We start from the raw sequence: 57,671 nt of genomic DNA on the forward strand, positions 1-57,671 counted from the left end.
ATTATTATTTCGTAACCATAACAGTAGTGTACCGGAACTGGCGTAGCTACGAAAAATAGCTGAATAGCCGTCAAAACGATTGGTCACTTCCGCCACCTGGTTGCCGTAAAATTCACTTTCTGCACTCAACACATCTAACAATGTACGTCGCCCGAGGTGATACCATTGATCGAAGAAATCATGTCGAATACGATCGGATTCAATCGATAAGTTATGATACAACTCCGCGCGTTCCAGCATACTATGAGCATCCTGATCGGCAGCGCGAACCCGGTTATCCAGATCGCGGGATTGCTGTTCAATAGCCTCTCTGCTGGCGTCTGCACGTCGTGCGGCAGAAAGCTCAGCCGCCCGCTGTGAACCGCCCCGGAAAATCGGCCAGCTTAAGTTTACATTGGTTTCCCAAGCCTGTTCACGCCCCAGTTCATCGCGCCCGGTACTTTTCCCAACATTCCATGTCACCGTTGGGTAAGCGGCAGAACGAGCCGCTTCCGCATCCGCCAACGCTGATGCGGTTTCTGCCTGCGCCTGTCGAATGGTTGGATGACGTTCAATTGCGGATAATTGCTTATCCAGCTCTCCCGGCTTCAGGTTCCACACCGACGCTTTTGGCAGGGGAACTGTGGTATCTCCCAGCAAGCGGTTGAGGATAATCTCCGTATCACGCATACGCGATACAGCTGTATCTAAAGAAGATTGTGCCTGTAAAAATCGCCCTCTGGCCTGCGTAAGCTCACTACGACGCCCCTGATCGACCTTCACAATACCGTCCAGCATTTCGACCAGTTCATTCATCCGCGCCACATACTTCTGGCTGAGAACAATGATCTGGCGCTGTTTACTCAGCTCAATGAGCGCGCTACTAACCTGCCAGGCAATATTTTCCGCCTGTGCGCCTGTGTTCTCTTTCGCCGCCAAATGCTGCTCTTCACGGCTTTTAATGGTGTTGCTGGTGCGCCCAAAATCGAGCAATGTGGTTGCAACATTCACGGTCACCGCTGGACGACTGTCGCTGTAGCCACGTTCTCCGCCACCAAACTGAACGCTTTTCGAACGTGTACCGACATCCACCTGCGGCCAGCGCTGCCCTTTCGCTTCATCGACGTTGGCCTGTGCCGCCTCGGTACTGAACTGCGCGCCACGAACCTCAGGGCTAATACTCAGCGCGGTATTGACTGCATCATTGAAGAGCATACGGATTTCATGCTCGCCTGGCACGCGGGCGGCCTGACGCTCAACGTTTGTGACACTGCTTTTCTTCTCCGCCCTGGGTACAAGGGGAGCTGGCGGGGTGGAGGCCATCACCATGCCGGATTTTGCCTCCGGCGCTACTGGCTGAAAGGATAGCACCCCCTCATTACTGGCGGTACTTTTCCCCGAAATCAGGCAAGAGAGTACTGTCAGCATCGCCGCCAGGCGACGCTGTACAGGAGAATAATTTTTCATCGTAAATTAACGTTCCCGGAAGGCTTCTTTCGCTTTGAAAATAGGTTTCAGCAGGTAATCGAGAATGGTTTTTTCGCCCGTGCGAATTTCCACCGTCGCAATCATACCTGGGATAATTGGCAGGGATTTTCCACCCGCCGTCAGCGTGCTGCTGTCGGTTAACACCATCACCCGGTAATAGGTGTCATCAGGACGGCCCGCCGCAGCTTTGGCGTCATCCTTCAGCGTGTCCGGGCTGACGAGAGAAACGTGCCCTTTCAGGCCGCCGTAAATACCGAAATCGTACGCAGTGATCTTCACTGTTGCCGGCAATCCGGCATGGAGGAAGGCCACATCAGAAGGTTTGATTTTCCCTTCCACCAGCAGTTGATCTTCCAGCGGAACAATTTCCATAATGTGTTCACCGGGCTGAATAACGCCGCCGATGGTGGTGACTCGCACGTTTTTCACCGTTCCGCGCACCAGCGCGGTGATGGTGGTACGGCTTACTATGTCAGCGCGGCCCGTCAGGCTCTCTTCCGCCTGGACCAGATCCAGCTCCTGGCGGATCAGGTCGGTGTTCGCATCCGCCTGGTAGCGGTTGCGGCGCTCGACAATCTGCGACTGCAGATCGTTCGCCTGACGGCGCATACGCAGCAGCTCTACTTCAGAGAGCAGACCACGTGCGGCCAGCGGTTCTGACATTGCGATTTCGTTCTGTGCCAGGCGATAGCTTTTCTCTAACGAGGCCACGCCCTCACCCAGCGCCTGTTTACGGCTGTTGTAGGCGCGCGTTTCCAGCTCTACCTCAGACGGATACTGCTTCACGCGATCGCTGAAGGTCAGCGGCAGGCCGTAGGCTTCGGCGCGCAGACGGTTCACCGTCGCTTCAAGGGCAACCACTTTACGCAGCGTCTCCTGATAGCTGGACTGCGCGCGGGTCGGGTCAATTTTCAGCAATACCTGCCCCGGTTGAACGATGTCGCCTTCACGCACGTTCATCTCCTCAAGAATCCCGCCTTCAAGGCTCTGAATCACCTGTTCGCGGCTTTTGGAGACAATTTTAGCGTCGCCTTTGGTGATCTCTTCTACTTTGGCGAAATGCGCCCAGGTTAGGAAACCGGCAAAGACCACCAGAATCAGCCAGAGCACCAGCCGGGATTTTGGCGTCGTCTGAGAAAACAACGCCTCCTGAATGTCGCTCATCCAGGCGGCATCGCGCGCCGACAGGTTTTTTTGTTTATTGTTGCGTTTGAAAAGTGTCATGCGCTCGCCTCCACGGGCTGTTTTCCGGTGGCGGCCTTCACAGGCGTACTGTCGTTTGCGGGTGCGCCGTTCAGTGCGGCCAGCACCTGCTGTTTAGGGCCATCAGCCACAATTTTACCGTCATCAATAATGATCATGCGGTCCACTAGTGCCAGCAGGGATGGTCGATGGGTGACCACCACTAGCGTGTGTCCGGCGGTCGCGACTTTCAGGTGTTGTAAGAAAAGAGCTTCCGTCTGGGAGTCCATCGCGCTGGTCGGTTCATCCAGCAGCAGCAGATTGGGTTTCGCCAGCAACGTACGGGCCAGTGAAACCAGCTGACGCTGCCCCCCGGACAGACTGTTCCCCTGCTCGCCCACAGGCATATGAATACCGCGCGGATGACGAGCAGCAATCTGATCAAGCCCCGTCAGACGCAGCACGTGCAGAAATTCATCAGAGGAGGCATTCTGACGGCCAATCATGATGTTTTCACGCAGGGTGCCGTAAAAGAGACGCGCTTCCTGGCCGACAAAACCGACGTTGTTACGCCAGTCAGACGGTTCAATCTGATTCACATCCAGGCCGCTACTGAACAGCTGTCCTTTAACCGGCGTATAGAGGCGCGCAATGATACGTAGCAGTGTCGATTTACCACTGCCAATTTTGCCCACAATCGCCACGCGTTCACCCGGCGTAATCGTCAGGTTGACGCCCTTCAGGATCTCCGGGTTAGGCTGCATCGGCGGTGCGGGGTAGGAAAAGGCCACGCCTTTCAGTTCAATATCGCCATTCAGCTCAGGCTGTTTGATGTAGTCAATGTCGCTGCTGCGATCGGTAGGATGCGCCATCAGCCTGTTCAGCGAGGAAAGCGCGGCTTTTGCCTGCTGATAACGAACGGCTAAACCAATCACCTGGCTTAACGGCGCGGTCACGCGGCCGGCCAGCATCACAGTCCCGATCAGTGCACCCTGAGTCAGGTTACCGGCATCAATCAGGTAAACACCGGTGACAATCAGCATTACGGTCTGTAGCTGCTGCAGAAAACTCACCGAGTTCATGGCAAGTGCAGAGTAGTGCTTCGACGCCGCAGAGCTGCTGGACTGCATCGCACTGAACTTCTGCCAGCGACTTTGCATCCAGGATTCACCGCCGACCGATTTCAAGGTTTCCATCCCTTCGATGGATTCAATCAGTACGCCCTGCTTTAACGACGCTTCCTGCAGGCTGGCTTTCATCACTTTCGCCAGCGGCCACTGGATCAGCAGGCTGACCAGCAGGATCATTGGCAACATCAGCATCGGAATAAAGGCCAGCGATCCGCCGATGGCAAAAATAATGCCGATAAACAGCAGTACAAAGGGCAAATCGGCAATGGTCGCGAGGGTGGCGGAGGAGACAAAGTCACGAACGGATTCAAACTCGCGCAGCTGGTTGGCAAACGAACCGGAAGAAGCCGGTTTATGCTCCATTTTTACCGAGAGAGACTGACGGAACAGAATGCTACCGACGATCAAATCTGCTTTTTTCCCGGCAGTATCGAGCAGGTGCGCACGCACGGTACGGGTGATCGCTTCAAACACCATTGCCACCAGCACGCCAATAGCCAGCGACCAGAGCGTGGTAAACGCCTGGTTTGGGATAACGCGGTCATAAACGTTCATGGTGAAGAACACGGTCGCCAGCGCCAGCACGTTCACCAGCACCGACGCCAGCGCAGCGCTACGGTAGTAACTGCGATAACGCCACAGGGTGCTGAACAGCCAGTGGCCCTTCGGCGGCGGTGGTGCAATATCGCTCACCCGGCTGTCAATGCGCGCCGTTGGCTTTGCGGCAATGGCGTAGCCAACATACAGCTCGTTGAGCGCCTGATGGTTCAGCTCAACCGGTTCGTCGCCCACTTCCGGCATGATCAGGGAGTAGAACAGGTCCCATTTATCGTCGGCATTTTTACGACGCTCGCGCGCCAGCAGCACCATGCCACCCGCGCCCTTGCGCAGCAGGATCATCGGGAAAACCTGCTCGGGCAGTTCCGCACTGTTACGCTTGATGAGCCCCCCGGTAATACCGGCGTTTTTAAGCGCATCAAGCGCTAAAGAGGGTGTGAGTGTTTGTTCAACAGGCAGACCAGCCAGCAAAACATCATCGCTTTTACCCAGACCATAATGTTCAGACAGCCAGGCAATGCTTCTGAGCAAAGAGTCATCATTCAGTCGGGTATCGCGGGCGATGGTGTGCAGCTGTTCCTCCTGGGTATTGGCCATTGAGGATTCCATATTTCGTGTATTCCTGGTTATTAAAATTCATGTAAATCAAAAAGATAAAATTACTTTTTGAAGTGGATTAGGAATATTCTGTCACGCGGAATGGTCTTGCCTTAATGAGACCTGTCTCAATGGAACGGCTTATTTTTTGGCGCGAAAGAGGTGCTGGCAGGGATTTTGCCCGGCGGCGCTACGCCTGCACGGGCCTACAGTGAGGGGTTTGACGGTTGTAAGCCGGGTAAGCGCAGCGCCACCCGGCGAGAATATTACTTTTGTGCCTGAGTGCTTACGTCCTGATCGCCGCTCACTCGCACAACAACACGACGGTTAGGCGCATTGCAGGCAATAAGCTCTTTTTTACTGGATGCCGCGCAGTCGTTCACCACGGGCTCACTGCTCCCCACGCTTGAGGCGCTCATCAGGCGAGCCGGAAGACCGTTTTCAGCCAGCATGGTGCGGACAGTCTGCGCGCGCTTCAGACCAAGGACATAGTTGCTACGATCGCTGCCAATGGCGTCCGTATGGCCAATCACCTGGATCCGCTTGAGCTCAACGTTTTCACGTTTGATTGTCGCCACCAGATCTTTAACGGCCTGATGACCCTGCGCAGAAACCCCTTTCTCGCTGGACTTTCCAAAGCGGAACATCACATCGCCAGACAGGGTGTAATCCTTGTACTGCGGTGCAGGTAGGTTGTTACAGGCTTCTACGCTGGAGGCGCGAGACAGCACGTGGATCTGCTCACGCAGGCCCGTGAGATCCTTTTCCGCCTGCTCACGCGTGCGTGCTTCCGGCACCGCATTCATGGTGTGGCTGACGCGCACGAAGTAGGTCTGGCCGCCGCTCATCTCGACGTTGTAGCCCTGCTCTTTGCCGCGATATTCAGGCGCATCGTTCTGATACGCGCCCAGGTTGTGCTTACCCGGAGCCAGACAGAAGGTCGTAAAACCGCCCGGCAACAGCGCGTCGTGGAACTCGTTATCGACATAGATATGCGCCGCGCCTCCTGAGGCGTTGCTGGCGTCACGGTAGTAAACCACCTGCGTTTGTGTCTGTCCGACTGGCGCAACGGGTTGATACGTCTTGCCAAAGTTTTCCGCCGCCAGCGCAGGGGACATGACAAATGCGGAGGAGGTAAACAGCGCTGCGAATAAAGAGGTCTTGAAAAAAGTCATAAATCCTCCACAGGCCCCCCCGAAAGGAGGCCTGGAAAAGTTTAAGTTAGTGATTATTCACGTTGACGGTGACGCCGTTCTGCACCAGCAGTTCCACGTCCAGATTTTCCATCTGGTACACCTGGTACTCGACGCCAGACACTTTGACGTTACCTGCGTTGGTCCAGTTGCCCGGATCGGTGTTGTCAGGCAGCAGATCGCTCAGGTTCACCACATCACCTTTGTTACCCTGAACCATCAGCTGTTTATTGCCGTCGGCGATAAACATGTCTTTCTCAGCGTGGGTCAGCACGTCGTTCACGTTGATATTCAGCACATCCGCTTTGCCGTTGTTCATATCAATCGTTGAAACCTGCTGATCTTTGCCGACCAGCTTGCTCAGATCGATGCTGTCCTTCGCGTCGCCCGCTAACGTCAGCGTATGATTGACGGCATCATATCCTTCGGTTGCCTGGCCAACGTGCTCAACGCCTTTCTGCTCTGCAGGGGTCTCCTGATTAGACGATTTATCGTCCTCGTCCTGAGCCACAACAGGCGCTTTTGCCGGTTTGTTTTCCTCGCTGGTCACACGCTGTTCTTCCTGAACAGGCTGAGTGTGCTCTTCAACACTGAAGGAACGCATACTGCGGCTGTTGTTCAGCAGCATGCCATCAGCACGGATTGGCACAGCGTTGTACGTGTGGATACTGGTATCCGAGGTATCTACCACGTTAAACACGCCGCTGAACCCTGGTCCGTTGCCTGGAGCCGCCAGGCCGGTTGCACGCCACTGCGCCAGCGTTAAGGTAACGGTCCAGGTACCATCATCCAGAACGCGTCCGGTTGTACCCGCCAGCGTTGAATTCGGGCCGCCTCTCAGACTTACGGTATGGCCCGGAATACCTCCCGTACCTTTCACCGTGATCACTTCACCGACGACATCAAAGTACCCGCCACCGCTGACGCTGGTGATCAGGAAGTTTTCAGGCGACCAGGTTTCCACGGTCACATAACGCTGGGCGCCTAACGCACTGCTGTTGCCTGCGGTATCAATCTGCTTGGCACGGAAATACCAGGTGCCATCAGGCAACGCCGTCGGGATTTCCAGACTCCAGGTACCATCTGCTTTGGCCGTGGTGGTGTAGATAATGTTCTTACCGCTTGTCCATCCAGACCCAGTCGTTGGACCCGCCAGCCAGATCTCGATCTTCGCACCCGCTTCCGCGCCGTTACCGGTGATGGTCGGACGGTTGTCGTTGGTCTTCTCTGCGTCAACCAGGTTACCGACCTTGCCGCCCGCAACGTTATCTACGACTGCAGTAATGACAGGTGCAGCCGCGACCGTATCAACCACAACATAGTGCTGGTTACCCAGAGCGCTCTTGTTGCCCGCCTGGTCAGTCTGATTAGCACGGAAGTACCAGGTGCCATCCTGCAATGCCTTCGGAATTTCCAGGCTCCAGGTACCGTCCGCTTTGGCGGTGGTGGTATACACGAGGTTGTTATTACTCCACCCCTGATTACCCAGCGCCAGCACGATTTCGATCTTCGCGCCCGCTTCCGCACCGTTACCGGTGATGGTCGGACGGTTGTCGTTGGTACGCTCCCCGTCAACCAGGTTACCGACTTTACCGCCCGCCACGTTATCAGTAATAACCGTTACGTTCGGTGCGGCCACCACGGTATCCACGGTAATCGCGAAGTTGGTAGAGTTCACCGAACGGTTCCCGGCTTTATCAACAGAGTAAGCCTGGAAGTTATACGTCTGGTTATAGTTGGTCGTCTGCGGGAAAGACCATTGTCCATTCGCACCCGCTGTGGTAGACCCATAAACCACGCCATTAGCCGGGTTGAGGATGTAAACCACGCTGTTTGCTTCTGCAGTACCACGCAGATCCAGAGTTCTGTCGTTGGTAATGCCGCCGTTACCGACCAGACCGTTATAAACACCGCCCTGAACATCATCAAAAGTCCCCGTAATCACAGGAGCGTTATTGACAGTATCTACAGTGATCGAGAACTTAGCGGAGTCCGCCGAACGGTTACCCGCTGGGTCAACAGAGTAGGCATGGAAGCTGTACGCTATGTTGTAGTTAGTGGCGACCGGGAATTGCCAGTTACCGTTCGCATCTGCCCTCACGGAGCCCGCAACGTTGCCATAGTTTTCCAGCACGATGTAAACCACGCTGCCCGCTTCGGCAGTACCGCGTAAATCCAGGGTTTTGTCGTTGGTGACGCCGCCGTTACCCACCAGACCGTTATAAACACCGCCCTGAACATCATCCCAGGAACCGGTAATCACCGGCGCGTTATTGACCGTATCCACATTCAGTGAATAGGTCGCCGATTTACCGGAGATGTTCCCCAGATCGTCTTTGGCGATGGTGTAGAACATATGCGGGCGATCCGCAGCGGTGTTCCCGAGCGCACGCTCCCAGCTCCAGTTACCGTTGGCATCGGCTTTTACCGTATCCAGCACCGCGTTGTTATACGCGTTGTAGATGTAGACGATGCTATTTGCTTCCGCAGTACCACGCAGCTCCATATTTGCATCGTTGGTCAGCCCACCGTTCGGTACCAGGGCTTTGTAGATGCCGCCTTCCACATCATCGTACGCACCCAGAATAACCGGCGTAGCCGCTTTCGTGTCGACTTCCAGACCATAGTGGTTGGATTCTTCCGATACGTTGCCCGCTTTGTCCTGCGCTCTTACATAGAAGTCGTGCTGCGCATCAGACAGTACCGGAGACGTCCATTTCCAGTCACCATTCGCATCGGCGAAGACCGAGCCAATCGGCACGCTGCTACCTGGGACATAGATTTTCACCAGGCTGTCTTTCTCAGCGGTACCACGCAGCTCTGGCGTCGTGTCGCGTGAACGGCTGCCGTCAGTAATCAGCGCGCCCGCATCGTCATACATGCCGGTAATAGCCGGGGCATTCGGTGCTTCAGTATCAATGGTCAGATTCCACGGTGCCGTCGGAGCGCTCTTCACACCGGTCGGGCTCTGGAATACCGCCGTCAGAGACAGCTCTGTGCCGTTGTTCTGCTGTGGCAGCGTAAAGTTCCAGGTACCATCCATGCCTACGGTCACGGAGCCGATCGGTGAGGTGCCGTCGTAAATAAAGACCACATCACCGGCTGCACCCTTACCGTACAGAGTTGGCGTGGTGTCGTCGGTCACCGCCGGGTTAGCCAGGTCGCCCTGCACAATACCCACGTCATCAGCGATGCGATCCAGCGATCCATCCGGCACACGGGTATCCAGCGTCAGCTCAAACGGTGCGGTCTGTGCGCTTTCCCCTGCACCCGCGTTTTCAGTCGCGGTGATCTTATACAGTGCGTCTGTCGTCAGTGCCGGGTTAATGGTGTACTGCCACTCACCGGTCACGGCGTCTGCCTGCACACTACCCGCGAGTTTACCGTCAACATACACGTTCACCAGAGAGCCAGCCGTCGCACGGCCCACTACCGTTGGGGTCGTGTCGTCGGTGTGGCTACCGCTGCCCAGATTGCCTTGCAGCAGCCCTTCATCGTCCACAACGTGGCTGATTGAGACGCCGTTACGGCTGGTATCAACGATAAAGTGGATCGGATCCGAAGCCGGTCCCACGTTACCCGCTTTATCTTCGATGGAGACTTTCCAGGTGTAATCGCCGTCTGCCAGCGCAGGCGCCGGGGTATAGCTCCAGTTACCTTTGCTGTCTACCGGTACGCGCACGGTATTGCCGTTACCCAGATCGATAATTGCAATACCGTCAGGCTCACCCTTACCACGGTAGGTTGGGGTGTTGTCATCGGTGGTGTCGTCATTGGCGATAAGGCCCGGTGTACCGAAGTCGTCCCACAGTTCAATGTCTGTCGCCGCCAGCGGATCGACGGAATCAACGATAATGACCCACTCGCCGGTTTCCGGGCTGCGGTTACCGGTGACATCTTCCGCCACGGCGCGGAAACGGTGCTCGCCCTGCGCCAGCGCGGTGTCGAAATCAATGGTCCAGCGGCCACCGGTCACCACGGCACTGCCGATTGGGTTCGGATTCGCGCCATCATAAAGATAAACAGTGGTGCCATCCTGCGCGGTCCCGGTGATGGTCGGGCGATCGTCATTGGTGATGCCCCCGTTCTGGATAGTACCCACATGCGCGGCAACGTCGTCGATCACGTCAGTGATCGCCGGTGCTGTTGGAATACCGCCCGCCAGCAGATCGAACGAGAAGGTGTCAGACGGTTCAGAGCGCAGACCCGCTTTATCCTGAGCCACAACGCTCACGTCGTAATGGCCGTTCGCCAGGCCCAGCGCCGGTGTCCAGGTCCAGGTGCCGGTAGCGTCAGCGGTTACAGAGTCAATCGTGCGGCCATTGACGATGATAAACACCAGGCTGTTCTTCTCGGCGGTACCCGTGAAGTCTGGGGTGCTGTCGTCGGTAATACCGCCGTTAGCGATATTGCCGGTCTGCTGACCTGCGTCATCATAAACGGTGTCGATCGTTGGTTTTGCCGGCGGCTGGGTATCAACGATAAAGCCAATTGGGTCGGACGGTTCGCTGACGTTGCCCGCCGGATCGACGATAACAACAGAAGCTTCATGCTCGCCGTCCGCCAGTGGATCGTCCGGGGTCACTTCCCATTTACCGTCTTCACCCACGATCGCGGTGCCCACGACTTCGTCGTCAATAATCAGTTCCACGGTTTCGCCAGGCACAGCGCCTTCGCCGCTGAAGACCGGTTTGGTGTCATCGGTAATGTCGCCGTTGTGAATAGGGCCAACAACCGGACCCTGATCGTCTTCAACGTCACCAATGATCGGTTTGTTCGGTACTTCGGTGTCAACCACCAGCTTCCACGGCGCGGTTGGCGCGCTTTCTACGCCCGTTGGGCCACGGAAGACCACGCTGACGTCCAGCTCGGCACCGTTCGCCTGCTCAGGCAGGGTATATTCCCAACTGCCATCAGCGCGTACGGTAACGGAGTCGATGATATCGCTGCCGTTGCGAACGAACACGATATCCCCAGGACGGCCAGTGCCGTGCAGGGTTGGGGTAGTGTCATCGGTGACAGCCGGGTTAGGCAGATCGCCCTGATAGCGACCGACGTCATCCGATACGCGATCGAAAGTACCCGCAGGAACAACGGTATCGATGGACAGCAGGAACGGACGTGTCGGTGGTGGGATTTCACCAGGACCGCTGTACTCACCTGCGGTGATTGAGTAGGTTTTTCCGGATTCCAGCGCAGGATTGATTTCAATCGCCCACTCACCGGTCGTTGGATCGGCCGTCATGGAACCGACCGGGTTACCGTTAACGTACAGAGTGACCAGAGAGCCCGGCGTCGCCGTGCCCACGATAACCGGGTTGACGTCATCCGTGCCGCTACCACTCGCCAGCGGATTGGTCACCGTACCAGTGTTATCTTCAGCATGGCTGATGGACACCGCATTACCCATCGTATCAACGGTGAAGGTAATCGGCGTGGTGGATGGCCCGCGTTCGCCTGCGCTGTTTTCCAACGCAACCGACCAGGTGTAACTGCCATCGGCCAGCGCAGGTGCAGGTGTCCAGGTCCAGTTACCTTCTGCATTGACGGGTACGCGAACGCTTTGGCCACCGCCAAGGTCAATCACCGCCGTCATACCCGGCTCGCCCTTCCCGCTGAAGGTTGGGGTGTTATCTTCACTCGGATCGCCGTTACGAATTTCACGTGGGAACTGATAGTCGTTCCACAGTAAAACATCCGCAGGCAGCGGCGGCGGTGTCGCCATCGCAGCGATATTAGGTCCGGTATTGTTGTTTGGTGTAGTGCTCTTTTTCATACTATTTTCCAAATGAATTCTGTTTATGTTCTGGTCTAAAATTTTCTGAAGGTTCCGGTGAAGGAACCTCCCTTTCCTGGTATCAATTAATGGTTCTGTAGCGTGACCGTGACTCCCATTTGAACGAGGATCTCGGTATTCAGGCTGTCCATCTGGTAAGACTGATACTCCACTCCCCCAACATTCACCGTCCCGCCATCGGTCCAGTTCCCCGGGTCCATACCGTTCGGCAGCAGGTCGCTCAGGTTCACCGCGTCGCCCGCGTTGCCCTTCACCATCATTTGGTTGAAGTCGTTGTCGTGGAACAGATTCTGCGTGGCGTTTTCCAGCACATCACCCGCGCTCAGCGTCAGGGTGTTGTTGCCTGTTCCCGTAATGTCGAACACTTCCACTGACTGAACAGGGTGAGTCAGCGCGTTCAGGTCGAGGTGCTGATCCGCCCCCAGCAGCTTCAGCGTGTCGATGCCTTCTCCGCCCTGAATTACGGCATCGGTCATGCTGGCCACGTCAGCAACCTGATACAGGTTGTCTGCCGCATCGCCGTACCAGATATCACCCTGGTTATCCGCCAGGAATTCACCCGGCGTGACGGTTGTCGCCGTACCGCTCACCTTCAGGTCATCGATACTGAAACCAAACCCCGTGCTGCCCACCTGCTCCTGATGGTGGATCTCCATCCGGTAAACCGGTGTATCATCCGGGCTGGTAAACGACACCGGGACGTTACGGTTAGGAAGGAAAGCGCTCACCGCCTGAGAGCCAATCTCATTGCCGTTAATGTCGTAGAACGTGACCACCGTCGATGGGCCCGCAAATCGTGGATTGAAAACGAAATCGATCGTTTTAGCCCCATACTGGAAGTCAACAAACATGCTGGCCGCCATCTCAGAATCCGGAGACGAGCTGTATAAATACAGGCTGTTGGTGCTTCCTGCGCCGATGACCTGTCTGTCGAATTCATAATCAGCCGTGGCGGTATCCGCCGTGTGGGAGAAACGCATCCCGTGCACCCATGCACCTGCATTAATGGCCGCAAACTCCGTATTGTCTTCAAAGCTGTTAGTACTGGTGAAATTGCTGGTGCGGTAGCTCGAGCTGTTACCCGCCGCGTCCACAATCGCCACACCCACCGGAATATCGGTGTAGCCACCCGCCGGCATGGTCAGCGTCACGTTGCCGTTGGCAATATCCGCCGCGGTCAGGGTGTGCGTGACGGTGGTGTCACCGTTTTTCATCACAAGGGTGTCGCCCTCGACAATACCGCTGCCCGGCAACGTTACGGTCACGTCGTTACCGCTGCGTACCACGTCGGTCGGCGCGTCTGGCGCAATCAGATCCAGCACCACTTTCTGTGACGACTCGGTGTAGTTCCCGGCGGCGTCGACTACGCGAGTCTGGATAGTCCAGTCAGCGGTATGGCCCTGACCATCAACAAATGCCCATTTGTCGCCGTCAACCATGGCTTCCAGCCAGGTTTTACCGCCGTCAGTGGAAACCAGCACTTTCTCGCCCGCCTCCAGCGGAGAAGAGAGATGGCCGCTCACCAGGCTGCCGGCTTTACCGTTGTTGGTGATGAAGTCGCTTCCGCTTACGCCGGAGTCGTGCGTCATGCCATCCGCCGCCGCGCTGCCTGCCGGCGCTTCGGTATCAATGGTGATTTTCCATTCCGCAGACGGCGCGCTTCTTACGCCGGTCGGGCTCTGGAAGACCGTGGTCAACGCCAGCTCTGCGCCGTTGTTCTGTGCAGGCAGGGTGTAGTTCCATGAACCATCCTCGCCTACAGTTGCAGAGCCTATCTGAGTGGTACCGTCGTAAATGAAGACGATATCGCCCGCAACGCCCTTTCCGTGCAGAGTTGGCGTGGTGTCATCGGTCACCGCCGGATTCGCCAGATCGCCCTGCACCAGGCCAACATCATCCGATACGCTGTCAAATGAACCCGTCGGCACGCGGGTATCCAGAGTTAAATCAAACGACGCGGTCTGCGCGCTGTCGCCGCTACCGGTGTTTTCGCTGGCCGTTATCTGGTAAGTTCCGTCAGCAGACAGCGCCGGGTTAATGGTGTATTTCCACTCGCCGGTACGCGGATCGGCGATCACGCTGCCGACAAAATTACCGTCCAGGTAGACTTTGACTTCAGCACCCGGCGTGGCGCGGCCCACAACGGTTGGCGTCGTGTCGTCGGTGTGGCTGCCGCTGGCGAGATTGCCCTGTACCGCCCCTTCGTTATCTTCCACGTGGCTGATCGAGATACCGTTACGGCTGGTATCAACGATAAAGTGAATCGGACCGGAAACCGGACCCACGTTCCCCGCTTTATCTTCAATCGCGACGCTCCAGGCATAGTCGCCATCCGCCAGTGCGGGGGCCGGGGTATAGCTCCAGTTGCCGCTGTCATCAACCGGTACGCGCACGGTGGTACCGTCACCCAGATCGATGATCGCGGTGCCGCCAGGCTCACCCTTACCACGGTAGGTTGGGGTGTTGTCATCCGTCGTGTCGTTATCTGCAATCAGTCCCGGCGTGCCGAAGTCGTCCCACAGCTCAACATCCGTTGCTGCACCAGGCGCGACGGAGTCAACGATAATGACCCACTCGCCGGTTTCCGGGCTGCGGTTGCCCACTGCGTTTTCCGCTACCGCACGGAAGCGGTGCTCGCCCTGTGCCAATGGCGTACCGAAATCAATGGTCCATGTTCCGCCCGTCACTACCGCGCTGCCGATCGGAACCGGGTTCGCGCCGTCGTACAGATAAACGGTGGTGCCGTCCTGACCCGTACCGGTGATGGTTGGACGATCGTCGTTAGTCACGCCGCCCTGCTGCACGGTGCCGGTGTGCGACTCGACGTCGTCGATCACATCAGTGATGGCAGGTGCGGTCGGGATCCCGCCCGCGACCACATCAAATGCGAACGCGTCGGACGGCTCAGAGCGCAGGCCAGCCTTATCTTCAGCAATAACGCGCACGTCATAGTGACCGTTGGTCAGCGCCGGAGACGGTGTCCAGGTCCATTTGCCTGTCGCATCCGCGGTAACGGAATCCACTTCACGGCCATTCACGATGATGTGCACAATGCTGTTTTCTTCGGCCGTACCGCTGAAGTCCGGGGTGCTGTCGTCGGTAATGTCCCCGTTCGCCAGGTTGCCCGTTTTCAGACCCGCGTCATCAAATACGGTCTCAATCGTCGGTTTTTCCGGCGGCGTGGTATCGACAATAAAACCGATCGGATCGGACGGTTCGCTGGCGTTACCCACCGGATCGACGATCACGACAACCGCTTCATGCTCGCCTTCTGGCAGCGGATTTTTAGGAGTCACTTCCCACTTGCCGTCTTCACCGACGATCGCAGTACCCACGACTTCGTCGTCGATAATGAGCTTAACGTTGTCACCCGGGGTGCCACCTTCGCCACGGAATACGGGCTGGGTATCATCGGTAGTATCACCGTCGTGAATCGGGCCAATCACCGGCCCGACGTCATCCTCGACGTCACCGATAACAGGTTTGTCCGGCGCTTCCAGATCGACAATAAATTTAAAATCGTCAGACGGTTCACCCGCGTTGCCGGACGGATCGGTGATAACCACGTTCCCCACGTGCTCGCCTTCCGGCAGCGGATTATCCGGGGTCACGGCCCATTTGCCGTCGTTACCTACGATGGCGGTACCCACCAGTTTGTCGTCCACAATCAGCCTGACGATGTCACCCGGGGTCGCGCCTTCGCCACGGAACGTCGGCTGTGTATCATCGGTGGCACCGCCGTTTTCAATCGGGCCCACCACGGTGCCGACGTCGTCAACCACGTCGCCGATAACCGCTTTTTCCGGCACCACGATAAATTTAAAGTCGTCAGACGGTTCGCTGTCGTTGCCCGCCGGATCGGTGATAATCACCTTCCCGGTGTGGCTGCCTTCCGGCAGAGGGGTTTCCGGCGTCACTTCCCATTTGCCGTCCTCACCAACGATCGCAGTCCCGACCACTTCGTCGTCAACGATCAGTCTGACGGTGTCGCCAGGCGTGGCACCTTCGCCACGGAAAACAGGCTGTTTATCATCGGTTGCATCACCGTTGCGAATAGGACCCGTCACCGCACCGACGTCGTCTTCCACTTCGCCAATAACAGGTTTAACAGGGGCTTCCAGATCCACGGTGAAATCAAAAGAATCGCTCGGCGCGCTGGTGCGACCGTCCGGGCCTCTGCCAATCAGAACAATACTGTGGTCGCCGTGGGACAGCGGGGTTTCCGGCGTCCAGCTCCAGGAACCGTCAGGATTGACGCGGGTTTCCCCCAACTTTTGATTGTTTTCCCAGAATTCAACGATATCGCCCGGTGTACCGGTACCACTGAAGGTTGGGGTTGCGTCGTCGGTCACGCCGTTCTGCGGGATGCTACCCATTTTCGTGCCGAAGTCGTCGTGCACGTCTTTCAGTTCAGGAGTGACGACAGGCACAGGGTTCACGACGCCGTCGTTGTTGTCGTTATCACCTTTGTCACGGTTGTGACGAATAATGGCGCCCAGGCCCACAATGGCACCAATGGCGGCCAGCGCACCCAGCGCCAGCAGAGCAGGAGAAAATGCCGTGCCCGCGACCGCCAGTCCGTCCAGGCTCGCAATCGCACCGGCACCCAGCGCATGGGCAGAAGATTCACCATCCATCAGGAAAGCGGCTTCATGATCGTCATCGCCATCGGTGGCAATGTACTCATGCCACTGACCATCTTCGCCTTTACCCACCAGCTCGCCCGGATTATCGAAATAGCCTTCGATGATCAGCTGCGGCTGCTCGTCATCCGTGCCTTCCAGTATTACGAGCAGGTCTTTGCCTGAGCGTTTAAGCGTAATATTTTCTGGGGCAACGCCATTTTTCCCTTCAGCAAGGATGTACTTTGCATTGGGGATAGCTTTGATCTTGACAGCACTGCCAATTTTTTCACTGCGCAGAACGTCAGCTTTGACAATCTTATCTTTATCAACGACTGCAATATTTACTGGCTTGAGATTCATTTTCTAAATTCTCGTGTAAATAATCGATCTGTGTCTGCGCAACGCGCCAGACGCAGTTTCAGGTGGGATTTTCTCCCTGCTGACGCTATCTTCCTTTCAGACGGAGTAGGGCTTAATAAGACCTGTCGCAAACGATCAGGATATGGTCTGGAGGGAAAGTCATAAAAGAGAGCCCTGTTAGCTGTCGGGCCGACGGGGGTGTGAGAACAGAAGAAAAATAAAACTTCAGTTAAAGACAAGTCTTAGCCCAATTGACGAACGCGGGATAGAAAATCAATTTTTCCTTACCCGATTCAGGACAATCAGGAATGACAGGCAAAAAAATCATTGTCATGGACTCCAGCCCGTTGCTTCGTGCGGGACTCCAGGGCTTATTATCAGAACAGGGTTATCAGGTTGTCGCGCAGTTTGGCACAATGGAAGAACTGCTTAACAAGCATTCATTGTTCGGTGCCGACTTAATAATTATGGAACATCTACAACAACAGCCAGACGTATTTTCCTCTCTGGCCCAGTTAATAAAAAACACACCTCTCACTCAGGTATTAGTTTTATCTTCGTCATCCAGTGATTTCCATATACAGCTCAGCAGGAAGGCGGGGGCGGCAGGCTATCTCAATAAAAGAAGTGAGTTGGATAACATCCTCAGCACTGTCAATAAGATAGTCTCCGGCCAGTTCTGCTACGGTAATGAACTGAGAATGCATCGAAATAAATATCCGCGAGATGCATCATTATTATTATCACTTTCCCATATTGACATCTGTATCCTGCACTACATTTCCGCTGGCTACAGCAATCAGGTCATTGCCGCTATGATGAATACTAATAATAAAAGAGTAAGCGCCTATAAAAAACGCATTATGGTGAAATTTAACATTTCAAAATTAACTGAACTGGTGGAACTGGCAAAGCGTAATTATCTGTATTGAGTGGGGCTATCTGCCGCAAAATTCGAGACGATAACGCCGATTCGGGCATAATCCATTGAACCAGGATGATAAAATGAATAACGTATTACTCGTGGATGACCACCCGGTTACCCGTATGGCAGTGAGAATGTTGCTGGAAAAAGATGGGATGACGGTGATCGGCGAGACCAATGACGGCCTGAAAGCAGTACAGCAGACTCGCCAGTTACTACCGGATTTTGTTATCGTCGATATCGATATTCCCTCACTCAACGGGATTAATGTCGTGCAACGACTGCGTGCAAATGATTTTAACGGTGGGATCCTGGTTCTGACAGGGAAGGATGACAAACATTATGTTAGGCGTTGCGCCAGCGCCGGTGCCGACGGTTTTATCAGCAAGCGCAATAATCTGACAGAACTTCAGGACGCTATCCGCGCTATTAAAAGTGGCTATGGTTTTTTCCCCATTAACCGCGCCCGCCAGAATGCCGCTGGTGATTTTCTACTGGACGACAAAGATAAAATCGCCAATCTGTCTGAAAAGGAGTTACAGGTTCTGCATTTTCTGGCAAAAGGACTTAAAATTATCGACATTGCCGGGAAAATGATGATCAGTGATAAGACCGTCAGCACTTATAAAAGCCGTTTAATGAAAAAGCTCGATCTGGAAACGTCGAAAGACATTTATCACTTCGCCCAACGCAACAAAATAGACTGAGTCATCCCCAGATACAATACAATGGATTCCCGTCCGATGGTATGCCCGCTGCGCATACTTACTGTTGACGATCACCCGGAAAGCCTTTCACGGCTTATCAATATCGATAATCTTATGTTATTAACCGACCTTAATAACCACTTATTATCCCCCTTCCTTAATGTTACACGAGATGAAAACCAGCGCGATATGCAACCCTGCCTGACACTGAGAATGCGCTGCGCTGGCGTATCACTTACACCGCCTGGCCGGGGCCGCCGAAATCATTGGCGCAAATGCGATAGCGCACCAGTGTCGTGATCTGGAGAACGCATGCGACGGGATGACTCCGCCCGATGTGGCGACAATACTGCTCTACCTCCAGACTCTGCTTACGGACTTAGCGGCACGCTAATCGCAACGCCGCTTTAAACCGGGCTCTTGACCTGAACCGTTTTCCCCCGACAAGGACTACAAGCCTATAGTCCTTCCCTTACAAACCTATCATCCTGCCCTCATGTATTTCACTACCATGAAATTTATATAGTTACCGTGTTGTCAGATGGCAATATTTTTAAAAAAAAAGAAGGTTGCCATGTTAAATGATTTATTCCAATTCACCACAACAGCACTACGCATACTTATTCTGATGCTTTTGCTGTTAAACCTCATGGGCGTTTTATTTTTATTTTTTACGTCTTATTAATTAAAAGGTATCCATCATGAAAAAAAATTTACTTATTCTGTCTGTGCTCACGGCATTAACAATGACTGCCCACGCTAAATCACTGACACAGTCCACACTGTCTCTGCAACAGGCTTCGGTACTGGCCAGCGAAGCGGTTAAATCGTGCAGTGCTAAAGGCTATAACGTCAGCGTGACAGTTGTCGACGCAGCTGGCCTCACACGTGCAGTACAGCGTATGGATAATGCCGGGCCACATACCCTGGCAGCCAGCTATCAGAAAGCATTTACCTCTGCTTCCAGCGGAGCGGCGACCAGCCAGCTTCTGGAAAACTCAAATAAGTATCCAGCCGCGAAAAACCTCGGTGATATCCCTGGGTTCTTATTATTGGCCGGCGGAGTGCCTGTTAAAGAAAATAACACCACTATCGGTGCTATTGGTATTGGCGGCGCACCGAGCGGTGATATTGATGAAGCCTGTGCACTCGACGCTATTAAAAATCTGAAATAAGTAAAGCTATTCGTAATTTATCGGAAAGATAAAAAAGGATCTTATTATGAAATTCACACCACGTGTTTTATTCGCCTCTGTGTTTTCACTGTGTGCTTCCGGCCCGGTACTGGCTGCCGAAAACGTGAAAGAAGGCTATTACGGTGCCCTGAACCTGATCGACACCCATCAGAAGGCAAAGAGCATGAACCTGAGTGAACGACCGGGGATCGGTTCTTTTGTAGCCGGGGATGAAAAAGAGCACAAGCTGAACGGTTCCGTGGCCGCTGGCTATCAGTTTGGTAATAACTGGCGTACCGAAGCTGAATATGTTTTTAAAGAAAAAACTGAATTCACCAGCGGCTCTTCCACTTTTGCAACCAGCTTCAACCACATGAAAGTTGACTCTGAACGAGCAATGTTCAACGTTTATCGCGATTTTATGATTACCGATAAATTTGCCCTGTACGCAACGGCTGGGGCCGGTGTGGCGAAAGTGAAGGTGGGCGGCTGGCAGGGGAATGACACCCGAGAGTTTGCCGGCAATACGCAAACCAACTTTACCTACTCCCTTGGCGCGGGGGCCTCTTATGAAGTTATCGACGATCTGACCCTGTACGCCACTTATCGTTATGTTGATATGGGCAATATTGAAAGCGGACGTAACACCTTTGTCAACGCACGTGCTCTGCAGGATGAAAATCTGCGCGGACGCCTGGTCAACAATGAATTTGTGTTTGGCGTCCGTTACGTCCTGTAAGGCACTGCAATAGAGAGTTTCATCACCCTTATTACAGGTATTTTTTATCCCACTTTTGCCTGACCTTACCATCTATTTTCTGGCGGTAAGGTTTTTTACACATCCAGCCCTATTATTGGTCAAGAAAAATTATATGCTCTAGTATCAAAATGACTTTATCTCCGCTCTTAAGTCTAATCAGTAAAGTCCAATACTTTATGAAAATCGGTATGGATAAAGAACCTATACCCCCAGCAGGCTGGCTGTGAGCCATGACAGCAGCACCGGTTAATTATCTTAATCACAGAGGGATATACCATTGAGATCTGAACAAAAAATGAGGATGTTTTCTTTCGCAGCCATCAGTCTGTCCTTACTGCTGTCTGCCTGTAGCACCAGTACTTTGACAGGGAACTCCAGAGCTGAAACTGGACACGTGCCGCCGACAGTAAACAACACCCGCCCTGAAACTCGGGTCACACCTCTTCCCTATGAAGTTAAGCTCATCGGGACAAGTGATGACCGTATGCTGTGTGAAAACTGCGGGAATACTGGAGAAAAAGTCCTCGTTACGGGAGGAGAGAAGCTCAGTCAGTACAACATGATGGTGGAAACGCCCTACTTTAACTTCCTGTGTACTCGGTCTGTCGGTGGGTGCTGGTCAGGGAAATGGATTGCGATAAACAAAAATCTTGCCCACCCTCAGGTGGAAAAAATCTGGCTTGGTAGCGACTCCGAAATTCGTAACCTCGTTCCTGCTAATGATCGACATAAAACCTGGTTACAGGTCACCTATGCAAATGGTACGCAGAAGGTTTTCGAATTTGAAAACGGTAAATAACCAGAGATATTTATCAACTTAATTTACAAGCCTGTTTACAGGCCCGTTGTTTACTACGCGCAAAAACGTCAGATCTGAATCGCTCCCTTAAAACAGGACGCTTACACTGGTTGTCAAAAAGTCAAAATAAAACATATATATCATGTACATAACATAAATAGAGGCATAACTCGATTATGACTTTACACCCCGATAGGCGAATCGCTACCGGGGAAAGAGGGGCTATTGCTGCGCTAATTGATTACGACGATACTCGCCCTGACGTTCCAGCATCCAGCCCGGATATTCGCGCGGCAGCTCGCTAACGGCATCCAGCTGTTTTAGCTCATCTTCGCTTAAACGGATGTGGGTAGCCGCGATATTATCATCAAGCTGGTCCACGCGTTTGGCACCAATAATGACGCTGCTGACCGCCTTCTGATGCAGCAGCCACGCCAGGGCAATTTGTGCAACGGATACGCCTTTACTCCCGGCAATGGTGCGCATTACGTCCACACAGTCAAACGCGCGATCTTTGTTAACCGGCGGGAAATCAAATTCCAGGCGGCGGCTGCCAGCCTCGCCCTGCCCGTCACGGCCATATTTCCCGCTCAGCAAACCACCCGCCAGCGGGCTCCAGACCATCAGCCCGACACCTTCGCTTTGCATCATCGGCACCAGCTCACGCTCCAGGTCGCGCCCGGCAATGGTGTAATAGGCCTGCAACGACGCAAAACGCGCCAGCCCAAGCCGCTCGGAAATTCCAAGCGCTTTCATGATTTGCCAGGCTGCCCAGTTGGAAACGCCGATGTACCGCACGTGGCCTTGCTGCACCAGGTTATCGAGCGCATAAAGCGTTTCTTCAACCGGCGTGGCCGGATCGAAGCCGTGTAACTGATAGAGATCGATATGATCAAGCTGAAGGCGGCGCAGGCTCTCTTTCACGCTGCTGATGATATGGTAACGAGAGTTACCCCGGGAATTCACCCCTGCCGTGCCCGTTTCGCCGAACACTTTGGTAGCGACCACCACGTTTTCGCGCGGGACTTTCAGGTTTTTCAGCGCCTGGCCGGTTATCTCTTCCGAACGCCCTTCTGAATAGACGTTCGCCGTATCGATAAAGTTGATCCCGGCATCCAGTGCGCGTCCTACCAGCTGCTCTGATTCACTCTGACGCAGCTGGCCAATCTTGCCCCACATACCGCCTTCACCACCGAATGTCATGGTGCCGAGGCACAGTTCAGAAACAAACAGACCGGTATTGCCCAGTTTTTGATAACGCATACAACGCTCCTCGCAATGTTCGTTCAATGGGTACAAGAGAGTTATACCTTTCTGAGCGGCATTGCGAATGTGGCGTTTCTGTCTATTTCTTGCCCATTTCTCTAAAGCAGCAGGAAACCGACCAGTGCGGCCCAGGCCAGCATAGGCAGCGACCATAAATGGAATCGCCACCAGATACGGCGGTCGTTAGCCATCCGCAGGGCAATCAGATTCGCAAGCGAACCAGGCAGAAGACCAAAGCCGCCAATGTTTACCGCCCAGGCCAGTAGCACAGTCGGGGGCACATAGTTAAGGAGCAAAATGGTTGAAGGAACATTGCTGATAAACTGCGACAAACCGATTGCCGTGAGCCACAGACCTGCCTGTGACAGGCCACTGACACTGTGCAGAGCATGCTGTAGAACCGGTAGCTGGATAAGCAGATGGACATCAATAAACATGGCCATAAATACCAGCAATAGCGTCCAGTCCACACTGACCAGAACACGTCTGGCGAGAATTAAAAACCCGCAGGCAACCAGCCCAACGCCTGCCAGTTCCTGTTTCATCTCCAGCGCGGTCAGGAAGACGATATACAGTGCCAGGCAGCTCCAGACCAGCCGGGGTTTCCACTCCGGGCCTGTTGTTCCGCTGTGGTACTGCAATCTCTTATCCGGAAATGCAAACCAGCAGACCACCAGCAACGACACCATCATCACCAGTGCCAGCGGCATCATCTGCCAGGTAAATGCAGCAAACGACAGCCCGGAACGCCCCCACAGCAGAATATTTTGCGGATTACCAATAGGCGTTAAAAGTGAACCCGCGTTAACGGCCAGCGCTTCAAAAATGATAAGTCGGCTTACCGGGATCTCGCAGAGTTTACGTAACGTAAGGGTCAGCGGCACAACAATAAACAGCGCCACATCGTTTGTCAGGAAGGTCGACAACACGGCAGCTGACAAGACCATAAACAGCGCCAGCTTGCGCTCGGTGGCAAAGCGGCGCACCATTTTACGCCCCAGTACGTCAAAATAGCCGCTCAGCTCGACACCTTTGGTGAGCATCATTAAACCGCTAAGCGTGATGATCGTGCGCCAGTCGATAGCCGCAGGCCATGTGTGCGGTGCAAAAGGGACAAATACGCTTAGCCCAGCCCCGATAATCAATAAGAGATGAAAGAAACGATCGCGTTTCAGCGCCTGCAATCCCGGGATTGTCATTCTGCAGATGGCCCGTATTTGACAGTGAATTCGTGGAATTTCGCCAGCGTCTCTTCACTAACGTGATGTTCCATACCTTCGGCATCCCGGCGTGCAATATCCTGGCTCACGCCCAGTACCAGTAAAAAGTTCTCAACGATCTGGTGGCGTTCGCGGCTCGCATGGGCCAGCTTTTCGCCCTCAGGCGTAAGGAATACTCCGCGCCAGGGGATCATTTCAATTAAGCCCACAGAGGCCAGTCGTTTTAACATTTTTGCGACAGTCGGTTGCGAAACACCCAGACGCGCGGCCATATCCACCTGGCGCGCTTCCCCAACCTCACGAATCAAATCTGAGATCAGCTCAACGTAGTCATCAATTAACTCACGACGATGCGCTTCGCGCACCTGACGAAATCCTTCAACATGCTCTTCAACATTAACCAGTTGCGTCGTTTTTTTTATTGTTGGCTTACCTGCGCGACGGTTCATTGTGTGTCCTCAATGGGGATGACGCTTCCAGCGCCGTGTAACGAGAGCGCCATTGTAAACCATAGCTGTACAAGCACAAAAAATTAACGAAATAGCCATAGCTATACAATATAGCCTGTGCTATATCTGTATGTAATGCAGTCACCCTTCACGGATCGAAGGGATCTTAAATCAGGAGGTCTTATGAACGAATTCAAGAGGTGTATGAACGTGTTTACTCACTCTCCCTTTAAAGTACGGTTAATGCTGTTGTCTATGCTGTGCGACATTTTTAACAACAAACCACAGCAGGGCGATAAACCATCCCACTAAGCGGCGTCGCGGTACGCCGCTTCATTTTTTCGTCACAATCCCCGTGTAAACTGGCTTTTAGCCGCCTAATTCCCGTACTTTTTCACGGATTTGCAATCCCCCTCGCAAAACATCTGCTTAGCAACTGTTGATCTTATTTACCACTAGCACTATCTTCGTGCAGCCCTGCACTATTTGCGGCTCGCTGAAGCGGACCCACATTCCCTTTCCACGCACTCTCAGGCAGGCTTTGACCCTTGACGCCAGGGTGAGCACATGGCGTTTTCATGATAGTGACCTATGAATTTAACCCTGAAAGATACACTTGTTACCCGCAGCCGGGCCTTAAGCCCGTGGACGGGATTCTACTTTCTGCAATCGCTGCTGATTAACTTTGCGCTTGGCTATCCATTTAGCCTGCTTTATGCCGTAGCTTTTACCTGCATACTCCACGTGTTGTGGCGTACTGCTCCGCGCGCACAGAAAACGTTAGTCGGGATCTGTTCTCTGGTCGCTGCGTTTTATTTCCCGTTTGGCCAGGCCTATGGCTCGCCGAACTTTAATACCCTGCTGGCACTGCACTCCACCAATATGGAAGAGTCGACAGAAATACTGACGATTTTCCCGTGGTATAGCTATGTGGTGGGCCTCTTCATTTTTGCGCTGGGCGTCATTGCCATGCGCCGTAAACCCGAAGAGAAAAAAACCTGGGGTAAAATCGAACACCTGTGTCTGGTCGTTGGCGTGGCGACCTTCTTTGTCGCCCCGGTTCAAAATCTTGCCTGGGGTGGCGTATTTAAGCTCAAAGATACCGGTTACCCGGTTTTCCGCTTCGTGAAAGACGTGGTGGTCAATAACCAGGAAGTTGTTGATGAGCAGGCGCGCATGGCTGAGCTTTCAAATATGAAAGACACCTGGAACGTGCTGGCGGTCAAACCGAAATATCATACCTATGTGGTGGTGATTGGTGAAAGCGCCCGTCGTGATGCGATGGGAGCGTTTGGCGGCCACTGGGATAATACGCCGTTTGCCAGCTCGGTTAATGGTACCTTATTTACCGATTACATCGCCGCCAGCGGCTCGACGCAAAAATCGCTCGGTCTGACATTAAACCGTGTGGTCGATGGTAAACCGCAGTATCAGGATAACTTTGTTACTCTGGCTAACCGAGCCGGTTTCCAGACATGGTGGTTCTCTAATCAGGGGCAGATTGGCGAGTACGATACGGCTATCGCCAGTATTGCAAAGCGTGCTGATGAAGTTCAGTTCCTGAAAAGCGGTGATTTTGAAGCCGATAAAAACACCAAAGATGACGCGCTACTGAAAATGACCGCTCAGGTCTTTGCCAACCCGCACACACAGCCACAGCTGATTGTCTTGCATCTGATGGGTTCACACCCGCAGGCCTGTGACCGCACGCAGGGGAAATACGCGGAATTCGTTCAGTCGAAGGAAACCTCCTGCTACCTCTATACCATGACGCAAACGGACGATCTGCTGAGCAAGCTCTATGATCAGTTGCGTAATACCGGGGAAAGTTTCTCGATGGTCTATTTCTCTGACCACGGATTAGCGTTTAAAGAACGTGGAAAAGAGGTGCAGTACCTGGCGCATGATGACAAGTACCAGCAGAACTTCCAGGTTCCGTTTATGGTGCTGTCGAGCGATGATAAAACGCATCGGATCGTGAAGGCACGCCGCTCGGCGAATGATTTCCTTGAGTTCTTCTCCCAGTGGACCGGGATTTCCGCAGAAGAGATAAAAAATGATTACCCGTTTGTTTCGGGTAAGAAGGCTCCCCCAGTGTACATTACCAACTTCAAGTTACAGAAAGTTGACTATACCCATTTGGGAACAGATATCTTCGATATAAAGAGTAAGTGACCTGCGCGGTCTGATGCCCTCTCCCATAGGGAGAGGTGACAAACACTAAAAACGGCAACCCTGGGTTGCCGTTTTGCTTTTACTTTCCATAAAAAAATCCGCCACATTGGGCGGATTTTTTATTGGCTCACCGGAGTGATTAGAAGCGGTAACCTACGCCCGCGATCCAGGTGCCAACGTCAACGCTGCGAATACGGCTCTGCTCATAGGAGAAGTCCAGAGCAACGTTTTCGATTGGGTTGAACTGTAAGCCCGCGCCGTAGGAGAAACCGTAGTCGCTGGTGCTTGCAGTGCGGTTAGCACCTTCGTTTTCAGTCTGCTGGAATTTACCGTAGCCAACACCCACAACGCCATAGATGCTTGCCCAGTCGTTCAGACGGTAAGCTGGACCAGCGGTGATACCGTAGTACTGGCTCTTGTTGTAAGCGCTGTTGTCGAAACGGTCTTTCTCAGTGTAAGTGAAGGAACCGATCACACCCAGTGGGTTGTTGTCCTGCTCGTAGCGGTATTTCAGGTTGAAACCGTTAGCTTTGTTCATCACGCCCTGCATATCGCTCTGAGCGTAACCACCAGTAACAGTAGAAGTAGCAGCTACAGCGGTACCTGCGGAAACAGCCAGAACAGCTGCCAGTGCTGAAAGACATGCAATTTTTTTCATAACCACCTCAAATGTGCTTCAAGTAAATCCGTAAGTTTTAAATATATCAAAAAATCTTGTGAAACTCTTTCTGATTCGTGATGTCTAAAGATGTCTTTCCTGTAACAGAACGTTTCCATCCTCAGCTATCTCTTTCAAATAACGCAGAATTTTCGCATCAAAAAGCTAATACTGCGCGTCCATGCCGTTGCATTCATCCAGATTATTCTTAATCTGACAGTCGATAAATCCATCAACGCTTAACCATTTTACGGATTTCACGCCTTTTTTTTTCAACGGAGTCTCAACCGTTGCAGCATATTTCCATATACACTGCGGCTTTTACTTCACTTGACATAAAATGACAGGAGAAAGGATGCCAGGGTTATCCCGCAAAACGTCGGTCTGGATGCCGGTTGCAGTCATACTCATCGCCATGCTCTCCATTCAAAGTGGCGCATCGCTGGCAAAATCGCTTTTTCCGCTGGTTGGTGCGCCTGGCGTAACCGCGCTGCGTATCGTGCTGGGTACGGCGATACTGGTGGTCATTTTCAAACCCTGGCGGTTGCGCTTCAAAAAAGAGCAACGCCTGCCCCTGCTGTTTTACGGGCTGTCGCTGGGCGCCATGAACTATATGTTCTACCTCTCTATTCAGACCATACCGCTTGGGATTGCCGTTGCTCTCGAATTCACCGGCCCGCTGGCCGTGGCGCTTTTCTCCTCCCGCCGTCCGGTAGACTTTATCTGGGTGGTGTTAGCCGTACTGGGTTTGTGGTTCCTGCTGCCGCTTGGCCAGGATGTGTCGCAGATTGATTTAACGGGCGCTGCACTGGCGCTGGGCGCAGGAGCCTGCTGGGCGGTCTATATTCTTACAGGCCAGCGTGCGGGTGAAGAGCATGGCCCGGCAACGGTGGCCCTGGGTTCATTAATTGCCGCGATCGTCTTTGTTCCTATTGGCATGGCACAGGCCACAGAATCCATCTGGCAATGGTCTGTCATGCCAATCGGGCTTGCGGTTGCCATTCTTTCTACGGCTCTGCCCTATTCTCTGGAGATGATTGCCCTTACGCGTCTGCCGACAAGGATCTTTGGAACGTTGATGAGTATGGAGCCCGCGCTGGCGGCGATCTCCGGGATGGTGTTCCTCGGAGAGACGTTGACCTTCACCCAGACACTTGCACTCTGCTCTATTATTGCCGCGTCAATGGGCTCCACGCTGACCCTGCGCCGCGAAAGCAAAGTCGAAAAAATCGATATTAACTGATGAACATGATTCTGCATGGCAAAATGGCCATGCAGAATATAAGCCAGTATCCCTTCCTGTATTATTCACTCACAATTTTCGCATTATTCTGAAATATCATTGCACCGCTGTTTCGCTCGATGGGAAATAGTAACATCTTCGCAACCAATACATTATCGCAATGATAATAAAGACATTTACATCTCAAGACACTCTACGCTATTAAACTGATAGGCAGGATCAAAACTGCAATGTACTAAACGGGTGCTATACTCAATTTCGTTAATTACCTGGGACACAAACATCAAGAGGATATGAGATTATGAGTACCGCTAAATTGGTAAAAACGAAATCATCTAATCTGCTTTATACCCGTAACGATGTATCAGATAGTGATAAGAAAGCGACTGTTGAGTTGCTGAATCGCCAGGTGATCCAGTTCATTGATCTGTCGCTGATAACGAAACAGGCTCACTGGAACATGCGCGGCGCAAACTTTATTGCCGTACATGAAATGCTGGATGGATTCCGTACTGCACTGACCGACCACCTGGATACCATGGCCGAACGCGCTGTTCAGTTAGGTGGTGTTGCACTAGGTACAACGCAGGTCATCAACAGCAAAACGCCGCTTAAAAGTTACCCGCTGGATATCCACACCGTTCAGGATCACCTGAAAGAGCTGGCAGACAGGTATGCGATTGTCGCCAATGACGTGCGTAAAGCCATCGGTGAAACCAAAGACGAAGACACTGCCGACATCTTCACCGCGGCTTCCCGCGATCTGGATAAATTCTTGTGGTTTATCGAGTCTAACATCGAGTAATCCATACGATTTTTCTATTAAACCCTCGCTTACGGCGGGGGTTTTGCACTTTTATGGTGCGCATTTTTTTGTTTACACCCTGCAAAAGTGAACGAAATGTAATAATCACCTCACACAACCGTTAATAGAAGATTGTTTTTTCGTCAGAACCCGCGCTAAATATCCCCCTGTCAGTTGACCAAAACGAAGCGCACCAAAAGGGTGCTCCATCTTGGTGCAATAAAACATGATTGCCACGTTTATTGTGCAACGTATGACATCATCCCCTTTGCAAAACAATAAGTTGTAAAGTTGGCACGATTTTTTCATAGTGCCTGTTGTTCTCGCAGGGGATCGCCCCGTGGATATAAAAGGAAATGCTATGAAGTCTGTATTAAAAGTTTCACTGGCTGCACTTACCCTGGCTTTTGCGGTGTCTTCTCAGGCCGCCGACAAACTGGTTGTGGCGACCGACACGGCGTTCGTTCCGTTTGAATTCAAACAGGGTGACAAATACGTTGGTTTCGATGTGGATCTGTGGGCCGCTATCGCAAAAGAACTCAAACTGGATTACACCCTGAAACCTATGGATTTCAGCGGCATCATCCCGGCACTGCAAACCAAAAACGTTGACCTGGCGCTGGCAGGTATCACCATCACTGACGAACGTAAAAAAGCGATCGACTTCTCTGACGGCTACTACAAAAGCGGCCTGCTGGTGATGGTTAAAGCTGACAATAACGACATTAAAAGCGTTAAAGATCTCGACGGTAAAGTGGTTGCTGTAAAAGGCGGTACCGGTTCTGTTGACTACGCAAAAGCAAACATCAAAACCAAAGACCTGCGTCAGTTCCCGAACATCGACAACGCATACATGGAACTGGGTACCAGCCGTGCTGATGCCGTTCTGCATGATACGCCAAACATCCTCTACTTCATCAAAACTGCGGGTAACGGCAAGTTCAAAGCAGTGGGTGAATCTCTGGAAGCACAGCAATACGGTATTGCGTTCCCTAAAGGCAGCGACGACTTGCGCACTAAGGTTAACGGCGCGCTGAAAACCCTGAAAGAGAACGGCACGTACAACGAAATCTACAAAAAATGGTTCGGTACTGAACCTAAATAAATCAACCTGATCCATCAGGTACAGTAAAGCCCGGTGGCGCTTATGCTTACCGGGCCTACAATTTTAGTTATCCCTCTGGCTAACTTTTTGTTTTTACCACGGTAACAGTAACAGGAAATTATCATGCAGTTTGACTGGAGCGCCATCTGGCCTGCCATTCCTCTCTTGCTTGAAGGCGCCAAAATGACCCTGTGGATTTCGGTCCTCGGTCTGGTTGGCGGGTTGATTATCGGCCTTGTCGCCGGTTTCGCCCGCACCTACGGTGGCTGGATTGCTAACCACATCGCACTGGTTTTCATCGAAGTGATCCGCGGTACGCCAATCGTCGTACAGGTCATGTTCATCTACTTCGCCCTGCCTATGGCATTCAACGACCTGCGCATTGATCCGTTCAGCGCGGCCGTTGTCACCATTATGATTAACTCCGGCGCGTACATCGCGGAAATCACCCGTGGTGCAGTACTGTCGATTCATAAAGGTTTCAGCGAAGCGGGCCTGGCTCTGGGGCTTTCACGTCGCGAAACGATCCGCCACGTTATCCTCCCACTGGCGCTGCGCCGTATGCTGCCGCCGCTGGGTAATCAGTGGATCATCAGTATTAAAGACACGTCGCTGTTTATCGTTATCGGTGTTGCTGAACTGACCCGTCAGGGCCAGGAGATCATTGCTGGCAACTTCCGTGCGCTGGAAATCTGGAGTGCGGTAGCCGTTGTCTATCTGATTATCACTCTGGTTCTGAGCTTTGTTCTGCGTCGTCTTGAAAGAAGGATGAAAATCCTGTGATTGAATTTAAAAACGTTTCCAAGCACTTTGGTCCAACCCAGGTGCTGCACAATATCGATTTAAACATTAAACAGGGCGAAGTCGTGGTTATTATCGGGCCATCTGGCTCCGGTAAATCTACCCTGCTGCGCTGCATCAACAAGCTGGAAGAGATAACCAGCGGCGATCTGATTGTCGACGGTCTGAAAGTGAATGACCCGAAAGTAGACGACCGCCTGATTCGTCAGGAAGCAGGAATGGTGTTCCAGCAGTTCTACCTGTTCCCGCACCTGACGGCGCTGGAAAACGTGATGTTTGGCCCACTGCGCGTGCGCGGGGCAAACAAAGCGGCGGCAGAAGCGCTGGCGAAAGATCTGCTGGCGAAAGTTGGCCTGGCGGAGCGTGCGCACCACTACCCTTCTGAGCTGTCCGGTGGCCAGCAGCAGCGTGTGGCGATTGCCCGCGCGCTGGCAGTGAAACCAAAAATGATGCTGTTTGATGAGCCAACCTCTGCACTCGATCCTGAGCTGCGTCACGAGGTGCTGAAAGTCATGCAGGATCTGGCGGAAGAAGGGATGACGATGGTTATCGTTACCCACGAAATCGGTTTTGCCGAGAAAGTGGCGTCTCGCCTGATTTTCATTGATAAAGGCCGTATCGCTGAAGATGGCAACCCGCAAGAGCTTATTGCGAACCCACCAAGCCAGCGTTTGCAGGAGTTCCTGCAACACGTTTCCTGATACACCTTTCAGCCACAAGGCCGGGTAAGCGAAAGCTGCACCCGGCTTTTTTTTGCCAGATTGTTCCCAAAAATCCTCCACCTTCCCCTGCCTTCTATACTTATCATTTCATTCGACATTTTCACCGGAGGAAGCCGTGCCGTGGATACTGTTGCTTGTACTTAGCCTGTTTTGCGCCCCTTCTCTTGCGGTCGCTATCCCGGGCGTCACTACCGGAACATCGTCCACCGCGCAGAATACGCCCCCGCCAGAACCGGATGTCGAGCAGAAAAAAGCGGCCTATAGCGCGCTGGCCGATATCCTTGAGAATGATGCCTCACGCCAGGCGCTCATCGGCCAGTTACGTAAAGTTGCCGCTTCGTCGTCTCAGGAGCCCGTTCCCGCGATTGCGCCGCCAGAGGCAGCAGAACAAAAAACGGTGCTTGAAAACGTCACCGAGGTGAGCCGACACTACAGTGAAGCCCTCTCGTCACGCTTTGCCCAGCTCTGGCGCAATTTGATTGGCTCTCCGCATAAACCCTTCAATCCTCAGACCTTTACCAGTGCGGTAAGCCATTTCCTGATGCTGGCAGCCATTGTGTTTGCTTTTTACTGGCTGGCACGCCTGTGCGCCTGGCCGCTGTACCGCAAAATGGGTCAGTGGGGACGAAAAAAGAACCGCGACAAGGGCAGCTGGTTTCCGTTACCGCTGATGATCACCGGCGCATTTGCCATTGATTTACTGTTACTGGCCCTCACCCTGTTTGTCGGACAGATATCGAGCGACGCGCTAAATGCAGGCAGTAAAACCATCGCCTTTCAGCAGGCGCTGTTCCTGAACGCATTTGCCCTGATTGAGTTCTTTAAGGCGCTGCTACGACTCATTTTTTGCCCGGGCGTGTCGGAGCTTCGCCCATTCGCCATTCAGGATAAGAGCGCCAGATACTGGGCCATGCGATTGAGTATTCTCAGCGGGTTGATTGGCTACGGGTTGCTGGTTGCCGTGCCGATCATTTCTAATCAGGTAAATGTCCAGTTCGGCGCACTGGCCAATGTGTTGATCATGCTCTGTATTACCGTCTGGGCGTTGTACCTTATCTTTCATAATAAAAAAGGCATCACTGAAAGCCTGCTACAACTGGCCGACCGTTCCCTGTCGTTCTTTAGTCTGTTCATACGCGCCTTCGCGCTGGTGTGGCACTGGCTGGCAAGCGCTTACTTTATTGTGCTCTGTTTCTTCTCGCTCTTTGACCCGGGCAACAGCCTGAAATTTATGATGGGGGCAACGTTCAAAAGTCTGGCCATTATCGGTATAGCCGCCTTCGTTTCGGGCCTGCTGTCACGCTGGATCTCAAAAACTATCACTTTGTCGCCGCAGGTTCAGCGCAACTACCCGGAGCTGCAAAAAAGGGTGAATGGCTGGGCGTCGGTTTCACTTAAGGTGGCGAGAATTCTCACCGTCTGCATTGCCGTGATGCTGCTGCTAAACGCCTGGGGACTTTTTGATTTCTGGAACTGGCTGCACAATGGCGCGGGGGAAAAGACCGTCGATATTCTGATTCGCATCGCGCTGATCCTGTTCTTCTCCGCAGTAGGCTGGACGCTGCTGGCGAGCCTGATAGAGAACCGTCTGGTTTCAGATATTCACGGCAGGCCGCTGCCGAGCGCCCGCGCCCGCACGCTGTTAACCCTGTTTCGCAATGCGCTGGCGGTCATTATCAGCACCATTACCATTATGATTGTGCTGTCAGAGATAGGTGTGAATATCGCCCCGCTGCTGGCCGGTGCAGGCGCACTGGGGCTGGCGATTTCCTTCGGGTCACAAACGCTGGTGAAGGATATTATTACCGGAATCTTCATTCAGTTTGAGAACGGGATGAACACCGGGGATCTGGTGACTATCGGGCCATTAACCGGCACGGTCGAGCGGATGTCCATTCGCTCCGTCGGCGTGCGCCAGGACACCGGCGCGTACCACATTATTCCGTGGTCATCGATTACCACCTTCGCTAATTTCGTGCGCGGTATTGGCTCAGTGGTGGCGAATTATGATGTCGATCGTCATGAAGATGCAGATAAAGCAAAACAGGCGCTAAAGGCCGCGGTGGAAGAGTTGCTGGAGATGGACGGCATTCGGGGGCTTATCATTGGCGAGCCCTCGTTTGCCGGCATTGTCGGGCTCACCAATACGGCGTTTACGCTGCGCGTGTCGTTCACCACCCAACCGCTTAAACAGTGGACCGTGCGATTCGCGCTCGACAGCATGGTAAAAAAACACTTTGATCTGGCGGATGTACGAATGCCGGTGCAGACATATCAGGTATTATCATCACCGGCATCAGCGCCACCGCCGCAGGAGCCGACGTTGTAGCCTTATTGCCCGGTGGCGCTGCGCTTACCGGGCCTACGGGTTCAGGCCTGCTTTTTGCGTTTATTATCGTCCATAAACGACCATGCGATAAAGCGGCTCTGCTTCTGGCCTTGCGCCATCTCTTTTTTCACCACTTTAACCGCACCCACTTCCGTTAACGCGCGATACAGCGGCGGCAGATTGTCCCCGCGGGAAACGAGGGTTGTAAACCATTTCACCTGGCGGCCAAATGCTTTACTTTGGGCGATCATTTTGAGAATGAAGGCCACTTCCCCCCCTTCGCACCACAGTTCCTGCTGCTGGCCACCAAAATTCAGCGCACCATCTTCCGCCTGCCCCAGATTACGGCGTTTACGCTCGCTTCCTGCACGGGCAGATGCCGCAGAGTCATGGAATGGCGGGTTGCACAAGGTGGCATCGTACTGCTCATTCTTATGAATAATGCCGTTAAAAATGTCTGCGGCATCTTTCTGTCGACGCAGTCGAATGGCGCGGCTTAGCCCGGCATTGGCGCTGATAATCGCCTGCGCACTGGCGAAGGCACTGGCGTCAATTTCCGTTCCGGTAAAACGCCAGCCGTATTCATGTGCGCCAATCAGCGGATAAATCAGGTTCGCGCCGGTGCCGATATCCAGGATCGTGGCCTGTTTCGGGATAACGCCTGCGTTATCTTCCGCCAACAGGTCGGCAAGATGATGGACATAATCCGCACGCCCCGGCACGGGTGGGCAGAGAAAGCCTTCGGGAATGTCCCAGTGCGCAACGCCGTAATAGTGGGCAAGCAACGCTTTATTGAGCATTTTGACAGCCTGCGGATCGGCAAAGTTAACCGACGGTTCACCCGCAGGCGTTTGCACAATAAAGTCCTGCAACGGTGGGCAGCTCAGGCATAGTGCCTGCATATCATAACGGCTGCGGTGACGGTTACGCGGGTGCAACCCCGGCTTTTGGGAAGTCATGGCATTCTCCTTTAAACAGCGGCGTAAGATACCCTTTGATGCCTCCAGGGTAAATATCTCTGTGCGGGGCACAAAATTGCGAAAAAAATCAGTAGCCTGTATGTCTATGATCTGTCAGCGGTTTGTCAATTTATATCGTTCAAAAAATAAGCAGATCATCATCAAATATTTGCTCCAAATCACACTCTGCAAGCTTCTAAACTTACTGTGGATCACCCGTTGTTATTCAGAGGATGTGATTATGAAAAAATACCTGACACTCATCGTCATTGCAGGCGCACTGGCAGGAGCATCTTTCTCCGCATGGTCTGTTGAAACACTATCGCATGACGATACCGGGCAGTTGCGCCCTTCGGGCACTGTTTCTGTAACAGGTGCAGCCAATCTTGACGACCTGCAAGCGAAACTCGCCGAAAAAGCGCGTGAAGAAGGTGCTAAAGGCATTGTGGTCAATTCTGCCGGCGGTACAAACCGTATGTACGGTACAGCCACTATCTACAAATAAGCTCCCTCCTGATAAAGAACTGCATCTGACTTGCAGATGCAGTTCTCTTTTCCCCACCTTGACTGTACGTTTTTTAACCCCATAGTAATCTTATGAGGTACATCCCCTGTACAGGAGTAGGCAATGGCTTCCGGTTGGGCAAATGACGACGCGGTCAACAAACAGATCAACAGTACAATTGAAGATGCTGTCGCACGCGCTCGCGGTGAGATACCGCAGGGTGAAAGTTTAGAAGTATGTGAAGAGTGCGGCGATCCAATCCCTGAGGCGCGGCGTAAAGCCATTCCCGGCGTAAGGTTATGCATCACATGCCAACAGGATAAAGATTCACAAAACTCATCCTATACAGGATATAATCGCAGAGGATCGAAAGATAGCCAGTTACGTTGACTTTCATTTACATAAGATAACCGCGCAAGCGGTTTCCTTTACTCTCACGAAATTCTGCACCACGCGTAGCAAAATGTGCCCTTCACTATGACTCTGTAAAGCGCAGCGACAAGAAGTGTAAATTGAGCTTTCGAATTTATTAATATTCAATAACTTATTTGTCATTCAATTTTTTTGAGTAACGTCGTCAATTCTCTTCGATTTTATCCTCCGCAAAAAAACGTGATACTTATCACATCGACGGAACATCGTCCCCTTAACAGAATAACCTGCGAGAGATTAACTATGAAAACCATCAAATATGCTGTTGCTGCTGTTGCCCTGTCTGCTCTTTCCTTTGGCGCATTCGCCGCAGAAGCCGTCTCCTCTTCTCAGGCGCAGAGCATGAATAAAATCGGTGTGGTAAGTGCTGAAGGTGCAACCACTCTGGACGGCCTGGAAGCCAAACTGGCTGCAAAAGCAGAAGCAGCGGGTGCAAGCGGCTATACCATTACGTCCGCAAACACCAACAACAAACTTAGCGGTACTGCGGTTATCTACAAATAACCGAACGGAATTATGCTCCACACTCGCTATACCCTCTGGCGAGTTGCTCCACCCTCATTGACCCTGTTGTTGTTACCCTTGCTTGCCCGTCCGCCACTGGACGGGCTTTTTTTTGCCTAAAATGACTGCTCAACGCGCTGGAGCCCGGCTTCCACCGTTTCAACTTCACCCGTTGCAAACAGGCAACAGGCCATTTGCAGCTTAATGGAATGCGGGACGGGTACATTCCCGGCAAGGCATTGTTCAATCCAGTGTGCGGTCGTATGCGGATCTTTCGCTGACGGCAACACCACTTCTACATTCTCTTCACCGCGTTCCAGAACGACACGCGCACCTGCTGAATCAATCAGCATAAGTTGCGGACAACGCTGCGGATTGGCGTAAACCTCGCCTTCGGTTCCGTGCATCAGTAGTGCCCGTCCACCAATATCATCAAAGAAGTTAGCAACGCGCGTGACATACTCGGGATGCGACACACTGGAAAGGCGCAACGCTGCATCTTCAGCAAATGGCGTCGCCAGTTTCGCCAGCGTGTGGGCGCTGTTACGCACCCCCATTCGCCAGCGCATATCCAGCTGCTTTTCCAGCGGCGGGCAGAGCGCTTTTACCGGAATATACACCGGCTGATGTCCGTCCAGTTTTGCCTGCGCCTGGCCTGCGTGCAGAGTTGGTCCGATACCCAGCATCTCAAAAATGGTTTCTGTCAGAACACGGGTTGGATCTTCGCTGACACCGTGAACCACCACCGGAAATCCAAGCTTGTGTAGCAGAATGGCCAGCAGCGGTGTCAGGTTCGCCTGTTTACGTGCGCCGTTATAGCTTGGTATGACAATCGGCATCGGTTTTGCCACGGGCGGCGTCAGACGGAGCGTTTGCGCCTGCATGGCTTCATAAAAACCCCGCATTTCTGCTTCGCCTTCACCTTTAATGCGTAGTGCAATCAGAATGCCCCCCAACTCCAGGTCCGGCACGTCACCATTCAGCATCTGGGTGTACAGCTCACGCGCTGTCTCGAGATCCAGATCCCGGGCATGATTTTTACCCCGGCCTACCTCTTTGATAATTTTGCGATAATCCATGGTACCTCTCCTTATAACGCTTTGCAGATACTATAGCCCTGATAAATAACATACGGGTAATCATTTCCTTTTGCTTTCCCTTCGCTAAACAGACTTTCAGGAGAAAAAGAGTCGCGATATTCATCACAGCCGTTAAGTGACGTGTCAACGCCCCATATTTATTTATTGTTTTATAAGCCTTTTTTTATTTATTTAAATAATTAGCAACACACATTAAATTCATTAAATTTATGATTCAGAGAAGGTTAATTGAACAAGACATAGTTATCATACATAGTTCCTCGCGAATCAATCACCCAGGTGATGATTAAAGCCAAAATGACTCACTTTCATTCAGAGGAACACAATGAAAAAACTTATTATTGCGGGCATTATTGCCGGGATGGCATGTGCTTCCGTATCCGCATTTGCTGCAAGCGGTGAAGGACAAATTAATTTCACAGGTGAAATTATTGACTCTGCTTGTACCGTTGTGAATGGATTAAGTAGCCCACTTGATGTTTCATTAGGTAAAGTTGCGAAATCTGCATTTACGGGATCCGGATCGACCACAGCAACTACCCGCTTTAGTATTCAACTTAAAGATTGTCCTGAAACCGTAACCAGTGCTGCTGTGAAATTTGGTGGAACCCCAGATGGCAGTAACAGTGATGTGCTGGCGGTAACAGCAGGTACAGGTACTGCAACCGGTGTTGGTATTCAGTTATTAGATAAAACTGAAAACCCACTGAGTTTATATACGGCTTCTGCCGGATATACACTGACATCAGGAACAACCACCAATGACCTGGAATTTGGTGCCCGTTATATTCAGACCGGCAGCAGCGTTACGGCTGGCCCGGCAAATTCGGTATCCACGTTCACCATCGTTTACAACTAATGAAAAAGATATTAGTCATCTCCGTGGCTAATATCTTTTTTTCCTTTATTACGGTAAATCTATGCGTAAATTCCTTCTGGTTTCGTCCTTATTATTGCTCACCTCCGCCGCTCATGCGGGTATTACCATCGGCGGTACCCGCGTGGTCTATCCGGAAAATAAAAAAGAATCGTCCATTAGCATCACCAACCCGGATAACCTCGACTACCTGGTGCAGTCATGGGTCGAAACGGAAGACAAGACTCGCGAGAAGGCACCGTTCCTGATTACCCCACCCCTGTTCCGTCTTGATGCAGAACAGAGTAACGTTCTGCGTATCATCAGAACCAACGGTAGCCTACCGGCAGATCGTGAATCGCTGTTCTGGCTGAATATTAAATCCATTCCTTCATCCAGTCGCAAGGAAAATGTTAATACGCTGCAAATAGCAATTAAGACACGTATTAAATTGCTGTATCGCCCCTCTGGTATTACAGACAAACCTGAAGATGTTGCCTCACATTTAGTCTGGCATAAACAAGGGAACCAGTTGATTGTTGATAACCCGACACCATTTTATATGAACTTCCAGGAAATCAAACTGGACGGCAAAAAAATCGATAAGGTGACGTATTCCAGTCCGAAAGGCGAAACTCATTTCGCCATCCCGGGGAATATCTCCGCACATTCAGTAAGCTGGAAAATCATAAATGATTATGGCGGAATCACTCCATCCTGGACCGCACAGATAAAATAAATCATCATTCATTATCGGATACCATTATGGGCTGGGAATATACAACAAAACAACCAAAGCAGCACAGACGCTCAATGCTTATTGCACTGGGCTGCACGCTGCTGGGTGTTTGTCTACAAACAGCTCTTGCCGAAGATTATTTCAACCCGGCCTTACTGGACATTGATAATCCGTCCCAGGAAAAAACCGATCTCAGTATTTATGAGATTGGCCCAGGGCAAGCCCCGGGAAAATACCATGTCGACGTCTACGTAAATAATAATAAAGTCGCCAATAAAGAAATTGAATTTACATTGAAGAAAGATGCCGAGGGTAAATCGAGCCTCCAACCGTGCCTGAGCATTGCTCAATTAAAAAGCTTAGGTATTCAAAGCGATAAGTTTACCCAGGATGAAAACGCGCAGTGTGTCGACCTGAGCGTAATCCCTTCCGCCAGCGCAACGTTCCACGTTAACCCGCAGCAACTGCTGCTGAGCATTCCTCAGACTGCTATTACGCAAGTGCCACGCGATTACGTCGATCCCCAGGAGTTCGACGAAGGGATTAATGCCTTACTGCTGAACTACAGCTTCACCGCCGGTGATAATCACGGGAAAGGGGAAAACAGCACCGACCAGCGTAGCGCATTTCTCAATCTTCGACCGGGGCTCAACCTCGGCGCGTGGCGTTTTCGCAACTATTCAACCTGGAGTAAAACCAGTGGCAACAGCGATACCGAAAGTGATTTTTCTTCGGTGTATACCTACGCCCAGCGCGATATTGCACCTTTAGGTGGGGAATTGACCTTCGGTCAAAGCTCGTCGCCTTCTGATATATTCGACAGTATCTCCTACACCGGCGCGCAGTTTGCGTCGGATGATGACATGCTGCCGGAAAGTATGAAAGGGTTTGCCCCAGTGATTCGCGGCACAGCACACAGCAACGCGCAGGTTCTTGTACGTCAAAATGGGTATGTGATTTATCAGAACTATGTCGCCCCAGGCCCGTTCGAAATTAACGATCTTTACCCTACCGGCGGAAGCGGCGATCTCAACGTCACCGTGAAAGAGACGGACGGCAGCGAGCAGCATTTCGTGGTGCCCTATGCCTCTGTCCCGGTGCTTCAGCGCGAAGGCCGCCTCAAGTATAGCCTGACGGCCGGGCGTTACCGCAGCTACGATAATGACGTCGAAAAAACCCCTTTCATGCAGGGAACGGTCATCTACGGGCTGCCTTATGGCTTAACGGCCTACGGCGGCCTTCAGGCCAGCCAGTATTATGATGCGCTGGCATTCGGGATCGGTAAAAACATCGGCGATTTCGGTGCCTTCTCCGTTGACGTCACCGACGCTAAATCTGCCATGCAGGATCGCGATCCTACGCAAGGGCAATCGTGGCGCGTGCGCTACAGCAAAGATTTTGCCACCACGGGCACCCATTTTGCCATTGCCGGATATCGCTACAGCAGTAAAGGCTTTTACACCCTGCAAGACACCCTGGATTCACACACCCTTAATGATGACTGGGAAGCGCCCGATACCCGCCGCGACCGCCAGGAGGCCACGGTCGATCAGTCTCTGGGCGGTACGTTTGGGTCCCTGACATTAAGCCTGGTTAAAGAAAGCTACTGGAACGCAAGCCAGGGAATGACCTCAATGAACATTGGCTACAACAACTCATGGCACGGCATCAGCTACGGGCTCAGTTATGGACTGGATAAAAACACGCGTGATGGCGGTGACGATAACAACGAAAAAACGAGCGAACAAAACATCGCTTTCAACGTCTCTGTCCCGCTCGAACACTGGCTCAGCAATACCTGGGTCAACTACAACCTGAACAGCACAAAACACGATACCACCCAAAGCGTGGGTCTGAACGGCACCGCACTTGCAGGCAATAACCTGAGCTGGGGTGTTCAGCAAGGCCACAGTCAGAGCAGCGGCGACAGCACCAGCCTGAATGCAGATTACAAAGGTACTTACGGGGAAGTGAATGCCGGGTATTCCCAGGATAACCAGCAGCAACAGCTTAACGTTGGGTTGCAGGGAAGTATGATCGCCCATGCGCACGGCATCACGCTGGGTCAGCCAATGGGCGAGACGGCCGCGCTGGTCGAAGCTCCGGGTGCAGACGACACCAACATCACCAATCAGACCGGCGTGAATACCGATTTCCGCGGCTATGCCATTGTGCCGTACGTGTCGCCGTACCGTCATAACACCCTTGCACTCAACACCGAAACGCTGCCGGGAAATGCGGATGTTGACCAGGCGGCCAAAACCGTGACGCCAACGCGCGGCGCCATCGTGCGCGCACATTATGAAACGCACGTTGGCAGCCGGGTATTAATGACGCTGAAACGCGCTGATGGCAGCGCTATCCCGTTCGGCGCAACGGCATCTCAGGCTCATCAGGATGGCGAGTTTATCGTGGGCGATGGCGGGCAGGTTTATCTGACCGGCATGCAGGAAAAAGGCACGGTTGACGTTAGCTGGGGACAAACTGCCGACAGCCATTGCGCCGCAACCTATCACCTGCCAACGAAAGATGACGGTGCAGTTATTAACATCACGGCGCAGTGCGTATAAAACTATCCGAGGAAAAAATGAACATGTTTAAATATGCCTTTGCGCTGGTTGTCCTCCTCACGAGCGCGTGTCTGATGCCGCATGCTCATGCGGCGACAACCTGTGATTCTCCAGACCTGCCCTATACTATTGCTGCCGGTACGCTTTCTGTCCCTACCACCCTTGATGTTGGCAGCGTCATCCCGGGTTCGGCAAAAACGCACACCGTGACAGGCAGTTGCACCGGAAAGCTAGCGAGTCACACCATTATTTCCTGCTATTACGGAGCGAGTGCGGAAGTTTCAGGCATGCCGGGCGTATACGCCACCAATATTGACGGTATCGGCATTGAACTGTTAAACAGCAGCGGACAGATCGTTCGCGGACAAGGCTACTCATGCGACACAACCGCGACGCCAATGGGAACCGTCAGCAGCGACAGTGGACAAACGTTTTCTTTCAGCTACACCGAACGGTTAATCAAAACCGCGACACATATCGGGAGCGGAACCGTGTCAAGCACAGACGATCGCTTTGGATTCGGTGTTTTTAATACCGTCGGTATTTCTGGCGATCGAAATTCAAGCTACTACTCCGCCACGGTGACCGAAAGAACGGCAACCTGCTCCATCGATCCTCTGAACCTGACGGTGACGTTAGGTGACTTCCCGGTTTCACAATTTACTCACGTGGGCAGCTATACGGCGTGGAAGTATTTCAATATCACCGCCACCTGTACAGAAGTGGTCAATCTCACGGCCTCGGTGACCAGCGCGAATGGCATTAATAGTCAGTTTGATGATGTCCTGAACCTCACTCCGGGGAGCGACAGCGCTACGGGCGTTGGTGTGAGAATGCTGCTTGACGGTGTCGATCTCAGATACGACTACCCTATCCCGGTCGGTGGAAAAACCGAACCTAACGTTCCGGATGTCATCCGCTTCGCCGTACAGTATTACCAGACGGACGCCACCGTTACCGCGGGTAAAGCTAACACGATTGCCACAATCGATCTTGAATACCAGTAATGGAGCGATGATGAGAGCGTTACTATTTTTACTCGCGTTGATGAGCCTCTCCGCGGGCGCGACTGACGTTACGCTGAATATCGAGGGCAACATTTACGACACGACCTGCGAGGTCGACAGTGCCAGCCAGAATATGGTGGTGGATCTGGGGCAGGCCGTGTCCACTGATTTCAAGAATGTCGGCGATACCGGTCCGTGGAAAGATTTTGATTTAAAACTGACAAATTGCCCGCCAACGCTGGCGGTTGCCACTATCTCTGTTGATGGTCAGCGCGATGCCATACATCCCTTTAAGTTCGCCAATAGCGGGACCGCAAAAGGAATGGCATTAGAGTTAGCCGATCGTCTGGATTATATCGTGCTTGCACCCCAGGCCAGATTCAGTGCGGTCATTGATGCCAGCACGCACATGGCCGATTTTCCGATGGCGGCACGCTATTACGCGACCTCAATGCCCGTCACGGCGGGCACCTTCAGCAGCGTTGTGCAAGCCACCTTTACTTACCAGTAGGACCGCGCCCCTTAGCACGGATGCTTTTTTTACGCCCGGCGGCCACTTTTGTCGGGCTTTTTTTCACTTCCGGAACGTCCGGTTGTTCAATCGGAAACACCGGCAGCGCGTTCAGTAAGCGCTGGCCGTAGTTCTTGGTCAGCAGACGTTTGTCATAAATGACAATCTCGCCCCAGCAGCCGTGGCTACGAATCAAACGCCCCACTTGCTGAATCAGGTTAAACGATGCCGCAGGCAGGCTTTGTACTTCAAACGGATAACGATTCAGGCTTTTCAGCCACTCGCCTTCGGTGATCACCACCGGGCTATCGATAGGCGGGAAGGCAATTTTATGAATGTGGACCTGCGTCAGGTAGTCCCCTTTCAGATCCAACCCTTCTGCAAATGACTGCAATCCAACCAGCACGCTGCGTTCACCGTTGTCGATGCGTTTGCGGTGCAGCTCCACCAGCCGATAGCGCGGCTGATCGCCCTGCACCAGCAGCAACAACCGCAGGTCAGTAACATGTTCCAGGAAGCGCTGCATCGCGCGCCCGCTGGCAAACAGCACCAGCATCCCGGAGTGTTTTTTGCTCTCAACCTGCTCGCGGAAGTAGGCGGCCATCTCGGCAATATGCTGCTCTTCGTTGTCGATAAGCGGTTCATACTTCATACGCGGGATCACAAGCTTCCCCTGCTCGCAGTGGTTAAACGGCGAGTCCAGCGCCACGAAGCGATCGCCCGCTTTCTCTTTCAGGCCGCTCATTTCCTGCAAACGTGAAAAACTGTTCAGGGAACGCAGCGTGGCCGACGTCACCACCACATGCGGCACGCTACGCCAGATAAGTTTTTCCAGCTGATCGGCCACGCGGATCCCCACGCAGTGGAAAAACAGATGTGCCTGGCCGTCTTTCACTTCACGGGTGGCCCATTTGGTGACAGGCGCACCAGAGGCCTGCGCCATCGAGGCCAGTCGCCACAGCTTACTTTGCGCTTCAAACATCCCCAGCGCGCGGTTCATCTGGAGCAGGATGCGGTGCAATCGCACCACATCATGCGTACCGGTTTTCTCACTGAGATCGTTTAAAAACATCTCCGCCAGCCCGCGCAGCTTTTCAAGATGCTTTGCCAGCTGCTGACAAATCTCCATGATCTCTTCCGGCAGCTCTCCCATCGCAAAGCGATGTTCTGCTTCCTGGGTCGCCGGAAGATACAGATTCAAAATGTTATTGAGCGAGGAGATGAGGCTATACACCTCTTCACAGTGATCGCTCAGCCGCTCCGGCACCGCCAGCGGCGGCGTGGTTTTTGGGCGGAACTGTTCCATGCAGGTCGCAACCAGCTTGCAGAACAGATCCAGCTGCAGGCGGAACCAGGGGGCGGTGATTTCCGCACTCATTTCCAGCGCGTCCCGCGCCACATCGGGCAGGTGGTGTCCTTCATCGAGCACCAGCAGGAGGTGTTTAGGCTCCGGGAGCACCGCTTCGCTCTCCAGTGCCGCCATCACCAGCGCGTGGTTGGCGACAACGACCTCCGCTTCCTGGATCTCGCGCCGCGCGACAAAAAACGGGCATTCGCGGTAGTAGTGGCAGTTACGGTTCAGACAGCTGGCTTTATCAGTACTGAGCCGACGCCACAGGTCATCGCCTATGGCCTGATCGGTGTGATCGCGCAGGCCGTCCCACTTATAGCTATCCAGAGAGGCTTTTAGCTTCGCACACTGATCCTGCTCGGCTTTGTTGTTTGGCGTCAGCTCGTCATCCAGAAATGCGAGCAGATCCTGCTGCGTGGGCTCGCTGCTGGCAAGCGCCGTCAGGTTACGCGGGCAAACATAACGCCCGCGCCCAAATGCCGCCGTAAAGCGCAGATCCGGGATAATTTTGCGCAGCAGCGGTAAATCTTTGCTGTAGATCTGATCCTGCAACGCCACGTTGGCGGTACTGACCACCAGCGTTTTTTGTTCTTCACGGGCGATGGCAATGCCGGGGATCAGGTACGACAGAGTTTTTCCGACCCCCGTGGGGGCTTCAATCGCCAGATGTCGCCCGTCGTCCCCGGCGAGCGTTTTTGCCACGTCAGCAATCATCTGCCGCTGCGGCGCTCGGGGGATAAAGTCGGGGATCTGCTGTTGTAACGCCTTATACCAGGCGCCAATTTGCGCTTTTAGCGCAGCGGTTAAAGCCATCGGAAAACCTGAAACACTGTATAAACAGCCACTATTGTGGCACTTTCTTTTCGTTGTCGCAAAAAGAAAAGCCCGGCTTTACGGCCGGGCTTCCAGATTACTGCGCGCTGGCAGGTTTACGCGGGCGGCGTCGGCGTTGGCCTTCTCCTGCCGGTTTCCCTTCGCCACTGCGCCACGGGTTTTCACCCGCTGGTTTTGCCTCGTTGTTGCGACGCGGCGGTTTGCCTGATGCTTTTGGCGCGCCACCTTCAGCACGACGCGGTTGCTGGCCACGACCGCCACCACCCTGACCACGGCCACCGCCACCCTGACGGCCGTTCTGAATCGGCTCGGCTTTAATGGACGGATCCACTTCGTAGCCCGGGATTTCGATGCGTGGGATCTCTTTTTTCAGCAGACGTTCGATGTCACGCAACAGTTTGTGCTCATCAACGCAGACCAGAGACAACGCTTCACCGGTTGCCGCGGCACGACCGGTACGGCCGATACGGTGAACATAGTCTTCCGGCACGTTTGGCAGCTCGTAGTTCACCACGTGTGGCAGCTCTTCAATGTCCAGACCACGCGCGGCGATGTCGGTTGCCACCAGCACGCGAATATCACCAGATTTAAAATCTGCCAGCGCACGGGTACGCGCGCCCTGGCTCTTGTTACCGTGAATAGCGGCGCTGCGAATGCCGTCTTTATTCAGCTGTTCCGCCAGGTGGTTGGCACCATGTTTGGTACGGGTGAACACCAGCACCTGCTGCCAGTTGCCCTGGCCAATCATCTGCGAGAGCAGTTCCCGCTTACGTTTTTTATCAACGAAATGCACATGCTGGGTCACCTGCTCGGAGGCCGTGTTACGGCGCGCCACTTCCACTTCCAGCGGGTTATGCAGCAGTTTCTCAGCAAGGGCTTTGATTTCGTCAGAGAAGGTCGCAGAGAACAGCAGGTTCTGGCGACGTGACGGCAGCTTAGCCAGCACACGACGAATATCATGAATGAAGCCCATGTCCAGCATCCGGTCAGCTTCATCCAGCACCAGGATTTCGATGCTATCGAGCTTCACCGCATTCTGGTGTTCCAAATCCAGCAGACGACCCGGCGTTGCCACCAGCACGTCCACGCCACCGCGCAGTTTCATCATCTGCGGATTGATGCTAACCCCGCCAAAGACCACCAGTGAGCGAATGTTGAGATAGCGGCTGTACTCACGCACGTTCTCACCAATCTGTGCTGCCAGTTCACGGGTTGGCGTGAGGATCAGGGCGCGCACCGGGCGACGACTTTTTGCGTGCGGCTGGTTTTTAACCAACAGCTCCAGGAGCGGCAGGGTAAAGCCAGCGGTTTTACCGGTACCGGTCTGGGCGCTGGCCATCAGGTCGCGGCCTTGCAGCACGGCAGGGATTGCCTGCGTCTGAATTGGGGTAGGCTCAACGTAGCCCTGCTCTGCAATCGCGCGCAGAATTTCCGGGTTCAGGCCAAGGGAATCAAAAGACATAAAAACTCCGAACCGCCCCGACCATCACAGGTGTAGTTTTCAGGGAGATATAACGAATATGAGAGGACAAAAACCACAATGTCGCGAAGCAGCGGAGTGTAGCAGCTTTTGTGACGTGGCGCATAAAATATCCCTCTGTGATTCATCGACGAAATATTTCCCGCACAAGAGTGCAACTGGACAAAATTGTGAACCGGGCATAATCTTAATCAATCGATTGATTAATTTTAAGTGCTGCTATGAATACAACCCCGACAACAACCAAAGGCGAACAGGCCAAAAGCCAGCTTATCGCCGCCGCCCTGGCACAGTTTGGCGAGTATGGACTTCATGCCACCACGCGCGATATTGCCGCGCAGGCCGGGCAGAACATAGCGGCCATTACCTACTATTTTGGCTCAAAAGAGGATTTGTACCTCGCCTGCGCACAGTGGATTGCCGATTTTATCAGCACGCATTTTCGCCAGCACGTTGACGAAACCACCGCGCTGTTCAGCCAGCCCTCGCCTGACCGGGCCGCCATCCGTCAGCTTATCCTTAACGCCTGCCATAATATGATCCGCCTGCTGACGCACGACGATACGCTGAACCTGAGTAAGTTTATCTCACGCGAACAACTCTCGCCTTCCGCCGCCTACCAGTTGGTTCACGATCAGGTGATCTCCCCAATGCACACGCACCTGACCCGGCTCATTGCGGCCTATACCGGCCGTGATGCCAGCGATACTGAGACCATTTTGCATACCCACGCCCTGCTGGGCGAAGTACTGGCTTTTCGCCTGGGACGGGAAACCATTTTGTTACGCACCGGCTGGACACAATTTGATGAGGATAAGGCCGCGCAGATTAGCCAGGTGATCACCTGTCACCTTGATCTGATCCTGCAAGGCTTAACGCTAAGGAGCCTGAAGTCATGAAAAAACCTGTCGCCATCATTCTGGTGGTCGTTATTCTGCTTGCTGCGGGGATCGGTGGCTGGCTGTGGTATCAGAGCCGACAAGACAACGGCCTGACGCTGTACGGCAACGTCGATATTCGAACGGTGGACATGAGTTTCCGCGTTGGCGGCCGCCTGGCTTCGCTTTCTGTTGATGAAGGTGACACGATTAAAACCGGGCAGACGTTAGGCGTGCTGGACACCGCGCCTTACGAGAACGCGCTGATGCAGGCAAAAGCAGGCGTTTCCGTCGCCCAGGCACAATATGACCTGATGCTGGCAGGCTATCGCGATGAAGAAATTGCCCAGGCCGCGGCGGCAGTCAAACAGGCGCAGGCCGCCTACGACTATGCGCAGAACTTCTACGCCCGTCAGCAGGGGCTGTGGAAAAGCCGCACCATTTCCGCCAACGACCTGGAAAATGCCCGTTCTTCCCGCGACCAGGCGCAGGCAACGCTTAAATCCGCGCAGGATAAATTAAGCCAGTATCACACCGGTAATCGCCCGCAGGATATCGCACAGGCCAAAGCCAGCCTTGAACAGGCGCAGGCGCAACTGGCGCAGGCACAACTGGATTTGCATGACACCACGCTGGTTGCCCCGTCCGACGGTACGCTAATGACCCGCGCCGTAGAGCCCGGCAGCATGTTAAGCGCAGGCAGCACCGTACTGACCCTTTCGCTGACGCGCCCGGTGTGGGTGCGTGCCTATATCGACGAGCCGAACCTCAGCCAGGTCAGGCCTGGGCGTGAGCTGCTGCTTTATACCGATGGTCGCCCTGACAAGCCATACCACGGCAAGGTGGGCTTTGTGTCGCCAACCGCTGAGTTCACGCCGAAAACCGTTGAAACGCCAGACCTGCGTACTGACCTGGTCTATCGTCTGCGCATCATTGTGACAGACGCTGACGATTCCCTTCGTCAGGGGATGCCGGTTACCGTGAAATTCACCGACGGGGAACGACATGAATGATGCGGTTATTCAACTCGACAATCTGGTAAAACGCTTCGCGGGCATGGATAAACCCGCCGTCGCGCCGCTGAACTGTACGCTGCAAAAGGGCTATGTCACGGGGCTGGTTGGCCCCGATGGCGCAGGCAAAACCACGCTGATGCGAATGCTCGCCGGGTTACTCAAACCTGATGACGGGCGCGCCCGCGTGCTGGGGCTTGATCCCGTCCAGGACGACAGCGCCCTTCACGCCATGCTGGGGTATATGCCGCAGAAATTCGGTCTGTACGAAGATTTAACGGTGATGGAAAACCTGAATCTGTATGCCGATTTACGCAGCGTCACCGGGGAAACACGGCAAAAAACCTTCGCCCGCCTGCTGGAATTTACCTCGCTCGGGCCGTTCACGGAGCGCCTCGCGGGTAAGTTATCCGGCGGGATGAAGCAAAAACTCGGGCTGGCCTGCACGCTGGTGGGTGAGCCAAAAGTGCTGCTGCTTGATGAACCCGGCGTGGGCGTGGATCCCATTTCGCGCCGTGAGTTGTGGCAAATGGTGCACGAGCTTGCAGGCGACGGGATGCTGATTCTCTGGAGCACGTCTTACCTCGACGAAGCGGAACAGTGTCGCGATGTCTTGCTGATGAACGAAGGGGAGCTGCTTTATCAGGGCGAGCCGACAACGCTCACGCAAAGCATGGCCGGGCGCAGCTTCTTGTTGCACAGCCCGCAGGAGTCCAACCGCAAGCTGCTCCAGCGAGTGTTGAAACTGCCGCAGGTCAGCGACGGGATGATTCAGGGGCGATCTGTGCGGGTCATTCTCAAAAAAGAGGCCACGGTGGACGACATTCGCCAGGCTCAGGGAATGCCGGATGTGGAGATAGAAGAGACCGCACCGCGTTTTGAAGACGCGTTTATCGACCTGCTGGGCGGTGCAGGAACGTCAGAATCCCCGCTGGGGGCGATCCTGCATACCGTTGATGGCACACCAGGCGAAACGGTGATTGAAGCCAAATCCCTGACCAAAAAGTTTGGCGATTTTGCCGCCACCGACAACGTCAATTTCGCGGTGAAACGCGGCGAGATCTTTGGCCTGCTGGGCCCCAACGGTGCGGGCAAATCCACCACCTTTAAAATGATGTGCGGCCTGCTGGTGCCAACCTCTGGTAAGGCGCTGGTGCTGGATATGGATCTGAAAGTGAGCTCCGGGAAAGCGCGGCAACACCTCGGCTACATGGCACAAAAATTCTCGTTGTACGGCAACCTGACCGTTGAACAGAACTTACGCTTTTTCTCCGGCGTTTACGGCCTGCGCGGGCGCGCGCAAAACGAGAAAATCAGCCGCATGAGCGACGCGTTCAGCCTGACGAACATTGCCTCTCACGCCACTGACGACCTGCCACTCGGTTTCAAGCAGCGTCTGGCACTGGCCTGCTCGCTGATGCATGAACCTGACATCTTGTTTCTTGATGAGCCAACCTCTGGGGTTGACCCCCTCACCCGCCGCGAGTTCTGGCTGCACATCAATAGCATGGTGGAGAAAGGCGTTACCGTCATGGTGACCACTCACTTTATGGATGAAGCGGAATATTGCGACCGCATCGGGCTGGTGTATCGCGGCAAATTGATCGCCCACGGCACGCCGGATGATCTGAAAAGCCAGGCCGCCGACGATAAGCAACCGGACCCCACCATGGAGCAGGCGTTTATCACGCTCATTCACGACTGGGATAAGGAACACGCTAATGAGTCATAACGCGATTTCATGGCGCCGGGTGCGGGCGTTATGCATCAAAGAAACCCGCCAGATCGTACGCGATCCCAGCAGCTGGCTGATTGCGGTAGTAATCCCGCTGCTGCTGCTGTTTATCTTTGGCTACGGGATAAACCTCGACTCCAGCAAGCTGCGGGTGGGGATTTTGCTGGAGCAGCACAGCGAAGAGGCCCTGAATTTCACCCACGCCATGACCGGCTCGCCCTACATTGACGCCACCATCAGCGACGATCGCCAGGCGTTGATCCAGAAAATGCAGGCGGGGAAAATTCGCGGCCTGGTGGTTATCCCGGTCGATTTCGCCGCCAACATGGCGCGCGCAAATACCGACGCGCCGATTCAGGTCATCACCGACGGCAGCGAGCCTAACACCGCCAACTTTGTGCAGGGCTATGTCGAAGGCATCTGGCAGCTCTGGCAGAAACAGCGGGCGGAAGACAGGGGGGAAACCTTCGAACCGCTGATCGACATACAGACCCGCTACTGGTTTAACCCTGCCGCCATCAGCCAGCATTTTATTATTCCGGGTGCGGTGACCATTATCATGACGGTGATCGGGGCTATCCTCACGTCGCTGGTGATCGCCCGCGAGTGGGAGCGCGGTACCATGGAAGCGCTGCTCTCAACCGAGGTCACGCGGGTGGAGCTGCTGCTCTGTAAGCTTATCCCCTATTACTTCCTCGGAATGCTGGCCATGCTGCTCTGTATGCTGGTGTCGGTGTTCATTCTGGGAGTGCCTTATCGCGGTTCGCTGGTGCTGTTGTTCTTTATCACCAGTCTGTTTTTACTGAGCACCCTGGGCATGGGGCTGCTGATTTCAACCATCACCCGTAACCAGTTTAACGCCGCGCAGGTTGCGCTAAACGCCGCCTTTTTGCCGTCTATCATGCTGTCGGGCTTTATCTTCCAGATAGACAGTATGCCAGCCGTCATCCGTGCGGTGACCTATATCATTCCAGCGCGTTATTTCGTCAGTACGCTGCAAAGCCTGTTCCTGGCCGGGAATATTCCGGCAGTGCTGATTGTCAACATCCTGTTTTTGATGGTGTCAGCGGTAATGTTTATTGGGCTGACGTGGGTAAAAACCAAACGGCGACTGGATTAAGGAGCGAGCATGTTTCACCGTTTATGGACATTGATCCGCAAAGAGCTGCAATCGCTGCTGCGCGAGCCGCAAACCCGCGCCATTTTGATCCTGCCCGTGCTGATCCAGGTATTCCTGTTCCCGTTTGCTGCGACGCTTGAGGTGACGAACGCCACCATTGCCATCTACAACGAGGACAGCGGGAAACACTCCGTAGAGCTGACGCAGCGTTTTGCCCGGGCGAAAGCCTTTACCCACATTCTGCTGCTGAAAAGCCCCAGGGAGATCCAGCCCACCATCGACACGCAAAAAGCGCTGCTGCTGGTGCGTTTCCCGGCCGACTTTTCCCGCAACCTGGATACCTGGCAGACTGCACCGATGCAGCTGATTCTGGACGGGCGTAACTCGAACAGTGCGCAAATTGCCGCAAATTACCTGCAACAGGTGGTCAAGGACTATCAGCAGGAGCTGATGGAAGGCAAACCTAAACCCAACAACAGCCAGTTGGTGGTGCGTAACTGGTATAACCCGAATCTGGACTACAAATGGTTTGTGGTGCCGTCGCTTATCGCCATGATCACCACCATTGGTGTGATGATCGTAACCTCGTTGTCGGTCGCCCGTGAACGCGAGCAAGGCACGCTCGATCAACTGCTGGTTTCCCCGCTGGCCACCTGGCAGATTTTTGTCGGTAAAGCCGTTCCGGCGCTGATTGTTGCCACCTTCCAGGCGACGATTGTGCTGGGCGTGGGGATCTGGGCATATCAAATTCCCTTTGCCGGATCGCTGGCCCTGTTCTACTTCACTATGGTGATTTATGGTCTGTCACTGGTGGGATTTGGTCTGTTGATTTCAGCGCTGTGCTCCACGCAACAGCAGGCGTTTATCGGGGTATTCGTCTTTATGATGCCTGCGATTTTGCTCTCGGGGTATGTTTCCCCCATCGAGAACATGCCGGTGTGGTTGCAGGATCTTACATGGATTAACCCCATCCGGCACTTTACGGATATCACCAAACAAATTTATCTCAAGGATGCAAGTATGGGGATTATCTGGGGAAGTTTGTGGCCGCTTTTGGTTATAGCGGCCACGACAGGCTCAGTGGCGTACGCGATGTTTAGACGAAACATTGCGTAGCTTTTTCTCTTTGGTCAGCAGTGAGACAACCGCAGGCCCTGCAAGAATTGCCAGACCCGCCAGGGCCAGCAGCAGGTTGTTTTGCAGCACACGCGACAACAGCCAAAGCACGATCATTGCAGCACCAAAATACCAGGTGGTGGTGAGCTCTTCGAGCACATCACCCACCTCACGCCAGCGCGCTTCATGGTGGCGCTGTAAAAACAGCATCGACAGTACGGTAACACCGTAAAGAACACATAACCCTAAGCCAACATGCACCAGCGTACCGCTCATCCAGCCCATCACCAGTACGGCCACGACCAGTAAATGCAACATTATCTGCCAGCAACTCAGGCCAGTTGCGACACGAACACGTTGTTGCCACTTCATGGCTTCTCTCCTGAAGAACATTTCTCTGCTAATTCAGACTACCGCACTTTACGGAAAATTCCGTAACACCGCATCTTTTTGTGACGCCTACTACACTTTATTTTCATCAGGATAGTCACCCCGGAAGGTGCTTATGACGCATAAAACGCAGCATTTATCGCTTAAAGTGCTGACAATTAACATTCACAAAGGCTTCACTGCATTTAACCGTCGCTTCATGTTACCGGAGCTGCGCGACGCTGTACGCACCGTCAGTGCTGACATCGTCTGCCTACAGGAAGTTATGGGCGCCCATGACGTGCACCCAATGCATGTCGAAAACTGGCCCGACACGCCGCACTACGAATTTCTGGCAGATACGATGTGGAGTGATTATGCCTATGGGCGTAACGCGGTTTACCCTGAAGGCCACCACGGCAACGCGGTGCTATCGCGTTTCCCGATCGAATATTACGAAAACCGCGACGTTTCTGTGGGCGAAAGCGAAAAACGCGGGCTGCTTTACTGCCGCATTATCCCACCCGAACTGGAATTTCCCGTTCACGTTGGCTGCGTGCATCTCGGCCTTCGTGAAGCGCACCGTCAGGCGCAGTTAAAGATGCTGGCCGAATGGAGCAATGCCCTACCGGAAGGTGAGCCGGTGGTGATGGCGGGTGATTTTAACGACTGGCGTCAGCGGGCCAATCACCCACTGAAGGTGGATGCCGGGCTGGAGGAGATTTTTACCCGCGCCAATGGCCGCCCCGCGCGGACGTTCCCGGTGCGCTTTCCCCTGCTGCGACTTGACCGCATCTACGTGAAAAATGCCCATGCCAGCAGCCCGACTGCCCTGGCGTTACTCAACTGGCGCCATCTTTCCGACCACGCCCCGCTTAGCGCGGAGATCCACTTATGAGATGCTCATGGCAGGAAGGAAACCGCATCACGCTGCTGGAAAATGGCGATAACTATTATCCTGCGGTGTTCAAGGCCATTGACCATGCACAGCAGAAAGTGATCCTCGAAACCTTTATCTGGTTCGAGGACGAGGTGGGGAAACAGTTACATAGCGTGCTGCTGCGCGCCGCCCTGCGCGGCATCAAAATCGAAGTGCTGCTCGACGGCTATGGTTCTCCGGATCTGAGCGACGAATTCGTCAATGAACTCACGTCGGCGGGCGTGATATTCCGCTACTACGATCCCGGCTCGCGTCTGTTTGGCATGCGCACCAATCTCTTTCGCCGTATGCACCGCAAAATTGTGGTGGTTGATGAAGCGGTAGCCTTTGTCGGCGGCATTAATTATTCCGCAGAACATATGTCTGACTATGGCCCGGAGGCCAAGCAGGATTACGCGATCCGTATCGAAGGCCCGGTAGTTCAGGACATTTTACTGTTCGAACTGGAAAACCTGCCGGGTAAAGATGCTGTGCGACGCTGGTGGAAGCGCCACCATCGCCCGGAAGAGAACCGCAAGCCCGGCGAAGCGCAGGCGCTGTTTGTCTGGCGGGATAACGGCGAGCACCGGGATGATATTGAGCGTCATTATCTGAAGATGCTGGCGAATGCGAAGCGCGAGGTAATTATTGCCAACGCCTACTTCTTCCCTGGCTACCGCTTGTTGCACGCCATGCGCAATGCAGCACGTCGCGGTGTGCGGGTGAAACTGATTGTGCAGGGCGAGCCCGATATGCCGATTGTCAAAGTCGGCGCACGTCTGCTGTATAACTATCTGGTAAAAGGCGGTGTGCAGATTTACGAATACCGCCGCCGACCGCTGCATGGAAAGGTCGCACTGATGGACGATCACTGGGCGACCGTTGGCTCCAGTAATCTCGATCCGCTGAGCCTGTCGCTCAATCTGGAAGCCAATCTGATCGTCCACGATCGCCAGTTCAACCAAACCCTGCGCGATAACCTTCAGGGACTGATCGTTAACGACTGCGTGCGAGTGGATGACTCTATGGTACCGAAACGTACCTGGTGGAACCTCGGTATCGGCGTGGTGGTGTTCCACTTCCTGCGCCATTTCCCGGCCATGGTCGGCTGGCTGCCCGCGCACACACCTAAGCTTGCACTGGTACACCCGCCGGTGCAGCCTGAAATGGAAACACAGGATCGCGTTGAAGTGGAAGATGGAGGAAAAACCTGATGTCACAATCCCATCCTCACTGGCACCTGGCTAAGAAAATCCTCACCTGGCTTTTCTTTATCGCCGTCGCGGTGTTGCTGGTGGTGTACGCCCGGAAAGTCGACTGGGAAGAGGTGTGGAAGGTTATCCGCAACTACAACCGCATGGTACTGCTGGGCGCGTCTGGGCTGGTGATTGTAAGTTACCTGATTTACGGCTGCTACGACCTGCTGGGGCGTGCCTACTGCGGGCACAAGCTGGCAAAGCGCCAGGTGATGCTGGTGTCGTTTATCTGCTACGCCTTCAACCTGACGCTGAGCACCTGGGTCGGCGGCATTGGAATGCGTTACCGCCTCTATTCGCGTCTTGGACTGCCCAGCAGCACCATCACCCGCATTTTCTCATTGAGCATCACGACCAACTGGCTGGGTTACATTCTGCTCGGCGGGGTGATCTTCACCACCGGCGTGGTGCAGTTGCCTGCTCACTGGTATGTCGACGAAACCACGCTGCGGATTCTGGGCATGGTGCTGCTGCTGATTATCGCCTTCTATCTGTGGGCCTGTGCGTTTGCTAAACGCCGCCATATAACCATCAAAGGGCAAAAACTGGTGCTGCCATCATGGAAGTTCGCGGTATTACAGATGGCGATTTCCAGCGCCAACTGGATGGCAATGGGGGCGATTACAGGGCTGTTGATTGGCGAAGACGTGAATTACTTCTTTGTGCTTGGCGTGCTGCTGGTGAGCAGTATCGCGGGTGTAATTGTCCATATCCCGGCAGGGATTGGCGTGCTGGAAGCGGTGTTTATCGCCCTGCTTGCCGGGGAGCACGTCTCTCAGGGAACGATTATCGCCGCCCTGCTCGCGTATCGAATGCTCTATTACTTCCTGCCGCTGGCGCTGGCGACGGTCTGTTATTTGCTGCTGGAGAGCCGGGCGAAAAAGTTGCGGGAGAAGAATGAGAAGGCACTGGCAAAATAAAAGCAAAACGGCAACAAGGTTGCCGTTTTTAGTGTTTGTTCCCTCTCCCGTGGGAGAGGGCCAGGGTGAGGGCACCAGGCCGCACCAACCTCTAGCGACGGTTGCCCAAAATCCGCAGCAGCATCAGGAACAGGTTGATAAAGTCCAGATACAACGTCAGCGCACCAAGGATGGAGTATTTGCGCAACGTTGAGCTATCGCGCACGTCAATCTGCTCGCCGATATTTTTCAGTTTCTGGGTGTCGTAGGCCGTCAGCCCGACGAAGACAATCACCCCAATGTAGGTCACCGCCCACATCAGCGCTTCACTCTTGAGCCACAGGTTCACCAGCGATGCCAGCACGATCCCAATCAGCGCCATAAACAGCATACTGCCAAAACCGCTCAAATCGCGCTTTGTGGTGTAACCGTACAGGCTCATCGCGCCGAACATCCCGCCGCTCACCACAAATGTACTGGCGATGGAGGAATAGGTGTAAACGATGAAAATACTCGAAAGCGTTAGCCCGGTCAGCGCCGAGTACAGCATAAACAGCGTGGTCGCCATGCCGGCGCTGAGCTTTTGCACCAGGCCTGAGAGGACAAACACCAGCGCCAGTTGGGCGATGATCAACCCAAAGAAGGTGATTTTGCTGGAAAAGATAAACATCATCAGATCAGGTGTATTTGCGGCGTACCACGCAATAAACGCGGTCAGCAGCAGGCCGACTGTCATCCAGCCGTACACCTGGGCCATATACGTTTGCAGCCCGGTTCGGGTCTGCTGCACTATAGAATCGGAACGCGGAAATCGGTCCATGATTCACTCCTGATTAAGATTAAGTAGACACACGTTTTAAGACTAACACATCCACGTAAACAGACTACCAACGACCAGCAGCTTGTTTATCGCTGTCACGCGATTCCACCCACCGCTCACCTTCTGGCGTCGCTTCACGCTTCCAGAATGGCGCTTTGGTTTTGAGGTAGTCCATAATAAATTCGCCCGCCGCGAACGCGCTGCTGCGATGCGCACTGGTCACGCCAACAAACACGATCTCTTCACCCGGCCACATTTCGCCGATGCGGTGGATAACCGTGACGCGCCCGAGCGGCCAACGTCCGCGCGCCTCGTCCACGATCTCCGCCAGCGATTTTTCGGTCATGCCCGGATAGTGCTCCAGCGTGAGCGCTTTCACGCTGTCGCCAAGATTGTGGTTACGCACTTTGCCAGTGAAGGTGACAACCGCGCCATCTTCATCGCGCTCCGCCAGCCAGCTGTATTCTGTACCGACACTGAAGCGGTCATGACCTACCAGAATTCGGGTTTCAGCCATTTCAGCCTCCTGTCACCGGCGGGAAGAACGCCACTTCGTCACCGGCCTTCAGCGGATGGTTAAAATCCACCAGAGTCTGATTAACTGCCGCCAGCAATTTGCCTTCATCCAGCGCCAGCGCCCAGCGGTCGCT

General features: G+C 53.6%; 48 protein-coding genes (2 of these 48 running past the window's edge). 30 read left to right on the top strand and 18 right to left on the bottom strand.

Annotated features, from left to right (window positions below):
* The 6 genes from ACS603_RS06340 to ACS603_RS06365 all read right to left on the bottom strand — a co-directional run.
* Positions 1-1,446, bottom strand: partial view of a TolC family protein gene (locus ACS603_RS06340; RefSeq protein WP_315688172.1) — the 5' portion only. The gene continues 3 nt to the left of window position 1, outside the view; only the first 1,446 of its 1,449 coding nucleotides appear in the window; it begins with the start codon at positions 1,444-1,446; the stop codon falls past the left edge of the window.
* 6 nt (positions 1,447-1,452) lie between these two features.
* Positions 1,453-2,691 (bottom strand): HlyD family type I secretion periplasmic adaptor subunit, encoded by a 1,239-nt coding sequence (locus tag ACS603_RS06345; RefSeq protein WP_315688171.1) that lies wholly within the window; start codon positions 2,689-2,691, stop codon positions 1,453-1,455.
* Positions 2,688-4,946 carry a type I secretion system permease/ATPase gene (locus ACS603_RS06350; protein ID WP_315688170.1) on the bottom strand — a complete coding sequence of 753 codons (2,259 nt, stop codon included), beginning with the start codon at positions 4,944-4,946 and terminating at the stop codon, positions 2,688-2,690. Before ACS603_RS06350 ends, ACS603_RS06345 begins: the two co-directional genes overlap by 4 nt.
* A 254-nt stretch (positions 4,947-5,200) precedes the next feature.
* Complete coding sequence (locus ACS603_RS06355; protein WP_315688169.1) at positions 5,201-6,109, bottom strand: OmpA family protein; 909 nt, start codon at positions 6,107-6,109, stop codon at positions 5,201-5,203.
* 46 nt (positions 6,110-6,155) lie between these two features.
* Positions 6,156-11,903: an Ig-like domain-containing protein gene (locus tag ACS603_RS06360; RefSeq protein WP_474943958.1), complete on the bottom strand. Its 5,748-nt coding sequence runs from the start codon at positions 11,901-11,903 to the stop codon at positions 6,156-6,158.
* 86 nt (positions 11,904-11,989) lie between these two features.
* Complete coding sequence (locus ACS603_RS06365; RefSeq protein WP_474943959.1) at positions 11,990-16,909, bottom strand: Ig-like domain-containing protein; 4,920 nt, start codon at positions 16,907-16,909, stop codon at positions 11,990-11,992.
* Between the two features lie 308 nt (positions 16,910-17,217).
* Between ACS603_RS06365 and ACS603_RS06370 the strand changes: the two genes are divergently transcribed.
* The 6 genes from ACS603_RS06370 to ACS603_RS06395 all read left to right on the top strand — a co-directional run bounded on the left by ACS603_RS06370 (position 17,218) and on the right by ACS603_RS06395 (position 21,275).
* Entirely contained in the window at positions 17,218-17,841 is a 624-nt protein-coding gene (locus ACS603_RS06370) for a response regulator transcription factor (RefSeq protein WP_315688166.1), read from the top strand.
* A gap of 73 nt (positions 17,842-17,914) precedes the next feature.
* A complete protein-coding gene (locus tag ACS603_RS06375) occupies positions 17,915-18,541 on the top strand; it encodes a response regulator (RefSeq protein WP_474943960.1) in 627 nt (208 codons plus the stop codon).
* A gap of 223 nt (positions 18,542-18,764) precedes the next feature.
* Complete coding sequence (locus ACS603_RS06380) at positions 18,765-18,935, top strand: Hpt domain-containing protein (protein WP_474943980.1); 171 nt, start codon at positions 18,765-18,767, stop codon at positions 18,933-18,935.
* 307 nt (positions 18,936-19,242) lie between these two features.
* A complete protein-coding gene (locus ACS603_RS06385; protein WP_315688164.1) occupies positions 19,243-19,716 on the top strand; it encodes a GlcG/HbpS family heme-binding protein in 474 nt (157 codons plus the stop codon).
* 46 nt (positions 19,717-19,762) lie between these two features.
* Positions 19,763-20,455 carry an outer membrane protein gene (locus ACS603_RS06390; RefSeq protein WP_474943961.1) on the top strand — a complete coding sequence of 231 codons (693 nt, stop codon included), beginning with the start codon at positions 19,763-19,765 and terminating at the stop codon, positions 20,453-20,455.
* Between the two features lie 298 nt (positions 20,456-20,753).
* Complete coding sequence (locus tag ACS603_RS06395; RefSeq protein WP_474943962.1) at positions 20,754-21,275, top strand: hypothetical protein; 522 nt, start codon at positions 20,754-20,756, stop codon at positions 21,273-21,275.
* A 222-nt stretch (positions 21,276-21,497) separates the two neighbouring features.
* Here ACS603_RS06395 and ACS603_RS06400 read toward each other — a convergent pair whose 3' ends face one another.
* The 3 genes from ACS603_RS06400 to mntR all read right to left on the bottom strand — a co-directional run bounded on the left by ACS603_RS06400 (position 21,498) and on the right by mntR (position 24,210).
* Entirely contained in the window at positions 21,498-22,538 is a 1,041-nt protein-coding gene (locus ACS603_RS06400; RefSeq protein ID WP_182060127.1) for an aldo/keto reductase, read from the bottom strand.
* Positions 22,539-22,639: 101 nt separating this feature from the next.
* Positions 22,640-23,740 carry an anion transporter gene (locus ACS603_RS06405; RefSeq protein WP_315688160.1) on the bottom strand — a complete coding sequence of 367 codons (1,101 nt, stop codon included), beginning with the start codon at positions 23,738-23,740 and terminating at the stop codon, positions 22,640-22,642.
* Complete coding sequence (gene mntR, locus ACS603_RS06410) at positions 23,737-24,210, bottom strand: manganese-binding transcriptional regulator MntR (RefSeq protein WP_182060125.1); 474 nt, start codon at positions 24,208-24,210, stop codon at positions 23,737-23,739. Before mntR ends, ACS603_RS06405 begins: the two co-directional genes overlap by 4 nt.
* 183 nt (positions 24,211-24,393) lie before the next feature.
* Here mntR and mntS point away from each other — a divergent pair, with 183 nt between their 5' ends.
* Positions 24,394-24,522 carry a manganase accumulation protein MntS gene (gene mntS, locus ACS603_RS06415; RefSeq protein ID WP_182060124.1) on the top strand — a complete coding sequence of 43 codons (129 nt, stop codon included), beginning with the start codon at positions 24,394-24,396 and terminating at the stop codon, positions 24,520-24,522.
* A 279-nt stretch (positions 24,523-24,801) separates the two neighbouring features.
* Positions 24,802-26,385: a phosphoethanolamine transferase gene (locus tag ACS603_RS06420; protein ID WP_182060123.1), complete on the top strand. Its 1,584-nt coding sequence runs from the start codon at positions 24,802-24,804 to the stop codon at positions 26,383-26,385.
* A 139-nt stretch (positions 26,386-26,524) separates the two neighbouring features.
* Here ACS603_RS06420 and ompX read toward each other — a convergent pair whose 3' ends face one another.
* Positions 26,525-27,043 (bottom strand): outer membrane protein OmpX, encoded by a 519-nt coding sequence (ompX, locus tag ACS603_RS06425; RefSeq protein WP_014069459.1) that lies wholly within the window; start codon positions 27,041-27,043, stop codon positions 26,525-26,527.
* Positions 27,044-27,398: 355 nt separating this feature from the next.
* Here ompX and rhtA point away from each other — a divergent pair, with 355 nt between their 5' ends.
* From rhtA to ybiO, 6 genes are all read left to right on the top strand, one after another.
* The gene (rhtA, locus tag ACS603_RS06430; protein WP_182060122.1) at positions 27,399-28,286 is read left to right on the top strand and encodes a threonine/homoserine exporter RhtA; all 888 of its coding nucleotides are present in this window, start codon (positions 27,399-27,401) and stop codon (positions 28,284-28,286) included.
* A gap of 301 nt (positions 28,287-28,587) precedes the next feature.
* Positions 28,588-29,091: a DNA starvation/stationary phase protection protein Dps gene (dps, locus tag ACS603_RS06435; RefSeq protein WP_182060121.1), complete on the top strand. Its 504-nt coding sequence runs from the start codon at positions 28,588-28,590 to the stop codon at positions 29,089-29,091.
* Between the two features lie 361 nt (positions 29,092-29,452).
* Positions 29,453-30,196: a glutamine ABC transporter substrate-binding protein GlnH gene (gene glnH, locus ACS603_RS06440; RefSeq protein WP_014069455.1), complete on the top strand. Its 744-nt coding sequence runs from the start codon at positions 29,453-29,455 to the stop codon at positions 30,194-30,196.
* 123 nt (positions 30,197-30,319) lie between these two features.
* The gene (gene glnP, locus ACS603_RS06445) at positions 30,320-30,979 is read left to right on the top strand and encodes a glutamine ABC transporter permease GlnP (protein ID WP_010428919.1); all 660 of its coding nucleotides are present in this window, start codon (positions 30,320-30,322) and stop codon (positions 30,977-30,979) included.
* Positions 30,976-31,698 carry a glutamine ABC transporter ATP-binding protein GlnQ gene (gene glnQ / locus ACS603_RS06450; RefSeq protein WP_014069454.1) on the top strand — a complete coding sequence of 241 codons (723 nt, stop codon included), beginning with the start codon at positions 30,976-30,978 and terminating at the stop codon, positions 31,696-31,698. Before glnP ends, glnQ begins: the two co-directional genes overlap by 4 nt.
* A gap of 136 nt (positions 31,699-31,834) precedes the next feature.
* Positions 31,835-34,048, top strand: coding sequence for a mechanosensitive channel protein (ybiO, locus tag ACS603_RS06455; protein ID WP_474943963.1), 2,214 nt, complete (start codon positions 31,835-31,837; stop codon positions 34,046-34,048).
* Positions 34,049-34,089: 41 nt separating this feature from the next.
* Here ybiO and rlmF read toward each other — a convergent pair whose 3' ends face one another.
* Positions 34,090-35,007: a 23S rRNA (adenine(1618)-N(6))-methyltransferase RlmF gene (gene rlmF / locus ACS603_RS06460; protein ID WP_182060119.1), complete on the bottom strand. Its 918-nt coding sequence runs from the start codon at positions 35,005-35,007 to the stop codon at positions 34,090-34,092.
* Between the two features lie 241 nt (positions 35,008-35,248).
* Between rlmF and mcbA the strand changes: the two genes are divergently transcribed.
* The 3 genes from mcbA to ybiJ all read left to right on the top strand — a co-directional run bounded on the left by mcbA (position 35,249) and on the right by ybiJ (position 36,448).
* Positions 35,249-35,512: a DUF1471 family periplasmic protein McbA gene (gene mcbA / locus ACS603_RS06465; RefSeq protein WP_182060118.1), complete on the top strand. Its 264-nt coding sequence runs from the start codon at positions 35,249-35,251 to the stop codon at positions 35,510-35,512.
* A gap of 123 nt (positions 35,513-35,635) precedes the next feature.
* Complete coding sequence (locus tag ACS603_RS06470; RefSeq protein WP_474943964.1) at positions 35,636-35,902, top strand: DksA/TraR family C4-type zinc finger protein; 267 nt, start codon at positions 35,636-35,638, stop codon at positions 35,900-35,902.
* Between the two features lie 285 nt (positions 35,903-36,187).
* Positions 36,188-36,448 carry a DUF1471 family protein YbiJ gene (gene ybiJ, locus ACS603_RS06475; RefSeq protein WP_446492476.1) on the top strand — a complete coding sequence of 87 codons (261 nt, stop codon included), beginning with the start codon at positions 36,188-36,190 and terminating at the stop codon, positions 36,446-36,448.
* Between the two features lie 116 nt (positions 36,449-36,564).
* On the opposite strand, the gene ybiB is transcribed toward ybiJ, so the two are convergent.
* Positions 36,565-37,527, bottom strand: coding sequence for a DNA-binding protein YbiB (gene ybiB, locus ACS603_RS06480; protein WP_474943965.1), 963 nt, complete (start codon positions 37,525-37,527; stop codon positions 36,565-36,567).
* A 346-nt stretch (positions 37,528-37,873) separates the two neighbouring features.
* On the opposite strand from ybiB, the gene ACS603_RS06485 reads away from it, so the two are divergent.
* The 5 genes from ACS603_RS06485 to ACS603_RS06505 all read left to right on the top strand — a co-directional run bounded on the left by ACS603_RS06485 (position 37,874) and on the right by ACS603_RS06505 (position 43,231).
* On the top strand, positions 37,874-38,407 hold the full coding sequence (locus tag ACS603_RS06485; protein ID WP_474943966.1) for a fimbrial protein: 534 nt from the start codon (positions 37,874-37,876) through the stop codon (positions 38,405-38,407).
* 61 nt (positions 38,408-38,468) lie between these two features.
* Positions 38,469-39,143: a fimbrial biogenesis chaperone gene (locus tag ACS603_RS06490; protein WP_474943967.1), complete on the top strand. Its 675-nt coding sequence runs from the start codon at positions 38,469-38,471 to the stop codon at positions 39,141-39,143.
* 74 nt (positions 39,144-39,217) lie between these two features.
* The gene (locus ACS603_RS06495) at positions 39,218-41,713 is read left to right on the top strand and encodes a fimbria/pilus outer membrane usher protein (RefSeq protein ID WP_474943968.1); all 2,496 of its coding nucleotides are present in this window, start codon (positions 39,218-39,220) and stop codon (positions 41,711-41,713) included.
* A 17-nt stretch (positions 41,714-41,730) separates the two neighbouring features.
* Positions 41,731-42,720, top strand: coding sequence for a fimbrial protein (locus ACS603_RS06500; protein ID WP_474943969.1), 990 nt, complete (start codon positions 41,731-41,733; stop codon positions 42,718-42,720).
* 10 nt (positions 42,721-42,730) lie between these two features.
* Positions 42,731-43,231, top strand: coding sequence for a fimbrial protein (locus tag ACS603_RS06505; protein ID WP_446492471.1), 501 nt, complete (start codon positions 42,731-42,733; stop codon positions 43,229-43,231).
* Here the strand turns inward: ACS603_RS06505 and dinG are convergent.
* Both dinG and rhlE read right to left on the bottom strand, forming a co-directional pair.
* Positions 43,218-45,395, bottom strand: a complete 2,178-nt coding sequence (gene dinG / locus ACS603_RS06510; RefSeq protein WP_474943970.1) for an ATP-dependent DNA helicase DinG — start codon at positions 45,393-45,395, stop codon at positions 43,218-43,220. The genes ACS603_RS06505 and dinG overlap by 14 nt on opposite strands.
* Positions 45,396-45,492: 97 nt before the next feature.
* Positions 45,493-46,878 carry an ATP-dependent RNA helicase RhlE gene (rhlE, locus tag ACS603_RS06515; protein ID WP_182060109.1) on the bottom strand — a complete coding sequence of 462 codons (1,386 nt, stop codon included), beginning with the start codon at positions 46,876-46,878 and terminating at the stop codon, positions 45,493-45,495.
* A 239-nt stretch (positions 46,879-47,117) separates the two neighbouring features.
* On the opposite strand from rhlE, the gene cecR reads away from it, so the two are divergent.
* The 5 genes from cecR to ACS603_RS06540 are packed head-to-tail and all read left to right on the top strand — an operon-like array spanning position 47,118 to position 52,758.
* Positions 47,118-47,795, top strand: a complete 678-nt coding sequence (gene cecR / locus ACS603_RS06520) for a transcriptional regulator CecR (RefSeq protein ID WP_474943971.1) — start codon at positions 47,118-47,120, stop codon at positions 47,793-47,795.
* Positions 47,792-48,787, top strand: a complete 996-nt coding sequence (gene hlyD / locus ACS603_RS06525; RefSeq protein ID WP_182060107.1) for a secretion protein HlyD — start codon at positions 47,792-47,794, stop codon at positions 48,785-48,787. The genes cecR and hlyD overlap by 4 nt, the downstream gene beginning before the upstream one ends.
* On the top strand, positions 48,780-50,519 hold the full coding sequence (locus ACS603_RS06530; RefSeq protein WP_315688153.1) for an ATP-binding cassette domain-containing protein: 1,740 nt from the start codon (positions 48,780-48,782) through the stop codon (positions 50,517-50,519). The genes hlyD and ACS603_RS06530 overlap by 8 nt, the downstream gene beginning before the upstream one ends.
* On the top strand, positions 50,509-51,642 hold the full coding sequence (locus ACS603_RS06535) for an ABC transporter permease (protein WP_182060105.1): 1,134 nt from the start codon (positions 50,509-50,511) through the stop codon (positions 51,640-51,642). Before ACS603_RS06530 ends, ACS603_RS06535 begins: the two co-directional genes overlap by 11 nt.
* Positions 51,643-51,651: 9 nt before the next feature.
* Positions 51,652-52,758 (top strand): ABC transporter permease, encoded by a 1,107-nt coding sequence (locus tag ACS603_RS06540; RefSeq protein WP_182060104.1) that lies wholly within the window; start codon positions 51,652-51,654, stop codon positions 52,756-52,758.
* Here ACS603_RS06540 and ACS603_RS06545 read toward each other — a convergent pair.
* Positions 52,720-53,130 (bottom strand): YbhQ family protein, encoded by a 411-nt coding sequence (locus ACS603_RS06545; RefSeq protein ID WP_182060103.1) that lies wholly within the window; start codon positions 53,128-53,130, stop codon positions 52,720-52,722. The two genes, ACS603_RS06540 and ACS603_RS06545, sit on opposite strands and share 39 nt — an antisense overlap.
* A gap of 133 nt (positions 53,131-53,263) precedes the next feature.
* Here ACS603_RS06545 and ACS603_RS06550 point away from each other — a divergent pair, with 133 nt between their 5' ends.
* The 3 genes from ACS603_RS06550 to ACS603_RS06560 are packed head-to-tail and all read left to right on the top strand — an operon-like array spanning position 53,264 to position 56,222.
* Entirely contained in the window at positions 53,264-54,025 is a 762-nt protein-coding gene (locus tag ACS603_RS06550; protein ID WP_474943972.1) for an endonuclease/exonuclease/phosphatase family protein, read from the top strand.
* Positions 54,022-55,260 (top strand): cardiolipin synthase ClsB, encoded by a 1,239-nt coding sequence (gene clsB / locus ACS603_RS06555; protein ID WP_182060101.1) that lies wholly within the window; start codon positions 54,022-54,024, stop codon positions 55,258-55,260. Before ACS603_RS06550 ends, clsB begins: the two co-directional genes overlap by 4 nt.
* A complete protein-coding gene (locus ACS603_RS06560) occupies positions 55,260-56,222 on the top strand; it encodes a lysylphosphatidylglycerol synthase domain-containing protein (protein WP_474943973.1) in 963 nt (320 codons plus the stop codon). The genes clsB and ACS603_RS06560 overlap by 1 nt, the downstream gene beginning before the upstream one ends.
* A gap of 91 nt (positions 56,223-56,313) precedes the next feature.
* Here ACS603_RS06560 and ACS603_RS06565 read toward each other — a convergent pair whose 3' ends face one another.
* The 3 genes from ACS603_RS06565 to moaD all read right to left on the bottom strand — a co-directional run.
* Positions 56,314-57,021, bottom strand: coding sequence for a Bax inhibitor-1/YccA family protein (locus tag ACS603_RS06565; RefSeq protein WP_182060099.1), 708 nt, complete (start codon positions 57,019-57,021; stop codon positions 56,314-56,316).
* A gap of 64 nt (positions 57,022-57,085) precedes the next feature.
* The gene (gene moaE / locus ACS603_RS06570) at positions 57,086-57,538 is read right to left on the bottom strand and encodes a molybdopterin synthase catalytic subunit MoaE (RefSeq protein ID WP_014069430.1); all 453 of its coding nucleotides are present in this window, start codon (positions 57,536-57,538) and stop codon (positions 57,086-57,088) included.
* A gap of 1 nt (position 57,539) precedes the next feature.
* Positions 57,540-57,671, bottom strand: partial view of a molybdopterin synthase sulfur carrier subunit gene (moaD, locus tag ACS603_RS06575; RefSeq protein ID WP_182060098.1) — the 3' portion only. It continues 114 nt past the right edge of the window; the window shows 132 of its 246 coding nt (coding positions 115-246); its start codon lies off the right edge, out of view; the stop codon is at positions 57,540-57,542.

This window comes from Enterobacter sp. Li2LvB3 (assembly GCF_056156645.1).

Bases quoted from the DNA above. Each gene is read 5' to 3' on its own strand.
- ACS603_RS06345 (WP_315688171.1), bottom strand. From the start codon at position 2,691: ATGACACTTTTCAAACGCAACAATAAACAAAAAAACCTGTCGGCGCGC.
- ACS603_RS06350 (WP_315688170.1), bottom strand. From the start codon at position 4,946: ATGGAATCCTCAATGGCCAATACCCAGGAGGAACAGCTGCACACCATC.
- ACS603_RS06355 (WP_315688169.1), bottom strand. From the start codon at position 6,109: ATGACTTTTTTCAAGACCTCTTTATTCGCAGCGCTGTTTACCTCCTCC.
- ACS603_RS06360 (WP_474943958.1), bottom strand. From the start codon at position 11,903: ATGAAAAAGAGCACTACACCAAACAACAATACCGGACCTAATATCGCT.
- ACS603_RS06365 (WP_474943959.1), bottom strand. From the start codon at position 16,909: ATGAATCTCAAGCCAGTAAATATTGCAGTCGTTGATAAAGATAAGATT.
- ACS603_RS06370 (WP_315688166.1), top strand. From the start codon at position 17,218: ATGACAGGCAAAAAAATCATTGTCATGGACTCCAGCCCGTTGCTTCGT.
- ACS603_RS06375 (WP_474943960.1), top strand. From the start codon at position 17,915: ATGAATAACGTATTACTCGTGGATGACCACCCGGTTACCCGTATGGCA.
- ACS603_RS06385 (WP_315688164.1), top strand. From the start codon at position 19,243: ATGAAAAAAAATTTACTTATTCTGTCTGTGCTCACGGCATTAACAATG.
- ACS603_RS06390 (WP_474943961.1), top strand. From the start codon at position 19,763: ATGAAATTCACACCACGTGTTTTATTCGCCTCTGTGTTTTCACTGTGT.
- ACS603_RS06400 (WP_182060127.1), bottom strand. From the start codon at position 22,538: ATGCGTTATCAAAAACTGGGCAATACCGGTCTGTTTGTTTCTGAACTG.
- ACS603_RS06405 (WP_315688160.1), bottom strand. From the start codon at position 23,740: ATGACAATCCCGGGATTGCAGGCGCTGAAACGCGATCGTTTCTTTCAT.
- mntR (WP_182060125.1), bottom strand. From the start codon at position 24,210: ATGAACCGTCGCGCAGGTAAGCCAACAATAAAAAAAACGACGCAACTG.
- mntS (WP_182060124.1), top strand. From the start codon at position 24,394: ATGAACGAATTCAAGAGGTGTATGAACGTGTTTACTCACTCTCCCTTT.
- ACS603_RS06420 (WP_182060123.1), top strand. From the start codon at position 24,802: ATGAATTTAACCCTGAAAGATACACTTGTTACCCGCAGCCGGGCCTTA.
- ompX (WP_014069459.1), bottom strand. From the start codon at position 27,043: ATGAAAAAAATTGCATGTCTTTCAGCACTGGCAGCTGTTCTGGCTGTT.
- rhtA (WP_182060122.1), top strand. From the start codon at position 27,399: ATGCCAGGGTTATCCCGCAAAACGTCGGTCTGGATGCCGGTTGCAGTC.
- dps (WP_182060121.1), top strand. From the start codon at position 28,588: ATGAGTACCGCTAAATTGGTAAAAACGAAATCATCTAATCTGCTTTAT.
- glnH (WP_014069455.1), top strand. From the start codon at position 29,453: ATGAAGTCTGTATTAAAAGTTTCACTGGCTGCACTTACCCTGGCTTTT.
- glnP (WP_010428919.1), top strand. From the start codon at position 30,320: ATGCAGTTTGACTGGAGCGCCATCTGGCCTGCCATTCCTCTCTTGCTT.
- rlmF (WP_182060119.1), bottom strand. From the start codon at position 35,007: ATGACTTCCCAAAAGCCGGGGTTGCACCCGCGTAACCGTCACCGCAGC.
- mcbA (WP_182060118.1), top strand. From the start codon at position 35,249: ATGAAAAAATACCTGACACTCATCGTCATTGCAGGCGCACTGGCAGGA.
- ACS603_RS06470 (WP_474943964.1), top strand. From the start codon at position 35,636: ATGGCTTCCGGTTGGGCAAATGACGACGCGGTCAACAAACAGATCAAC.
- ybiJ (WP_446492476.1), top strand. From the start codon at position 36,188: ATGAAAACCATCAAATATGCTGTTGCTGCTGTTGCCCTGTCTGCTCTT.
- ybiB (WP_474943965.1), bottom strand. From the start codon at position 37,527: ATGGATTATCGCAAAATTATCAAAGAGGTAGGCCGGGGTAAAAATCAT.
- ACS603_RS06485 (WP_474943966.1), top strand. From the start codon at position 37,874: ATGAAAAAACTTATTATTGCGGGCATTATTGCCGGGATGGCATGTGCT.
- ACS603_RS06490 (WP_474943967.1), top strand. From the start codon at position 38,469: ATGCGTAAATTCCTTCTGGTTTCGTCCTTATTATTGCTCACCTCCGCC.
- ACS603_RS06495 (WP_474943968.1), top strand. From the start codon at position 39,218: ATGCTTATTGCACTGGGCTGCACGCTGCTGGGTGTTTGTCTACAAACA.
- ACS603_RS06500 (WP_474943969.1), top strand. From the start codon at position 41,731: ATGAACATGTTTAAATATGCCTTTGCGCTGGTTGTCCTCCTCACGAGC.
- ACS603_RS06505 (WP_446492471.1), top strand. From the start codon at position 42,731: ATGAGAGCGTTACTATTTTTACTCGCGTTGATGAGCCTCTCCGCGGGC.
- dinG (WP_474943970.1), bottom strand. From the start codon at position 45,395: ATGGCTTTAACCGCTGCGCTAAAAGCGCAAATTGGCGCCTGGTATAAG.
- rhlE (WP_182060109.1), bottom strand. From the start codon at position 46,878: ATGTCTTTTGATTCCCTTGGCCTGAACCCGGAAATTCTGCGCGCGATT.
- cecR (WP_474943971.1), top strand. From the start codon at position 47,118: ATGAATACAACCCCGACAACAACCAAAGGCGAACAGGCCAAAAGCCAG.
- hlyD (WP_182060107.1), top strand. From the start codon at position 47,792: ATGAAAAAACCTGTCGCCATCATTCTGGTGGTCGTTATTCTGCTTGCT.
- ACS603_RS06530 (WP_315688153.1), top strand. From the start codon at position 48,780: ATGAATGATGCGGTTATTCAACTCGACAATCTGGTAAAACGCTTCGCG.
- ACS603_RS06535 (WP_182060105.1), top strand. From the start codon at position 50,509: ATGAGTCATAACGCGATTTCATGGCGCCGGGTGCGGGCGTTATGCATC.
- ACS603_RS06540 (WP_182060104.1), top strand. From the start codon at position 51,652: ATGTTTCACCGTTTATGGACATTGATCCGCAAAGAGCTGCAATCGCTG.
- ACS603_RS06545 (WP_182060103.1), bottom strand. From the start codon at position 53,130: ATGAAGTGGCAACAACGTGTTCGTGTCGCAACTGGCCTGAGTTGCTGG.
- ACS603_RS06550 (WP_474943972.1), top strand. From the start codon at position 53,264: ATGACGCATAAAACGCAGCATTTATCGCTTAAAGTGCTGACAATTAAC.
- clsB (WP_182060101.1), top strand. From the start codon at position 54,022: ATGAGATGCTCATGGCAGGAAGGAAACCGCATCACGCTGCTGGAAAAT.
- ACS603_RS06560 (WP_474943973.1), top strand. From the start codon at position 55,260: ATGTCACAATCCCATCCTCACTGGCACCTGGCTAAGAAAATCCTCACC.
- ACS603_RS06565 (WP_182060099.1), bottom strand. From the start codon at position 57,021: ATGGACCGATTTCCGCGTTCCGATTCTATAGTGCAGCAGACCCGAACC.
- moaE (WP_014069430.1), bottom strand. From the start codon at position 57,538: ATGGCTGAAACCCGAATTCTGGTAGGTCATGACCGCTTCAGTGTCGGT.